Raw genomic sequence first — 57,671 nt, 5'->3', positions numbered from 1 at the left:
CGCTCAAAGGCGCCTGCATCCAGCCCGACATGGGCCAGAAGCTCCCGCGCGCGCTCGCAAGCTTCGTCATAAGGCATGCCATGCGCGACCGGGCCGACTGCGAGAATTTGCCCGACCGTCGATCGCGGATTGAGCGATGCGAAAGGATCCTGAAAGATCATCTGGATCTTCGGCCGTAGCGGCCGAAACTCGGCTTCGGAAAGCCCGGCGATGTCGCGGCCTTCGAACAGAATCGAGCCGCCGTCGCACGCCATGAGCTTGATCAGCAGCCGCCCGAGCGACGACTTGCCCGAACCGCTTTCCCCGACGACGCCGAGCGTGCGTCCCGACGTGAGGTCGAAGCTGACCCCATTGACCGCGGGCACGATGCGCTGCGTACGGAAAAGCGCGCTGCCGCTGCGATAAGTCTTTGCCAGGCATTCGACCTTCAGAATCGACGCTCGTTCCCCGGCTTCCGAGGGAACGCGGTCCTTGCCGGTCAGGTGGGGCACGGCTGCGATCAGGCGGCGCGTATAGAGATGACCGGGCGACTTCAGCACCTGCGCGGCACTGCCCTGCTCCACGCAATGGCCCTTCTCCATCACCACAACGTGGTCGGCAATCTCCGCGACGACGCCGAAATCATGGGTGATGAACATGACGCTCATTCCCTTGCGGCGTTGAATGTCCCGGATCAATTGCAGGATCTGCGCCTGGGTCGTCACGTCGACTGCGGTGGTCGGCTCGTCCGCGATCAGGATCGCGGGTTCGAGCGCCAGAGCCATGGCGATCATCACCCGCTGCCGCTGCCCGCCCGAAAGCCGGAAGGGATATTGGTGATACATGAGCTGCGGATCAGGCAGACCCACTTCAATCAATAAGTCTATCGCCCGGCTGCGACGCGAGGCCGGCGTACCGACGTCGTGCGCGGCCATCACCTCCTCGATCTGCGCGCCCACGGTCATCAGCGGATTGAGCGCCGAGAGAGGATCTTGAAAGATCATCGAGACGACTCGGCCGCGCAGGCTGCGGAGCTTCTCAGGCGCGAGGCCTACGATGTTCGTCCCATTCAGGTGGATCGCCCCCGAGGTGACTCTGATCACCTTCGGCAGAAGCCCCATGATCGCATTGGCGGTGACCGACTTGCCCGATCCAGATTCCCCGATGATACAGAGAATCTGTCCGCGTTTCAGATCAAAAGAGACGTTTTCGACGGCGTGGGCCCGCTCCATTCCTTCAGGCAGACTCACCGTCAGCTCGCGCACCGACAGCGCGACATCGGCGGGGCTTACCACCTGGATGCCAGAAGCCATATGAGCATCCTCCCCTTTCAAGCCAGTGCCGTCATCTTGACGCGGCCGGCGCCTTCGGATCCTTGCGCCTTCGCGCTCCCTGGGCAGGTCGATAATTCGCCGCTCAACTTGCCATTCCTTCATTGGAGGCTGCGACATGATTCAGGCCTCTTCGCGCATGAAGCAAGAGCTATTGCTCAGAGCGTAGCGACCCGATCGGCCTTTTCGATCAAAGCGAACCTCAGCTGGCATCCACGTCATGGCTTGATCGCTTCTGCGAAGGCCTGCTCCTGGACACGGCTCATGCAAGTTGCCTCCGTGGACCTTGGCTGATCGATCGATTGGTGCTGCCAATCTTGATGATTTCGATCACCGCGGAGTCGCCGAAAGGTGGCATCCGGGCAGCATGAACTTCTGAAAACGAAGGCCGGTTTGGCATTTCAGTCTGCGCCGCCATGCCTGCGACGCCCCCTGCTCAGGAGGCAGGCCAATGGAATGCGAGAGGCGCGTGAATCAGCCCCAAAGGCTGCAAGCTGCGGCGAGCAAACTAATTACGCAATAATTGCCTGTATCGAAGGCAGCAAACCGCACGATGTTTGGTCCCGCCGTGAAAGTCCGCCGGGCCTGCCGCAATCCGCCGGGTACGATGCGGCAACCACCGGAGATCATACCCCGATGAGCGCGCCGGTCCTGCACATCGAATCCAGTCCGTCCCTGCCCCGTGAGGCGGACGTCGTCGTCATTGGCGGCGGCGTCGTGGGCGTATTCACAAGCTACTATCTCGCCCGTCGCGGCCTCAAAGTTGCTTTGCTTGAGAAGGGCCGCATCGCAGCCGAGCAGTCCAGCCGCAACTGGGGATGGTGCCGCCAGCAGAACCGCGACGCGCGCGAGCTGCCGCTTGCAACCAAGAGCCTCGATCTCTGGGAGAAGGTTGCCCATGAGACCGGTGAGGATACCGGCTTCCGCCGCTGCGGGCTTTTGTATCTGTCGAACGACGAAAATGAGTTGGCCGGCTGGGCAAAGTGGCGCGACTTCGCCAGGACCGTTGGCGTCACGACACATATGTTGAGCTTGGAAGAGGCGAGCGAGCGAGGCAAGGCGACGGGCCGCAAATGGAAAGGCGGTGTCTTCTCTCCAACCGATGGGACGGCAGATACCTCAAAGGCAGTGCCCATCGCCGCGCGCGGGATCATGGCGGCGGGCGGCACGGTGCACCAGCTTTGCGCGGCCCGCGGCATCGAGCTCAGTGGCGGCCGGGTCAGCGGTGTGGTGACCGAGGCGGGCACGATCCGGGCGAAGACGGTGGTGATGGCGGGAGGCGCCTGGGCTTCGTCGTTCTGCAACCAGCTCGGAATTCGATTCCCGCAGGCATCGGTGCGCCAGTCCATTCTCGCCGTGGGACCCGGCGCAACTGGCCTGCCTGACGCCATGCACAACTCGCTGGTGTCGGTCACGCGACGTGGCAACGGCGGATACACGCTGGCAATCAGTGGTCGCGCACGCGTCGACCCGACGCCGCAGCAGTTCAGGTTCAGCCGCGAATTCCTGCCCATGTTCGTCCGGCGGTGGCGAAGCCTTGCCCCTGGGGCCTTCGAGGGCTTGCGGCAGGGGCATGAATCTATGGGGAAGTGGGCGCTCGATCAGGTCACCCCGATGGAGCTGAATCGGATACTTGATCCCCGTCCGGACATGAGGCAGATTCGGCTGACACATCAACGAGCTTGCGAGTTGTTGCCTGAACTCCGGCGCGTTGCAATCTCCAACGTCTGGGCCGGCTATATCGACAGCACGCCGGACGGCGTGCCGGCCATCGGTGAAGTTGAGGCAATTCCAGGTTTCATCCTCGCGGCGGGGTTCAGCGGTCACGGCTTCGGAATAGGCCCCGGCGCAGGGCACATGATTGCCGACATCATCACTGGTCGTACGCCGATCGTCGATCCACGCCCCTACAGGCCGGAGCGACTGAAAATGAGCGCCTGGGGCAAGGTCAGCGAGTTCTAGATCCGGTCTCCGCCCCGGTTGGGAAAAGATGCTGATTGATGCTATGAGACTACATATGACGCTGAAGCTCGAAGCCTAGACGCCGTTGTCTCACCCCATCTCGTGGCATCTCTATGAAGCTCGACAAGATCGACATCAGAATTTTATGCGAACTGCAGAAAAATGGGCGGATTTCCAACGTCGAGCTCGCAGAGCTGATAAATCTTTCCCCGAGCCCGTGCCTGATGCGCGTCAAAAGGCTCCAGACGGAAGGCTTCATCACCGGCTATTCCGCCCAGATCGATGTTGCCAAGCTCGGACAAACTCTAACTGTCTTCGCTGAAATCACCCTCAAGAATCACCGGCAGATCGATTTCGCGCGCTTTCTCACGACCATTGAAAAGATCGATTCCGTGGTTGAATGCCATCTCGTTTCGGGCGGGTACGACTATCTCGTCAAGTTCATCACGGCGGGCATCAGCGAATACCAGGCCGTCATGGAACGGCTGGTCGAGATGGATATCGGGATCGATAAGTATTTCAGTTTCGTCGTGCTGAAGTCCCCGATCGTGAAATCGCATCTGCCGCTCGAAAGCATATTCAACGGCTAGCGACAGGCTCGGCCCTTATCCTTTCATCGCCGCGCGGACGTCCTTGTCTTCGAGGGTCTGGTCGAGCGTCATCCTGGTCCGCTCGATGATGCCGGCGATGTCCCCATCCGTACAGCACAGCGGCGGCGCATAGCCCAGCACGCCTTGCGCGAAGGCGCGGATGACGAGGCCGTTATCCCATGCACGGTCGAAAATGCGGCGCGCCGCGTCGGCCTCCGCCGGCAAAGGTGTCTTGCGCTCCTTGTCGGTGACAAGCTCGATTGCCGCCAGCATGCCGCGACCCCTGATATCGCCGACAAGCGGATGATCGGCCAGCGCGCGAAGACCTTCCATCAGGCGGTGCCCGGCCTTCCGGCCGTTTTCCAGCAAGCCATTTTCATAGAGATCAAGGCACGCGAGCCCAACGGCTGCGCTGACGGGATGAGCGGAATAGGTGTAGCCGTGGCCGACGGCCGCCTTCCCGGCGCCATCGGCAATCGTGTTGTAGACGCTGTCGGACATGAGAACGGCCCCCATCGGCACGTAACCCGAGGTCAGCCCCTTTGCCGTGGTCATGAGATCCGGCACGACGTCATCCTCTTCACAGGCGAAGAGCGGACCGACACGGCCAAAGCCAGTGATGACCTCGTCGGCAACCAACAGAATATCGTGCTCCTTGCAGACTGCGTGCATGGCCTTCAGCCAGGACGGCGGCGGAACGAGGACGCCTCCTGACCCCTGTATCGGCTCGACATAGAAGGCGGCGACGCGTTCGGCGCCAAGTTCGGCGATCTTGGCCCGAAAGGCCGCGACCGACGCCGCAATGATGGCCTGGGGATGGGAACCAACAGGATTGCGATAGGCGTAGTGCGACGGGATTTTGTGCTGCCAGGTGTGGGGCACCCCAAAGCCTGCATGAAAGGCGGGCAGCGCCGTCAAGCCAGCCCCTGCCGTCGACGATCCATGATAGCCAGACTCGACGGAAATGAACTGGTCCTTCTGCGGCCTCCCTTTGGAATGATAGTAGTACCTGATGAAGCGGATCGTGCTGTCGACGGCATCGGAGCCGCCCAGCGTGAAATAGACATGGTTCAGATCGCCAGGCGCCAGTTCAGCCAGCCTTGCGGCCAACCGGATCGCCGGGTCGGAGCCCAACCCGAAGTAACCCGTCGCATAAGGCAGCTCCTGCAGCTGCCGCGTAGCCGCTTCAACGATGCTGTCCTGTCCGTAGCCGGCATTGACACACCACAGACCCGCAAAGCCATCCAGTAATTGACGTCCCGAGGCATCGGTCAGCGTCGCGCGCTTGCCTGACTTCAGCACGCGGACGCCCGTCGCCTCATGACTTCGATAAGAAGAGACCGGGTGAATCAGATGCGCGCGATCGAGCTCAATCAGCGAGTTGCTCAACATATTGTCCTCCAGATCGGCCGCGATGTTTGTGCGAGCAGCCCGTTGTGTGCAGGCTCAACATAAGTTGCCGAAGACAGCAGTTGCTCCCAGGCAGGACATGGACGAAGGGCGTTTTGACTTTGATTGGGCACCACTGTGGCATCTTATGCCGGCATGGTGCGGCGACGGCATTGAGGCGAAACGAGGAGAGCCGTCGTCGCGCAACTCTCTACCACGGCTGCGATCCGATACGACACAATCTGCTCCCGACCACCGCGACATCGGCGCTTTATCTCGTCGGCTGCTCGCTATGGTGGGTGTCGTACCGGCAAGCGGTGCGAGATCGCAAGGATTGGAGCTATGGCGACGTTCAGACCCAAATATATCACCTTCGACTGCTACGGCACGCTGACCAATTTCGACATGGCCGGCGCGGCGACCCGTGTCTATGGCTCGGAGCTTTCTGCCGCGGCGATGGCAAAGCTCATCAAGGACTTTTCAGCCTATCGCCTGGACGAGGTTCTCGGCGCCTGGAAACCGTACTTCGAGGTGGTGCACAACGCCCTGGAGCGCGCCTGCAAGCGCAATGGTATCGTCTTTCAGCCGGAGCATGCCCAGCGAATCAATGAAGAGATCCACACGTGGGGTCCGCATGCCGACGTCCCGGCTGGTCTGGCCAAGGTTGCCAAAGAGATCCCGCTGGTCATCTTGTCGAACTCAATGGAGAACCTCATCATGTCCAACGTGGAGAAGCTCGGCGCTCCCTTCCACATGGTCATCACGGCCGAGGAGACTGGCGCCTACAAGCCGCACATGAAAGGCTTCGAATACATGCTCGACAAGCTGGGCTGCGGCCCGGAAGATATCACTCACGTCTCCTCCTCGTTCCGCTACGATCTGATGACGGCCTACGATCTGGGTATCAAGAGCAAGGTATGGGTGAACCGCGGTCACGAGCCGGCGAACCCCTTCTATGAATACACCGAGGTCTCCGGCATCGGTGGCTTGGCTGCCGCAGTCGGCCTGGAGCCTCTTCGCAAAAGCGCCTGAGCGCAGTTCTTTCGGGATCTCTCGCGGCACTTCAGTAATAGAGATCTGCGCTGGTCAAGGAAAAGGGGGCGGTTCAAACCGCCCCCTTTCTTATTTCAGATGCGATGGACGCTCAGCCCAAGCCGCCAACATGGAGAGCCTTGCTCTCGAGATATTCTTCGATCCCGAGCTGAGATCCCTCGCGTCCCAGTCCCGACTGTTTGACACCGCCGAAAGGCGCGACCTCCGTCGAGATCAGGCCGGTGTTCAGGCCGATCATGCCGAACTCCAGCGCTTCGGCAACACGCCAGGAACGCTTCAGGTTTTCAGTGTAGAAATACGCCGCAAGACCGAAGGGCGTACCGTTTGCGATCGCTATCGCCTCGTCCTCCGTCTCGAACCGGAAAAGCGGCGCGACCGGCCCGAAGGTCTCCTCCGAAGCCAGTAGCATCTCAGTCGTCGCGCCGCCGAGCACGAGGGGCCGGACATATTGCCGACCTTCCGGCACCGCCTCACTCTCCGAGATGATCTTTGCGCCCTTGTCCAGGGCATCCACGACGTGCCGCCTGATCTTTTCGATCGCCGCGCCATTGATCATCGGCCCAATCGCGACTCCTTCTTCCGTACCGGCGCCGACCTTCATTTTCGCGACCTTGCTGGCGAGCTTCTGTGCAAAGGTATCGTAGATGCCTGATTGCACGAGAATGCGATTGCAGCAGACGCATGTCTGTCCGCCGTTACGGAATTTAGATGCAATTGCGCCCTCCACGGCGCTGTCGATATCGGCATCGTCGAAGGCGATGAACGGCGCATTGCCGCCGAGCTCGAGGCTGAGCCGCTTGATGCTGTCGGCGGCACCTTTCATTAGCAGCGCGCCGACGCGAGTCGATCCCGTGAACGAGATCTTGCGGACGGTCTCATTGGCCATCAGCTCCTTGCCAATGTCCGCCGGCATGCCCGTCACGATGTTGATCACGCCAGGTGGAATTCCTGCCCGCTCCGCCAACACACCGATCGCGAGGGCCGAGAACGGTGTGAATTCAGAGGGCTTGATGACGACGGTGCAGCCCGCGGCCAGCGCGGGTGCCACCTTGCGTGTAATCATCGCGTTGGGGAAATTCCAGGGCGTAATGATCCCGCAGACGCCGACTGGCTCTTTTAAAACCAGAATGCGGCGATCGATCGTGGGTGACGGGATCGTCGATCCGTTGATCCGGCGCGCCTCTTCCGCAAACCATTTGACGAAGGAGGCCCCATAGCGGATTTCGCCGAGCGATTCCGCCAAGGGCTTGCCCTGCTCCAACGTCAGCAACAGCGCGAGGTCCTGCTCGTGGCGCCGCATGAGGTCATACCAGCGCTCCAGCAGAACTGCACGTTCAGCATGAGCCGTGGTCTTCCAATGCTTGAACGCGTCAGCCGCAGCGTTGATGGCGGCCCTGGTCTCCTCGCACCCCATATCGGGGATGGTGCCGAGAACTTGCTGGCTAGCAGGATCGATGACATCAACCGTCGCCTTCGCACTCGCGTCGCGCCAGTGGCCGCCGATCAGTGCCTGCTGGCGAAACAGATCCTCGTCTTTCAATGCAACCATGTATTTGTTCCCTTGCTCTTCGGGGTCAAACCGCCATCACTGCCGGATATGTGATTGGCGAGACAAAGCCGTCTCATACAGCACCGCGCGCCGCATATTTCATCGAGAAGGAAGCGTCTGGCCGCGTTGAATCCGGTCAGATGGGATCTCGAAAGTCGATTGTTCTGGCCGTCGTTTAGTGAGGCCGCAGTCAGGCATCGTGCTCAGTCATAGTGGCAGACATAGATCTTCCGCACGGTCTCGATCGTGCGCCAGACGCCTACAAAGCCCGGCTTCATCACAAAGCTGTCGCCGGCGCGGAACGTCTTCGTCTCACCACCTTTTTCCTCGATTTCGATACGACCCGAGATGATATGGCAGAACTCGAAGGTGGTGCCCTTGATGGAATGGGTCTCGCCGGGGGTTGCCTCCCAGACGCCAGTCAGCACCTTCTCGCCTTTCGAGGCGTCCTGCGCCCAGGTCTTGAAGGACGGATTGCCCGAAATGAGCCGTTCCGGAGCCGGCACGGCCTTCTTCGGTGCGAAGTCCGGATTCGTGTCGATGGCAATCAGAAGTGACATGGCATCTTTCCTGTTAGTAGCCGAGCGTTCGATCGACGAGGCCGATCGGATTTCGTCCGGCGTGATGGCGCCGGATGTTCTGTATGACGGATTGCGCGGCCGTATGCGGTTGCGTCACGGACGCGATATGCGGCGTGATGATCACCCTCGGATGCGACCAGAGCGCGTGGTCTTCCGGCAGCGGCTCGGGATCGGTCACGTCGAGCATCGCTGCGGCCAGACGCCCGCTATCGAGCGCTTCGATGAGTGCGCCCTGGTCAAGCTGCGGACCGCGGCCGACATGCAGCAGCCTTGCTCCGGCCGGCAGGAGAGAGAACAGCTGTGCGTTCAGGATGCCGCTTGTTTGCTCCGTCAGGGGCAGAAGACAGACCAGAACGTCCGTTGCTTTCAGAAACTCGCCAAGCTGACCATCGCCGTGGAAGCAGGAGACACTCTCGATCTTCTTGTTGCTGCGGCTCCACGCGGCAAGCGGAAATCCAAACGGCTTCAGACAATCAATCGCGGCTTGCGCCAACATGCCGAGGCCCAGAAAGCCGACGCGCCGATCGGCCGCCTGCGGCGTTGCAAGAGCCTGCCATAGGCTTCTTCGCTGCTGCTCCCGATAGGCAAGCATCTCGCGATGGAGTGTCAGCACCCCAAGCACGACGTACTCCTGCATCATGCGTATGATGCCATCCTCGACCATGCGCACGAGCTTGACGCGGTCGGGTATGGTCTCCGGCTTGAATTGATCGACCCCCGCACCGATGGAAAAGAGCATCTCCAGATTTCGAAAGCGCGAGAGATCGTCGGGCACGTTCCAGGTTAGTAGGTACCGTACCTCTTCCGGCTCGAAGGATTCGCTGGAATGATAGAATTCGAGATCAGGGAGCTCGCGCGCAAAGACCTGCCGGAAAATAGCCGCCCGAGCAGCATCGGAATTGAAAAGGAACGCCATTGACGTGGTCCTCTCAGGTCCTCGCCCGGGATGCGGCGCGTTGAGAGCGGCCTGGCCCGCCACCGAGGGCTGGAAAGGCGGCGAGCCCTCCAGCGAAGCCTACAACGTTCACGGGGGCTCACCCTGTCTGCTGTTGCTGGCTATCGATAGGCCGCAACCAGTAGCTTTCCCTGCTGAATCGAGTTGCACTGGCGGCGGATCATTCCGAATACCGCGTGCCAAACAGGTGAAACCTGCTGGCCTTCTGCGCTATGCTGCTGCAAAAGAGGGCTTGTGCGGCACGCAGCAGAAGGCCGGCGGGAGATAGGCCGCGGGCTTTGAGCCCCGCGAAGGAATGGATGAGCTGAATGGGACGAACGGTACGCGTGAAGTCCTTTGAACTGGTGGCCAAGGACATCAATGACGTTGATGTGAAGCTGCTCCACGCGCTTTCGATCGGAGTCGGCTGGCCGCATCGCCCCAAGGACTGGGATTTCCTACGCCGCGCCGGCCACGGTATCGTCGCCGTTGATGGCATAGACCGCGTTTTCGGCAGCGCGATGTGGTTCCCTTATAGTCAGGAATTCGCGACGATTGGCCTAGTGATCACATCGCCCCGAACCCAGGCACAAGGTACTGGCCGCTGGCTCATGGAGCAGGTTTTCGAGCGGTGTGGCGACCGGAATTTAGCCCTCAACTCAACCCATGCCGCCTATCATCTATATCTGTCGCTGGGGTTCACGAAGGAAGCCACCGTATATCTGTGGCAAGGAGAAATCGTCTCACCACCTCCGCCGGTGCCGGCTCTGGTCGGTGAAGTGAGCTCGCTGTCCACGGCGAACATCGGCGAGATCGCGGCACTGGATGAACGCGCGTTCGGAACTAGCAGGCAGAGGCTGCTCGCATTGCTTTCTGAAGGTGCGTCAATCTCCGTCTTGCGCCGCGGCGGAGAGGCCGTCGGTTTTTCCATGAAACGCGGATTCGGGCGCGGTCATGTGATCGGCCCGATCGTCGCCAGCAATGATTGTGACGCGATCCATCTCACCGCTGTGCATCTTAAGGATCTCGCGGGACAATTCGTCCGCGTCGATACGCGGGAGCAGACGGGTCTGTTTGCCGACTTCCTCCAACAGAGCCGCCTCGGAATGACCGAGACCGTCACAACGATGTCTAAGGGCCGGCGATTCCTGAACCGCAAGGAAAATGAACCGTGGGTCTACGGGCTAGCCGGTCACGCGTTGAGCTGAGGCTATGAAGCGATGCTCCGTGAGGACCGTGCCATGGGCAGTGGACAGATCAAGGCGGATCACTGTTCCGCAGTGAGCGGCTCGCGAAATACGATCGCCTACTCGAAATCGAGCGCGAGCTTGGCGCTGGGACCGTTTACCAAAGTCCATTTCCGAACGCCTGAAAGCAGGGCGAATGCAGCTATAGTGCTGCCTGCGAGTTGCGATTCGTCCTTTTGGGCGAGATAGCGATGCCTGTGCGGCTGGGCCTGTTTGCTTCGAACTGCTCGCGTGCAAGACCGATCAGACGAGCGAGCGTCTTGAGGGCCTGATCTGCGCGGATTGAAATGACGTAAGTGGCAGTGATCGGAATTTCTTCGTTCTCTTTCCTCATGAATGAAATCCTAAAAATCGCCAAGATAAGCCGTGCTCGGCCGGCACGCGTTATGTTTTCTGGATTCGGATGGCCAAGCTCAGCGCAGCCGGAGCAGTAATGTCTGCAACCGTGACGAAGCGATGAGTGTGGTTGCGGGTTGATTTGAACCTGTGGGCTAAGCCGTTGATGTTATTGGGCTCGATTTCAGACAAAAAATAACCCCAGCAAGTCCTTCAGACTGCTGAGGTTATTTGCCAACTTGGTTGCGGGGAGGCGCAACCACCGATACCGACATTCCGTTCGGGTTGCGATCTAACCGACGGGCCGATCGTCACATTTCGCATCCGACCTCAATCGCTCGAGTTCCGTGCGCCACGTCCGTCCACCGACCCACGCTCGGAAGCTGCAGTTTGCGCGGCGACTAAGGGTAACATCACGGAACTAGCGCGACGGCTGCTGTCGCGCAATTCACTTAATTGCTGTCGCTTCGAACGACCGGATACAATGGAGGCGGTGCGGCGAGAGTGGAGTCAACCTCCGTTGGTAACTAACGCATTGTCGAGATCACCAGACCAAAACATACCCTTTGAGCTACAGCCGAAAATGGGTCTCGTCTCCAACAAAAAGCCTGCTCCGCCAATGACCCGTCATCGATAACAATGCCATCAAACGGCTCGCTGAAACCGAGGCATTCTTGAACGGCCTTGCGATGCGTAGGATGCTTGTGCCGCGTTCAGACAGATGGAGCAAGGAAGTGCTCGAACAGCATGCGCGGGAGGATCAGTCCGAACGTCATGGCCATGATGATCAGAAATGCCGTTGCGCAGCTCGTAGCTATGCTTGTGAGCAGAGCCACTGGCGCGCTCGGCCCGATCGAGACCAATTCGACAACGCCTGCGGCCGCGTTGAACAGGAAAAAGCCGGGTATCATCGAGACAACGGCAGAGAAAGCGAGAGCTGCAAAGGGCAGACGCAGACGATCGACGAGCGGCGTTGCGATGACGCTAACCAGCATACAGGCCACTAGCGCCCCAGTCACGGCGCTTCCTCCCGCGACGGTGATCAGTGCCCAGCGTGCGGCGTGGGCGAGCATGCCTGCGGCGATCGGGAACGCCAACAGACGCCACGGCATTGAGAAAAACGTGCCGAATGAGGCGACGGCGCATCCTGCCGCAATCACGTCCATGACCAGAGGCACCGGCGGAGATGGTTCGCCTATCGGGAGATTTGTGCCGACGGCCGCGAACCCGAACAGGAGGCCGGCGCTAATCAGGATCACGATCACGGCGGCGTAAGTTAATCGCGCGATTCCCAGCGCGATGCGCGTACGAGCGAGGTCGATAGCACCGTTGAGGATATGCGGGCCGGGGACTAGCACCATGCAGGGGCAGAGAGCGACCAGCGTTATTGCGTTTGATGTCTGGAGGCGGCCGGCAACAGCAGCCACGACACCGGCTATAAACGCGGCGCAAAGAGGCTGGATCAGTGGATTGGTACTGAAGCCGGAGAGCCCGCGGCGGGCGAGTGCGCCGATGGTGGCGCTGGCCACGATCAGCAGCAGGCTCGTCACGTCGAGAGCGCCATAAATGATGCCAAGCGAAGCCGCGCCAATGGCTGCGAACAAAGTGAAACGTGGCGTGGAAGCTGGCGGCAGGCGGCCAGCCGACATGAGCGCGGATTGCGCTATCTCCGCGGGCAACGTTCCGTCGCAGACCTGATCCACCACCCTCGTGACGGCCAGCACCCTGCCCATATCGACGCCCAGTGGCTTGGCTGGGACGATTTGAAAGACGGCTGCGCCGTCGATTTCGACGATAAGTTCGCCCCAGTAAGGCAGCACCTTTACCGCCACGCCGAGCGCGCGCCCAAGCCGCTCGGCGACCGTAATCGTCCGTTCTGTGGTCTGCCCGTGAGCGAACAGGAGCGTGGCTGCCAGCGCGGTGGTCTTCAATGCCGCCCGCAAGTCAGCGGCTCGGCGCCCGTTGCTTCGCCCTTTTTATCGGTCAATTGCGTTGAGCGGTCCAATAGCCCGAGCATAGCGAACTCCCCGCGCGGCCGCTCCACCTGCCGTGGCCGGTGGCTCCGGCGAGCTTTCCAGATCCCGAGGCGTGCTTGTCATGTACTGCAACTGACGCGTGAACCGCCCCCGATCTTGCCACATATCCTCTGAATTTCAGAAGATTCGGATGCGAGACGATCCCGTCTGAAACATTGACGGTGAAAGTGTAACTTGGATCGCAAGCGCCTCTTTGTGTCACGAAGACGAGATCCCAAGATCCGTCATAGGATGACCGGGCGTGTGCGACAGATGCCAGGGTCATAAGGCAAAGGCCTACAACCTTCCAAAGCGAAGGCGTCTTCATAATGCTTCTCCGTTAGCAAGAGCCAGCAGCAGGGACTGCGGATCGCATCGCGCCAGGGCGCATGTGCGAGAGCTCGTTCGGCATTCGATATTTGTGAAGAATTGCTCATTTGGGCTTAGCTATCGTGCCGTCCAGCCGCCGTCGACGGAGATCGCTGTTCCCGTGATCTGGTCCGCCGCAGGTGAACACAGAAAGGCCACGGTGCCTCCAAGCTGCTCCGGGGAGACAAAATCGAGAGACGGTTGCTTCTCCGACAGCAGTTCCTCGGCGGCTTGCTTTTGACTGATGCCGCGTTGCGCAGCCATGTCGCTGATCTGCTTTTCGACCAGAGGCGTTCGCACCCAGCCGGGACAGACAGCATTGCAAGTAACGCCGCTTCCCGCCGTCTCCAGGCCAACCACCTTGGTCAAGCCGACCAGCCCGTGCTTGGCCGCGACGTAAGCGGCTTTATGCGTTGAAGCGACGAGGCCATGGGTTGAGGCAATGTTGACGATCCGCCCCCAACCCTGTTTTTTCATATGAGGCACCGCTATTGCGATACCGTGGAACGCCGCCGATAGATTGATTCCCAGGATTGCATCCCACTTGGCGGCCGGGAACTCATCGACCGGCGCGGTGAACTGGACGCCGGCATTGTTGACGAGGATGTCGAGGCGGCCGAATTTCTCGACCGTCGCGGCGATCAATCCGCGCACGGCATCTGCCTTCGACATGTCGGCACCGTCGTAGACGGCGCGCACGCCGTGGTCGTGTTCGATCCCCTTGCGGATTGCCTCGATCTCGCTCGCGTCGCCGAAACCGTTCAACACAAGGTCGGCGCCAAGCCGGGCCAGTTCTCGGGCAATTCCCAGCCCAATGCCGCTGGTCGATCCGGTGACGATTGCCACCTTCTCCTTCAACATGGGAATTCCGTTCAACGCTTGGTCGAAGTTCATACGGGGGTTCATGGTCGTTGCTCCTTAGGTGCGGGTTGAAAATGATGATCAGTGGGCGCCGCCGGCATCGAGCTGGCCGGGCTTCTTCAGCATCATGGAAGCAGCAAGTGCGACGATCAGCGCGGCACCCAGCAGCAAGAACAGGTCGCTGAATGCCAGGATGAACGCCTGCTTCTGCACGATCTTTCCGATCGCGACATAGGCCCGACGGGCGGCATCGATGCGATCGATCACACCGTGGCTCATGAAATATTGCGTCAGCTTCTCGACTCTTGCCTGCGTCGCTTGCTCCAGCATGGAAACTGACTGCATCAGCACATTGGAATGATATTGCTCGCGCTTCGTAAGGAGCGTCTGCAACAACGCGATACCGAAGGCACCACCGAGGTTGCGCATCATGTTGAAAAGGCCCGAGGCCGAGCCGGCATTCTCCGCCTCGATGCCGGCGGTAGCGACAGCTGACAGTGGCGCAAACACCAGCGCCTGGCCGAAGGCGCGGACGACGTTCGGCCAGAACAGCTGATCGGTCGCGTAATCGTTCGTCATGTGGATGTTCATGAAGTTGGAGGCGGCGAACAGCGCGAAGCCGATGCCGATGATGATTCGAGCGTCTAAGCGCTGCATCAGCCGCGGCACCAGTGGGATCAGCAACAGTTGCGGAAAGCCGGTCCATGCCAATACCATGCCGATCTGTTCGGCGTTGTAGCCCTGGATGCGCGACAGATAGACCGGCAGGATGAACACCGAGCCATACAGCGCGATGCCGAGCAGGAAGTTGGCGAGAATGCCGAAGCCGAAATTGCGGCGAACCAGCAGGCGCAGGTTCAACAGCGGCTTCCTGGCGGTCAGTTCGATCCAAAGGAAAGCCGACAGTGCGACTGCGGCGACGATCGACAGCCTGACGATGAAAGGTGAACCGAACCAGTCTTCCTTGTTGCCTTCTTCCAACACGGTCTGCAGCGCGCCGAGACCAATGGCCATAGTGGCGATGCCGAACCAGTCGCCCTCGCGCAGCAAGGCAAGATTAATCGGCTTGGATTCAAGAGAGAACCACAACATGCCGATCATCAGTGCGCCCGGCACCAGATTGACATAGAAGATATATTCCCAGCCCCAGTTCTCAGTGAGATACCCGCCGATGGTCGGTCCGATCGCGGGTGCAAAGGTCGCGGAAATAGCAAACATCGCAAGGCCAATCGGTTGCTTCGTCTTCGGCAGCAGCGTGATGATCAGCGTGAAGGCCATTGGGATCAGCACGCCGCCTGAAAAGCCCTGCACCGCGCGCAGTACGATCATCTGCGACAGGTTTTGCGCGAGCGCACAAGCCACCGAGAACACCATGAACAGGGAGGCGTTGGTCAGCAGGTAGATGCGGATCGAAAACACCTGGGCAAGCCAGCCGCTCAGCGGGATCACGACGATCTCGGCGATCAGATAGGAGGTCGAGATCCAGCCGCCGTCATCAATGCCGGCACCAATCGCGCCCTGAATGTCGGCCAGCGAAGCGTTGACGATCTGTATGTTCAGCACCGCCATGAAGGCTCCGAGGGTGGCACCAACCACCGCAATCCAAGTCGTGGGGGAGACGGGCGCCTCCATGACTTCGGCGGCGGGCCTGTGATCGCTGGCCGGGACATCGTCGATGGTTGTTTGCGGGGCGGTCATGGTGATTCATCGTCGCGTGCGAGGGAGATTGTTTTCGTGGCCGTTTAGCTGCGGGGCTCGCCGCCGCGTGACGCGGGGCGCTTTGCAGCTTCACGCTCGGCGACGACCGTGGCCTTGGTGTTGACGGTCGGCTGGGCCGACATGCCGGGGCGGAGCAGGCCAGCCAAGTTGTTGTCGTCGAGCACGATCTTCACCGGCACGCGCTGCACGATCTTGGTGAAGTTGCCGGTGGCATTGTCGGGCGGCAGCAGCGCGAATTCGAGGCCGCTGGCCGGCGACAGGCTGTCGACATGACCGCGCAGTCTGGTGGCGTGGAAACTGTCGATGGTCAGCTCAACCGGCTGGCCGCTGCGCACATGGGTGAGCTGGGTCTCCTTGAAATTGGCGACTACATAAACTGCATCGAGCGGCACCACGGCCATCAACTGTGTACCCGCCTGCACGAACTGTCCGACCCGGAGCGAGCGCGCACCGACCGTGCCGTCGACCGGCGCGGTGACGGCGGTGTAGGAAAGATTTAAGGCTGCCTGCTGCTCCACCGCACTGGCACGATCGCGCTGCGCGACCGCCTGCGCCCGCTGGGTGGTGAGCACGTCGACCTTGCGCTCGGCGGCCAGCAAGCCGGCGTTCGCGCGCTGCAATTGCGCATTGCTGGCGCGCAGCGCCGCGTCTGTCTGCTGGGCGCGCTGCACCGTGCCGGAACCGGTCTTCATCAGGCCGTCATACCGGGACTGCTCTTCCTCGGCGAACTTCAGATTGGCCTCGGCAGCGGCGACATCAGCCGTGCCTTGCTCGATGATCGGCTGTTGCAGGGCTATCTGGGCGTCGAGATTGCGCACCGCCGCTTCCGCCGCGGCGACGTCAGCCCGGGCCTGGCTGAGCGCCGCGCGAAAATCGCGATCGTCGATCTTCGCCAGCAATTGACCGGCTGTCACCGGCTGGTTGTCGTTTACCAGCACCTGCGCGATGTAGCCGGAGACCTTCGGCGCTATGATTGTCGAGTCGGCTTTGACATAGGCATCGTCGGTCGTTTCCAGGTAGCGGCCGGAGGTGAGGTAGTAATGGCCGAAGCCGGCGGCCGCAGCGACGCCGAGCGCCACGGCAAGAGCCAACGCTGCGCGTTTGATGTGCTGCCCCGACGGGCGAAGGCCCGTTTTGGCTTTCTGCTCGGGAGCATAGGAGAGTGTCGACATGGCTTTTTCCGTCTGTAACACTCAATCGCAGCGGTGGATGTCATGGGTGACGATGCCGAGCTCGGGAGGCGGCGGGTCGAGGCGCCGCCCGTCGGCCAGCGTGCGGCGGATGTCTTCCAGCCCGCTCTGCCAATGGGTGCGCATTGCGCTCAGGCCGAACTCGTAATCCCGCGAATGGCCTTCATGGAGCTTGGCCTGATAGATCAGGTGGATGATGTTGTAGGAGCGATGGCGTGCGAGATCAGCGATGGCGCGGATTTCCGGATCCTGCCTTGCGCTTTCCGGCAGTTTCTCGATCGTTCGCTGCAATGCTTGACGCATCTTCTGCATCCGCAGCACCTGGTCGGTGACGGCTCGTGTGCGGCTCGAATACTGGATGTCCTTCTGACGGCTCGACACTTCCATCATGTCGTAAGGAACCCGGCCCTTGGCCGACCAGAGGTCGACCTGGAATGTCAGCGTGTCGCTTGGTTCCCCGGAGAGCACGCGTGAAAGAGGCGTATTTGAGACTACGCCGCCATCCCAATAGTGCTCGCCTTCGATTTCGACGGCAGGGAATCCTGGCGGCAGCGCGCCTGAAGCCATGAAGTGCTTCGGCCCCAGTCGGCGTTCGGCGGTGTCGAAATAGGTCAGGTTGCCGGTGCGGACGTTGACCGCACCGACGCTGACGCGCACCTCGCCGGAGTTCAACCGATCGAAGTCGACGAGCCGCTCGAGCGTCCGGTGCAATGGCGCCGTGTCGTAGAAGCTGGTCGCGGCATCGCCCGAGAACGGCGACCAGAGCGGCGGCGGGAAGCGCGGCTTGAAGAAGCCGGGCTGGCCCTGGGCCAAGGCCCTCGTCGCGGCCAGCGCGTTGCGGATCGAACTGATGTCGAAGGTAAAGGGCAAGGCATTGGCCAGCCCTTCGCCGGCGGGCCACTCGATCGAAAAGGCACAGATCGTCTCCCAGAACTCGCGCAGCCGATCCACGCGTTCGCCTTCAGGCGAGCCGGCGATGATGGCGGCGTTGAGTGCGCCGATCGAGATGCCGGCCAGCCAGTTCGGCCGGATGCCAGCCTCGTGCATGCCCTCATAGACTCCGGCCTGGTAGGCTCCGAGCGCACCGCCACCCTGCAGCACCAGGGCGACGACATCGTACGGCAACAGCTTGGTTTCCAGCGCCACAGGACTGATTTGCTCGCGCGTCACCTTCAGCATGTTCGAAACTCCTGATCCCGTGACTGATCCGATCAACCAGCGTTCGCTTCGATGAGTGTCTCGGATTTGGATGGGGATCGTTGTGCGGGCACGCCTGGCGACAGGTAGTCGTGGACCACGGTGCCGAGCCCGAGGGTCAAGTCGGCAACGATGTGTTTGGCCGACAGCACTTGAAGGACAGGCAGCTCGGCGACCGGGGCCAGGGCATGCGAATACAGGTCCAGTGCTGCCGGCCCGGTCCATGCACCCTTCACGGTGATGTCTTCGAGGTGGAAGCGCACGAGCTCGCACACGCGCGCCATGCCGTCGACATGCGGGATGATCTTGAGCAGGAAATTGGGCGCGGCGAGCTTCCTGGCTTCCAGTTCAATATCGAGGGCACGGTGCTTGTACCCCATGGTGCCGGTCGCGATGCGGACCGAGCCGTAGTTCAAGGTGCCGACCAGCGTGTCGATCTCGACGGCGAGCTTCGGCTGTGCCAGCTTCTTGGGAAAGCCCCAGAGCTCGCGCCCGCCTGCAATCGGCGGATGATCGTTGAGAAACATCTGATGGGTAAAGCTGCCGGCCTGGCCCTGGTGGGATACCGGGATGACCTGGCCGCTTTCGGTGTAGTCGCCGAAGCCCGTGGAATCCGGCATGCGGATGAATTCGTAGTTCACGACCGGCGCGGTCACCTCGAGCGGTGCTGGCACGACCCGGCGAAGCGCCTCCGGATCTGTCCGGTACTGGATGATGAAGTACTCGCGGTTGATGAAGCGGTACGGGCCGGGTGGAAAGGCCGGGTTTGTCAGTGGCATGGCGAACGCTGTCGCGCGAACGGTCTCTTGCTTCATCATGATAGGCTCCAATTGGTGATGGTGATCGGGCCGTGCTGATCCGTGGCCAGCGCGGCCCGCTTTGCGTAAGGCGCCTACACTTCGCCGACATGCTCCGGATCGGCTGACGCCAGTGCAGCGGCACGCTCGGCGCGTGGCGGATAGATCAATACAGTGTTGATCTGCTGCTTGGTCTTCTTTGCTTCCTCACCGACCAGTTTCAACTTCCGCTCCCAACCAAGCGTGAAAATCGCACCGGCATCTCCTAGGTCGAGAGAGGTGGCGTACGCCTCCTGGTGGTATGGTTTGGTCGGAACTCCCAAGAGCTCGGCGGCAGCGTTGTTGCCGGCAAAGGCGCCCATACGCGTCGCGTGCTGGCAGGACATCAGCGCGTAGTTGCCGAGATCGTCGCATGCTGCGCGAGCGGCATCGCCGGTGGCAAAAACACCAGGCACTGAGGGCACACGCAAATCGCGGTCGACAAGTAGCCGTCCGAAATTATCGCGCTCGGCGGAGATCTGGGCAGTCAGCGGAGCGGCGCGCATGCCCGCCGCCCAGATCACGGTTTCGGCTTCGATGCGTTCGCCGTCGGAAAGCGTGACGCCGGATTTGTCGAGCGACGCGACGCCGGCACCGAGCCGGGCCTCCACACCGAGCTTGCGCAAAGCATCCTCAATGACGGGGCGAGGACCAGGGCCCATATCGGGCGCGATTGCGGCATTCCGTTCGACGATGACGACGCGGGGCTTGATATCCTTGCCAAAAATTGCGCGAAGTCGCGCGGGCATCTCGGTTGCCGTCTCAATGCCGGTGAAACCGCCGCCGGCAACGACAACCGTGTCGCGCCCGTTCTTCGCCGGCCGATCGGCCAGGCTATGCAGGTGGCGGTCGAGGGCGATTGCGTCGTCGAGCTGGTCGACGCTGAAGCCGTGCTCGGCAAGGCCGGGAATATTCGGACGGAACAACCGGCTGCCGGTCGCCACGACCAACCGATCGTAGGAGAGGCTCTTCTTCCCGCCTTTGACGCTTGCGATTTCCACCGTGCGAGACTTGGCATCGATCGTCTCTGCGATGCCTTGCACGTAGACAACGTCGATGGCCTTGAGGACATCTTGCAGAGGTGCCGTCAGCGTCTCTGGCTTCTGTTCGTAGAGCCGTGGGCGAACCACCAGCGTCGGCTCTGGTGCAACCAGCGCGATTTCGAGTTCTTCCGGCGAAGCGCCCTGAATGTCGCGCAGGCGGGCAGCCGAAAGTGCTGCGTACATGCCGGCGAAGCCGGCGCCTATGATAACAAGTCGCATGTGATCTACTCCTGTGGTTGATGTTCGGGCATACGCGCGGTGCTGGCGCCTCGCGAAGACGTGAAACGAAATCGTCAGTTCTTAGGGAGAGGAACAGCTCGCCATCGACGATGCTCGCCGTGACCCGCCGTTGGGAAAGAAAAGCGGCTCATGGGCGTTCGGGCGTCCCCAGTCGGCGTAGGGAAGCGGGGCGCGATCGTTGATCATGATGGACGTTGCCGGATTGGTCCTTTTCAGGAATTGTGTCGGAATTTTCACCTCTTCGCCGGTTGCTGAGGTGAAGCGAATTGCCAATGAAAGTCCGTACATGATTGTGGTTGCGACGAGTCTCCTTCGCGGCGCGATTGCAAGGACAGTGACGAAGGTCTTCGAAGTCATCGTTTGTCTCCGTCTGTTGGAAGCGTGGGCGACCCTGATCATCTACCGGACCGGAATTGCAACTGCGCCAGAGCGATTGCGGCACCTGCAGAGAGATTGCTACTATCGCGTGCGCCTTCGCCAATCGCTCGGGGTTTCGCCGGTCAGTTTCTTGAACGCCGCGGTGAACGCAGTTTGGGAAGCGTAGCCAAGCTGCACCGCCACCGACACGATCGACCTGTCGGTATCGCGCAGCATGTTCATGGCCTGCTCGAGCCGATGCTGGCGCAGCCAAGCATGAGGCGAAAGCCCGGTGCTTTCCTTGAAAGCACGACAGAAGTGGAAGCGGGACAGGCCGGCATCGGAAGCAAGTGCTGCAAGAGAGACGTCAGCATCGCTGTCCGAGCGCAAGCGTTCGATCGCGCGGCGCAGAGCATGGGGAGCCAGCCCGCCCATGGTTGGCTCAAAGGAGGTTGGCACGCCAGTATGCGCAGCCAGGATGCGCGTAGCCAAGAGATCCATGAGTCGCTGCCTGAACAGGGCGTCCAGGACCGCATTGCCCTCCAACACATCCGCGGCGCTCATCAGCAATCCGGACGTGACGCGGTCGGAATGCCCGGTCCGCTCCAGAAGATCGCCGGGGATGGGCGCGTCGGCTTCGCGGGCAACGCGTTCGAGCGTTGTATGCGGAAGATAGAGCTGGATGACATCGACAGGGCCGGGAATATCCCATCTGGCGCTCGAACCTGCCGGAATGATCGTCACAACTCCGGAACGCGCCGTTCCAATCGCAACCGATTTTCCCGCGCGCCGCTCCAGGCGCTGAACACCTGTAGGATAAGTCATGATGACGTGGTCGGTCATGGGCTCGACCACGTCGTGCAGTGCCCCGTGCTTCCAATGCGCAATGCCGCCATTGAAAGGGTCCGAAGCCATCTGGAGCGGTGCGGTCTTGAGGATGCGCGCCATCTCCACATCGGCCGCGCGCCGCTCGGCAACCCGCGAGCCGCTGAGGCGCGCACTCGGTGCGGCAAGCAGAGCCGCCAAAGGATCGTGCAGGATCGGCTTATTCATGGAGTTGTCCTCGCGTTCGCTGGGCACTTCGTCAACTGCGCGATTATTGCCAACTCACGCGCCGCCGCCATTCGCTCGGCGTTTTGCCGCTCAATCGCCCGAACGCGGCGGCGAAGGCCGTTTGCGACGCATAGCCAAGCTCGGCCGCAACCTGGGCGATCGATGCGTCAGTATCGCGAAGCAAGTTCATGGCCTGATCGAGCCGATGTTGGCGTAGCCAGACGTGAGGTGACGGCCCGGTGCTTTCTTTGAAGGGGCGGCAGAAGTGGAAGCGCGACAGGCCGGCATCGGAGGCGAAGGCATCGAGGGAGACGTCGGCGTCGCTGTCCGAGCGCAAGCGTTCGATGGCACCGGCTAGGACCTTCGGCGAAAGCCCACCCATGATCGGCTGGCACGTGGTTGGCGAGCTGCTGTGCGCAGCGAGGCGCATGGCCTTCCAGTGGGCAATCCCGGCACTGGAGGAGTCCAATGCCACACGAAATGGTGCGCTCCCGAGCACCCGTGCCATCTCCACATCTGCAGCACGCCGGTGGGCATTTGGCCCACTGTCCGGCTGCGTCTCGGACGCGGCTGATAGAGTTTCCGACGGATCGCGGAAGGTTAGCTTGCTCATCGATTTGTGCTCACCTTGGCGCGCCATGCGTCAGAACCATGAAGCGCGACATTGTTACCTCTGTGGTGGCAACAATGACGACAAGTGCCGTCCGATGGAATTGTCCAGCAGGTCTGGTCTGTCAGGTTCGGCGGATAGATCGACCTGTACGTTGGGATAGGTGTCGGCGGGAGCGCGCAATTGCGTCCGCAAACGAAGCGGAAGCCTACGAATATTCCTGGCGAACGAATTCGCCCGTGCGGAAATCGAGCCCGACGAGCGTCGGGGCAGCGACAAACGAAAGCAGGCGCCGACGCCTGGCTATTCGAACCCGAAATGCGGCGGTCGTGTGCGGCAATGGTCGACTGGCAAATCGCAAGTCAGATGCCTATTCACGCTTCCTTGGTCCTGAAGAAGCTGTCAAAGACGGATCGAGATTCGCGGATGGAATGCCCGGTCCATTGCCAAAGAAGGAAAAGACGCCCAGCCTCTTCATCGAGCGACGCCTCGATGTCGATCCGGCATTTGCTCCTGTGTGATCGACTGGACGCTGTTGACCAGCAGGTTGATGATCACTTGCTGCAACTGAATCAAGCGGCCCACGCGGGGAAGCGGGGAGCCAAGTGTCGTCAACACAGCGATCCACTTCGAGTAAGATTGCACGAGGTTTGGAGGCTCAACACGCAGTCAGTCCTGGCTGTTCGAGTTGACAGGAATTGTGAACTGAAACGCCGCACCTTTTGGTACGTTTGCGGTCGCCCACAATCGGCCTCCATGATGCTCGACAATCGAACGGCAGATGGATAGTCCCATCCCTAGGCCACTCGACTTCGTCGTATAAAATGCCTCGAAGGCTCGCTCAATAGCGTCTTCTGATAGACCCGGGCCAGAGTCTCGCACCGAAACGAGAACAGAGTCAGCTTCAGCCTCGGTGCTGATTAGCAGTTCCCGGCGGTCGTCGCTCATTTGGCTCATCGCCTCGATTGCATTTACGATCAAGTTCAGCATCACTTGTTGAATCTGGACCCGACTGCCTTGAATGTCAGGTAAACCCTCCGCCAGTTGAGTCCGCACTTGAACGTCGTTTTTCAAGGCCTCCCCGCGCGTCAATCCGATGACTCCCGAAATGGCTTCATTGACCTCCAAGCGGTCCTTTTGCACGGGCTCCTTCCTAACCAACGCATGCGTCCGGTCGACAACTTCACTGACACGCATGCCGTTCATTACAGCTCGGTCTATTGCCTTTTTCGCCCCCTCAACATCTGGCTGCTGGCGACTGAGGAAGCGCTGAGCGATTTGGGTATTCAGAAGCGTGGCCGTTATCGGTTGCTTGACCTCATGCGTAATAGACGCCGTGAGTTGGCCCAATGTTGCCAGCCGATTGGCATGGGCCAATTCCATCTGCATGTTGCGGAATCGCCGCTCGCTCTCACGCGCTTCTGTTTCTGCCCGCTTGCGCTCGGTTAAATCGAGCACAAACGCGACGCCTTGGTCCTCTGTCCCTTCAAGGCTTGCGACGCCGACCAACACTGGAACATGGCTGCCATCCTTCCGGATATACTCCTTTTCAAAGGGCTGCACGGCCTGCTTGTTCTTTAGCTTGGATATCGTCAGCGCATCGCGATCGCGCAATTCAGGAGGTGTCATGTCCGTCCAGTTCACTCGACCGGACAGGAGATCGTTCTGATCATACCCAACTATGCGGAGAAACTCACTATTGGCATCAAGAATCTGACCCTTCACGTCCCAGGTGACGATGCCGATGATGTTAGCATCGACGAGGTGACGGATTTTTGCCTCACGTCGTTCAATCTCTCGCTGCATGCTTGCAATGGACCTCAGGTCCGCCTGCAGCACGTCACGCCATTGCAACAGCAGTCTGAGATAGAGGTCGCTGTATTCGTTGCTTTTCCTATCGAGAACACAAATCGTTCCAAATATCTCGCCATCGGGCCAACTTATCGGCACGCCGAGGTAAGAGATCATGCCTAATTTGACGTCAGGGTTTGATTTCCACGCCTCATCTTGCAGAGCGTCCGGGACAATCAATGGTCGGCCAGTGTTCATTACTGTCTCACAATAGAGGCCCGTATTGAGACATGCGACCTCGTCCGGTTCGTAAGGATTTCCTTTAGACTCGCTAGACACGAAGACTTTGATATTTGGCGGCTCTACCCTCATGATCAAGGCGGAGGGAACATCTAGAATATCGGCCAGCAGATCCAGGATCTCCTGCCATTTTCGCATGATTTCCGCGGGCACTTGCATACTCTTGAGCATGTCAGTCCGCCTCGACACTATGTCCATTGCGCGCAAATCATCCGACGTGATCCTACTACCTGTGATTTCTAGTTGACGAATTATGTTCTCGGATGCCGGATTCGACAGCTCCATTCCCGGCGGAGACGCCAAGGGCGCTTCGCGTCCGTCTGTTACCGCCTTGTGGACGGGGCTGGCCATCGGAAAAGTCTCTCTCACTCGGCGCCGGATGGAAAGCCAGTCAGCCCCAGGGCGGACTGCAAATGCCGAAGCAACGCGTCAGTTTCTATCGGCTTGGTCAGATAGGCATACGCGCCGTATCGCATGGCGCGCGACCGGGTCGCCGGATTGGTGTCGGCCGTGATGACGATCACCGGCACCCCGGAGGCAATGCTCTGCAGGTGCTGCAGCAGGTCGAGTCCGCTGCGGCCCGGCATGTTCAGATCGGTAATCAGGCAATCGAACTTGCCCGGGACGTATTCCGCCATGAAGGCCTCCGCTCGATCGAAAGTGCGACACGATAGTTCCAGCACCAGAAGGAGATCGGAAAGGGCCTCTCGCACAGCTTCATCGTCATCTACGATCGCTAATAAAGGCGCGTTGGACAACGGGGGCTCTCGCTAGCACGGCCGGATGGCCGTCTCCCTCATCTGATCCATTGCCGGCCTGATCGTAACCATCCTTTGGTCTAGGATGATTTTTCCTCTCGTATCCCCGCAGGCAGCAGTTCCCAGATGCGGATGAGCTGGCCGACCGATGTTGCCTGCATCTTCCTGGTTACGCTGCCGCGGTGCAGTTTGACGGTAACCTCGCTGATGCCGAGATCGAATGCGATCTGCTTGTTAAGGCGGCCCTTTGCGACTTCGCGCAGGACTTCGCGCTCGCGCGGCGTCAACTTTGCGTAGCGGTCGATGTGCTCCTTGACGAGCCGGGCCGCCTTCCTCTGCGAGATATCTTTCTCGATCGCCGCCGCAACCGCGTCGAGGAGCGTCTGATCTCTTACAGGCTTCGTTAGGAAGTCGACCGCTCCCGCCTTGATCGCCTGCACCGACATCGCGATGTCACCGTAACCAGTGAGGAAGATGATCGGACGCGCGTTGCCGTTTACGGCAAGATGTTGCTGGAGGTCCAGCCCGCTTGCTCCTGGCATGCGAACATCGAGGATCAGGCAACCGGGGCGATCTTCAAGATCGGCGTGCAAAAGTTCCCGCGTTGAAGCAAAGCAGGATGCGTCGATTCCCACCGACAGCAGGAGTTCTCGAAGCGCAGACCGGACGTCCTCGTCGTCGTCCACGATCAAGGCGAGTGGGCGATCCGTTTCCATGTCGGCCTTTGCTGAACGGGCGCCCGCCGCGGTCGACCACGCGAACGAAGCGGAGAGCGCGTTTGTCTGCATCGGCATAGGCATTGATCCTTGGCGCTGGACGTGCCCGACGTTCTACCGGAGGAGTCCCGCCAATGTCGTTGGCGGGCTTCCTAAATCTCGCTAATCGCCGGACCTGCTTGTCGCATCAGCGCTCCGCGACCCCGATTAGACGTAGGCCACGGTAATGGCGCTCATGCCCGGCGAGGTAAGTGGGATTGTCGGAGAAAATTCGCGCGCGCAGACTATCGATCGTGAGGCGGTAGCCCCCCATCGCCTCGCACCATGAGTCGAGAGACCTACGTCCCTCCTCGATCCGACCCGCAAGGGCAAGCGAGGCAGCGAGAAAAGTCGCACAATAGACCAAGCTGGGAGCAAGGTTGGTGGCTCGCGCGAAATGCGGAATTGCGAGTTCGTCGCGTCCATGCCAGAAGTCATATTGGCCCAAGAAATGATGCCACAGGCCGACGCCGCGGTCGCGCGGACTAAGGGCAATCGCATGCTGGATTGGTGCCCGCATTTCCTCAAGACGGCCCATCAGCAAATGGACATGGCCTGTATAGGCAAGGGCCTCGGCGTCACACGGATCGAGCGACAAGGCACGACCGAAAGCAATTTGCGCCGCGTCGAAACGGCGCTGACACTCCCGCACGTAGCCACGGCAGAACCAGGCTCGAGGCCAGTCCGGTGCTCGCGCGACAGCCCGCGTCGCCAGTTCGTCAGCCTGCCGCAGCTCGTCACGATCCGCAAGATCACGACTTTGCGCAGTGGCCCTTATGTTCTCTGCGACAATCGCGTAGGCCGACCCTGCCAGAGCCGACGCGTTCGATGGATCGGCAAGGAGCGCACGGTCGAACCATCGCCGTGCCTCGGCGAGATCCTGGGGAACCCACAGCTCGCGATTTAAGGCGCTCCAGCCGCGCAAGGCGCAGTGCTGCGCGCCAGCGCTGTGCGACGCCTCTTCGGATGGGCCCAGGGCGGCTTCCCGGTCTACCAGCTCCACGTTCACCGCGCGTGCCAGCCGGCTTGATATCTCTCCCTCCACCGGGCTGAGGCCGATGGGTCGGTGCTGGAACCGATCCGCCCAAATGGTCGCTCCGGTGGCGGCATCATCGATCATGGTAATGACCTGGACCTCGCCCTCAGCTGGCCGGATGGACGCGCGCAGGACATAGCGGGCATCACCGTCGCCGATGACCACCGCATCGGGCAAACGCGAGAGCTGCACCATGAGATGCCGCCTGACCTCGACTCCAAGCGATCGGGACTGCTCGTCGTCGAGCAGGGTTTGGACGGGCGGTATCAGAATGGAAATGCCGCGGGACTCTAGCTGCGTGGCGACGTGAACCGTCGAACCGCTGGGCACGCTGCTCCCTTGGGCCGGCGCGACCGCGACGGGCATAACGAAGCGATAACCCAGACCGTGCTCAGTTCGAATGTAGTTGTCCGCCTCCCCCCCGTCGCGGAGCACGCGGCGAAGCGCCGCCATGTGTACGGTGAGGTTGTTCTCCGCGACGACCCGGTCACCCCAGACTGCCTGCAGCAGATCGTCCTTGGTGACGAGTTCCCCCGCTCGCCTCAGCATGAACAACAGCAGTTCCGTTGCCCGGGAATTGAGCGGCACCAATTCGCCTTGCTTTTCCAGCCGGCGGCTTAGAGCGTGAAACGCGAAAGGGCCAAAGGCGAAATTGGAGGGTGTCTCCATGAATACCGAACTGATTAGCAAATTTTAGGAATCTATAGCAATGCATCGCGCCTGCATCAACGGAAAATCGGCGCCCGGTGCGCTCGAACCCACCCGAGACGGAGAGTGTAAGATGGTCGAAAATGATGTGTGGATCAGGTCCATGGTGCGCCAGGACATGCCCGAGCTGCTGCGGCTGATGGAGGGCGTTGTCAAGTTCGAGCGCGGCACGGACTTCCGACTCACCGAGGCCGAACTGCTGCACCGCGGCTTCGGCGAACGTCCTGAATTCGGCGCCTTCGTCGCCGACCGCGGCGACAGCAGGCTCGCCGGCATGGCAGTGCACTACGAGATTCCTCTCATGCACACGCTGCGGCCGCTGCTCATGATGAAGTGGCTTTTCGTGGACCCGGATGTGCGCGGCCGCGGGATCGGCCGACGACTAATGGGGCGCATGGCGCGCCATGCGATGGATATAGGGCACGAAAAATTCTGCTGGTTCGTGCTGAAGGATAACGCACCGGCCCAGGCTTTCTACAAGAGCGTCGACGCGACCCCCGATCCGGACTGGGATCGTTGGCAATTAGGACCGGAGGCAATCACCCACTTGGCCGCCCATGGCTAGCGGCGTGAACTCGTCAACGCGACGAGTACGCGCGGGCACGCCACGTTGAAGGTCACGAACCTCATATCGAGCAAACGCGGTCCGAACCGCGAAAGCTGGAGTGGTTGCGCCTGACCGACCGTCATCGTCAACCCAACGCTCGCTCATCCCACCTGTATGCGGACGCCCTTGGCGCCGTTGAGCAACCGCCTCAAATGATAGCTGGCGAGCGGATCATCGGCGTGCATGCCAACCAGAGCGGCGAAAGCCGGCATGGCGGCAGAGTCATTCATATTCGAGCTTGGTAAAGGCGGTCGCATACTGCGTCGTGGTCGGCGCATCGAACTCCGCCGCCGACAAAGGCTCGTAAGCGCTCAACGGCTCGCGGCGTCCGCGCAGGGCAAGATCGCCGATTGGCCGCCCCCTGAATCCCGGTGCCCAGCTCGCAACGGCGTGGCTGAGGCAGATCCGCGTACCCAGCGCCTTGTTCGCGGCTTCCAGCCTAGCCGCAGTATTGATCGTGTCCCCGTAGGCAGTGTAATCGAAGAAGCGATCACCGCCGAAATTGCCGACCAGCGCTGGGCCGGCATGTACGCCGATCCGCGTGACACCGAAACCGACCCCTTTTAGCTTCCAGCGCTGGCGAAAGGCCTCCGCCCATTGGTCGATCGCCTGCGCGCAGGCGATCGCACGGGTAGCGTAGTCGCTCTGATCGCCGGGCGCATTGAACATCACTTGGATTGCATCACCGATCACCTTGGCCACTGTTCCTTCATGGGCGAAGACCACATCGGTCAGACCCCCGACATATTCGTTGAGCAGTTCGGCCAGCACATCCCTCGACCGGCGAGGTAAAGCCGGTGATATCGGTGAAGATCACGGCAATGTCTCGCCAGCGCACCTGCATGTCATCGCTGCCATCTCCCGCGGCAATGCGCCTGGCAAGCTCCGGCGAAAAGTAGCGCGACAACGAAGCATGGGCGCGCTCCGCTTCCGCCTGGCGGCGGCGTGCCTCACGCAAGACCTCGATGTGACGGATGGTCTTCTTGATCGTCGCTTCCAGGTCGGCGAAATCAATGGGCTTGGTCAGGAAATCGAACGCTCCGCCATTCATCGCGCAGCGTATGTTGCTCATGTCACCATAGGCCGAGATGATGATGGCCGACTTCTTATCCTCTCTCTCCTGCAGTTTCGCCAGTAACGAGAGACCATCCATGCGTGGCATGTTGATGTCCAGGACACGAGATCGATATGGGGGTGCTGCTCAATCGATCGGAGTGCCTCAAGACCATCACGCGCAAACACGAAGCCCATGCGCCCCTCGCGAATCTGCCTGCGGAATCTCCGTAGCACGAGCGCCTCCAGGTCAGGCTCGTCATCGACCACCAGGATAGTGGCAGTCATGCGACCTGTTCCAGTCTCGCCTCGATCTCCTGGCGGAGCTGACCGAAGTCGATCGGCTTGGTCAATAGTCCCTCCGCGCCGCGCTCGAGAGCCGTCTTGCGCGTTTCGGCATCGCCGTAGGCGGTGATCATGATGACTGGAACATCGGGCCGCCGCGCGCGCACCTCAGGTAGCATCTCCAGCCCGCTCATCCCAGGCATGTTGATGTCGGAGACGATCAGGATCAGCGTTTTTTCGCGCGTATCCGCAATGCGAGTCAAAGCCTGCGCCGCCGAATCTGCGAACTCCATCACAAATCGCTCTGAGCGAATATCGCGGCGGAATTGCTGGCGGAACAAGACCTCCAGGTCTGGTTCGTCATCCACCACAAGAACCAATATAGTCATAACTAGCCTCTGTTATTGCGAGAAGGAGCGGTGTTGCGCGGCAGCAGGATAGTGAACTCGGTAAACTCACCGAGCTCGGTCTCGACATCGATCCTCCCGCCATGCTGCTTCACGATGATGTCGTGCCCCATGGAAAGTCCAAGGCCCGTCCCTTCGCCTGGAGGCTTTGTCGTGAAGAACGGAATGAACATCTTCTCTTTCACCTCGGGTGGAATACCGACGCCATTGTCGCGGATACGGATTTCGACGTATTGGCCGCGGTTGCACGTCGTGGCGCAGAGCTCAGGCTCGTAGCCGAGGCCATCTTCGGCACCACGCTTTGCCACTGCATAGAAGCCGTTGGAAATCAGGTTCAACAGCACGCGGGTTATCTCCTGAGGAAAGGCTTCGATTATGCCAGCATGGAGATCGAACTCGCGTTTGAGGGTCACGTTGAACTGCGGGGTCTCGGCGCGCGCTCCGTGATAGGCGAGGCTGAGGCTCTCCTCGACGAGGGCATTCACATCTACCGGCCGGTGCTCGCCGCCGCTGCCGCGCGAATGCAGAAGCATGTTCTTGACGATGGAATCGGCGCGCTTACCGTGCTGTAAGACCTTTTGGAGATTGTCCTTCAGAAGCCCGCTCAACTCGCCGATTTCGCTGCGTACTCGGTCTGGGAGCGTGATCGGAGTGAGGACCTCATTCAGCTCGTCCGTCAGTTCGGCCGAGAGCGCGGCGAAATTGTTGACGAAATTGAGCGGGTTCTTGATCTCGTGCGCGATGCCTGCGGTGAGCTGACCGAGCGAAATGAGCTTCTCGGTCTGCACCAGGCGGTCTTGTGCGGCGCGCAGATCGTCGAGGGATTTTGCCAGCTCCTTCGTGCGCGCCTGAACTTCTTCGAAGAGCCGCGCGTTCTCGATCACGATCACGGCCTGATCGGCGAACGTCTTAAGAAGATTGACCTGGCTATCCGCGAATGGTCTGGGTTCGGCGCGCGAAACACCGATCGTGCCTATCGCCACGCCTTTCCGGAGCATGGGGACCACAACGATGCTGCGATATCCCCTGGCACGTGCCATGTCCTTGATGGCCTGAGGAACGCCGGGTGCGGTCTCGATGTCGGAGCGGAATGCGATGGTCGACGTTAGTGCAACCCGGCTGTGAATCCCCGACGACGTAAGTGGTGCAGGAAATGAGGCCTGGATCTTCTCGTCACCGACCGCGCTTCCTGCCGTACAAGCCGCCAGATGAAGCATCTCACCGGCGACGCGAGTTACGAGCGCCGATTGGCCAGCGAGCAGCCGCCGCGCGCTTTCTGAGATGACGTCGAACACGGGCTGCACATCGGTAGGCGAGCTGGCGATAACATTAAGGATTTCTGCAGTTACGGATTGCCGCTCCAACGCAATCGCAAGCTCGTTTTGCAGGCGGACGTTCTCGGCTGCGCCGCACTGCAGCTGCTGTTCTAGCTCATTGATCCTGCGCTCCAGATCGGCGTCGATACGCTGATTGTTTGCAATCTGGATCGGTAACGCAATGCGAGCAGGCGCGGTCATTGGAGGCAAGGAATGCTAGGGGAATTCTCTGTGGCGGTTATGTCAGTCCCAAGCCGCCGTCGACCGCGATGACCTGACCTGTCGTCCAATCCGCGGCGGGACCGACAAGGCGCATGATCCATTCTGCGACATCTTCGGGATTGCCGCGACGTCCGAGTGGTATGCGCGCACGCTCCTGTTCCTTGACCGCTGCAGCCTGTTCCGAGGTTAGCCTCATCATGCCGGTCAGAGCGCCGGATTCCGTGGGGCCGGCCGCGACGGCATTGACCCGTATGCCGAGCGGCGCGAGTTCAAGCGCCCAACAGCGGGTCAAGTGCTCCAATGCCGCCTTGCTGGCTGCGTAATGCGACAATCCGGCCGCCGGCTTGTGGCCGAAGGTGCTCGACACGTTGATGATGGTGCCCCGCGTTGCGCTCAAGTGCGGAACGGCGGCAGAGGCAAGCAGGCTCGGACCGAACACATTGACCGAGAAGATATCCATGATCCGATCGGCTGTCGTATCGACCAGCGGAAGGATCGCGCCAGCGGCGGCGTTGTTGATCAAAGCATCTACCCTGCCCCAGAGATCGACTGCCTTGGCGACCGTGCGGCTGGCATCTTCGGCGGAGGCCGCATCCGCAACAAGGCCGACGAGGTTCGGATGCTCGGCAACCGCTTCCTCGAGCGGGCCCGCACGGCGGCCGGTTACGAGCACCTTGTGGCCTTGTCGCGCGAATCGTAACGCCGCCGCACGTCCGATGCCGGAGCTACCGCCGGTCAGGATAATGACTTTATCACTCTGCATTTTTCTTTGCTCCGATGCCACTATTGTGCGGTCGTGTTTCGTCGGTCGGTTCCTGAAGCGTTATTCGGTGGCAACGGGACGCGCCTTGGCACGCGAAGCGCGGCCCGTTCGCATGTGAACTCATCGACGCTATGAGTACGCGCCGTGCTTCGGTGCTAACCCAACACGCGGTCAGTAGTCCCAGAAGATCGGTACGAAGCGAAATGCCTCGCCATCAACCGCGACCCGGCCGACGGATGGGAACGGCATATGGGTGGCCACCAGCATCTCGCCGGTCTCAGCAAGCTGCCGCAAAAGTTGGACCCTAACGCGGGCCGCCTCTTCGGGATCGTGTTCGAAGCCGTTGTGCCAGTCGGGGTGATCGAACCCGACCGTAAACACGGCGTCGCCGGCGAATGTCAGCGCCTCGCCGCCGGACGCCAGGCGGACTACACTGTGTCCGGGGGTGTGACCGCCGGTGCGACGGGCGATGACGCCAGGCGCAATTTCGTGCGCGTCATCGAACAGCCGCAGCTGAGGGCCGTACTCCTTCACGAACCGCTTGGCGGTCGATCGAAGCGCGTCAGGGAACCCTTCCGGCATGGCAGTGCGGGAGAAATCGGGTTCTTCCCAGAACTTGACCTCGGCGGCCGCGACGTGGATCCGCAGGTCCTTGCGCAGCTGCTCCTTCACCCCGTCGACCATCAGCCCGCCAATGTGGTCCATGTGCAAATGGGTCAGCACCAGATCGGTCACGGACGCGAGATCGATCCCGGCAGCCGCCAGTCGCTTGATCAACTGCCCGGCCCGCGGCAAGTGCAAGTTCGGGTCGGATCCCAATCCGGCGTCGATGAGGATGGTCTTGCCGCCACTGCGTACCATGACCGCATTCAGCGCCCAATCGAAAGCGTCCGGCGGCAGGAACATGTCGTGCAGCCAGGCCGCCCGGACGGCCGGGTCAGCGTTGTGCGCCAGCATCTTGGTTGGGAGCGGTAACACGCCATCGCTGACGACGAGCACGTCAATGTCGCCGACTTTCAGCGCGTAGCGCGACGGAACCAATTCGTCGGGCTTCGATCTATCGGCGTGTGAGGTGTTGTGTAGGTTCATGTTCGTCTCCTGTTGTGGATCATCTGATCCGTCTTTGAAAACTTCTGCGCTTGATCTCAGCGTTAGATCCCGATGCTCCGCGCTTCGACGATACGCGGCCCGTATGGTGTTAGAAAAAGCCGCTGACGTCGGTAACCCGCTCAGGATCTGCGGACGCCAGCGCGGCAGCACGCTCGGCCTTCGGCGGATAGATCCATACGGTGTTGATCTCCTGCTTGGTCTTCTTGGCGACGTCGCCAACCATCTTGACTTCGCGTTCCCAGCCGATCGTGAACAACGCACCGGCCTCGCCAAGGTCCAGGCAGGTGGTGTAGCCTTTCTGGTGGTACGGCCTGGTCGGCACGCCCAGCAGCTCGGCGGCGGCATTGTTGCCGGCAAAGGCGCCCATCCGCGTCGCGTGCTGGCACGACATCAGCGTGTAGTTGCCAACGTCGTCGCACGCTGCGCGAGCGGCGTCGCCAGTGGCGAAGACGCCGGGCACCGACAGCACGCGCAGATCGCGGTCGACCAGCAAGCGGCCGAAATTGTCACGCTCGGCGGGGATCTGCGCGGCCAATGGAGCCGCGCGCATGCCGGCAGCCCAGATCACGGTCTCGGTTTCGATGTGTTCGCCGTTGGAAAGCGTGACCCCGGACCATCCAGTTCGGCGACGCCGGCACCAAGCCGGGTCTCCACACCAAGCTTGCGCAGTGCCTCCTCAATGAGAGGGCGAGGGCCTTCGCCCATGTCAGGAGCGATCGCGCTGTTCCGATCGACGATGATGACACGCGGCTTTGCCTCATTGCCGAGGATTCCACGAAGCCGCGCCGGCATCTCCGTCGCCGCCTCGATGCCGGTGAACCCGCCGCCTGCAACAACGACCGTGTCGCGCCCGTTCTTTGCCGGCCGATCGACCAGGCTGTGCAGATGCCGGTCGAGCGCGATCGCGTCAGCGAGTTGGTCAACGCTGAAACCATGCGCGGCGAGACCAGGGATATTTGGACGGAAGAGCCGGCTGCCGGTCGCCACAATCACCCGATCGTAGGAAAGACTCTTCTTGGCGCCCTTGGCCGTGACGATCTCCACGGTCCGGGATTTGGTGTCGATCGTCTCTGCGCGGCCTTGCACGTAGACGACATCGATGGCTTTGAGGACATCCAGCAGTGGCGCGGTCAGGGTCTCTGGCTTCGGCTCGTAGAGTCGCGGGCGAACGACCAGCGTTGGCTCCGGCGCGACCAGCGCGATCTCGAGTTCTTCAGGTGAAGCGCCCCTGATGTCGCGTAGACGGGCGGCGGAAAGTGCTGCGTACATGCCAGCAAAGCCGGCGCCTATAATAACGAGTCGCATGTGATTGCTCCGGTGATTTGGGGTCGAATGCAAGGAGTTGGGTGAAAGGCGACTAGGCCGAGATGAACGTAAGAAGTTCGGCGTTGAGGATGTTGGCGTGTGTCGTGCACAGGCCGTGCGGCAGCTGGTCATAGACCTTCAAGATGCTGTGCTTCAGTAGCTTTGCCGACAGAGGGGCAGAGTCGGCTGCGGGTACGATCTGATCGTCACCGCCATGCAGGACGACCGTGGGCACGGTGATGCTCTTCAGATCCTCGGTGAAGTCGGTCTCAGAGAACGCCTTGATGCAGTCGTAATGTGCCTTGGCGCTTCCCATCATACCTTGGCGCCACCAGTTCCAGATCACGGCCTGCGATGGCTCTGCGCCCGGGCGGTTGTAGCCATAGAAGGGACCGCTCGCGAAATCGAAATAGAACTGTGGGCGGCTCGCCGCGAGTTGAGTGCGCAGGTTATCAAACACTTCGATAGGCAAGCCGCCCGGATTGGCCTCCGTTTTCAGCATCAACGGTGGAACAGCACCGATGAGAACCAGTTTTGCCACACGATCCTTGCCATAACGCGCAACATAGCGTGTGGCCTCGCCGCCGCCGGTGGAATGACCGATATGAACGGCATTGCGAAGATCAAGATGCTCGACAACGGCCGCGACGTGGGCTGCATAGTGATCCATGTCGTGGCCATTGCTGACCTGGGCCGATCGACCGTGACCACGCCGATCGTGGGCGATGACACGATAGCCCTTGCCGAGGAAGAAGAGCATCTGGGTGTCCCAGTCGTCGGAGCTCAGCGGCCACCCGTGGTGAAAAACGATTGGCTGGGCGAACTTCGGTCCCCAGTCTTTGAAGAAGATTTTTACTCCGTCCCTGGTCGTGACGGAGGTCATGAGATCGGTCCCCTGGGCCCCTGATGTCGAAACATCGGTTTCCTTGCCGGCGGCCGAAGAGGAACGAACGGTCAAAGAAGCCGCGTAGGTGAGCCCGCTCGCGAGGACGTTTCGCCGCGGGGCTTTTGCAAATTGACTGACGATCCCGGCCATTTGTTCATCTCCGTGCAGTTGGCGTGATCTTAGCTAGTTGGGGCTGCCTCTGCCCCAGAGCGATTGAGGTGTTTGCAGAGCGATTGCTGTTAATGCGAGCGTCGTCGCCAATGGCTTGTTGCTTCACCGGACAGCCGCTTGAACGCCGTCTGAGAGGAATAGCCGAGCGCCTCTCCAATCGAGACGCACATCGCGCCGCCTTTAGCAGAGCGCCTAAGTGGCGGATCTAAACATTCGTTCTCCGACAAGCTTTCGGCCTCGGCGACCGAGACGGCACTCTTTGTGCCGCGTCCAGCGACAAATTAGATACTGATGCTCGATCACCTCAAATGTGTGGGTCGACTGTCGACACGGCGTGCAAACAAAATGCCTGCTGCTTCGCTGCTCCATTGCAGTACCGCAGGCCGGACAATTCAGCGGGAGTTTGCGGCTTTCGAATGCAACGGCGCCATGTCTCAAGGTTGCGTCGGGATGGGTGACAGGGACAGAAGGCGTCCCAGAGGCTTGCTCGGTTGTCTGGCCGATTCCGCTCGCGCCATCGGTCACGATGTCGACTTTGCCTGTTTTATTGAGCATGACTTCCTCCTGGTGCCGCGAACACATTTGCGGTCTCGGCGACGGTCCAAACGCCGTGGCTGGTGCCGGGGAACACTGCGTTCTTTATTGAGAGAGCGATACTGTACGTCGGAATAGTTTTTATCTGCCAGTCGTTAGGTCCATCACCACTGCAGGGGCAACGCGCGTGAAGAATGAGCCTAAGGGTATGGCAGCCGCCACGCCCCGAGGCAGTACATGGATTTCCATGAGGTGCGGCCGGACGTCGTGGTAGCTAGAATGGAGGCGCGAGTTCGCTGGCCCAAATACCCCAAATATTAAGCAGAAGTTTTTCAGAAAGTTGCCTGCGGTCGGGTCAACAAGCAGGTCGCCTTCGATCTTGGAATTAGCGAAGTGACGGTGAAGCTCCATCGTGCCAACGTCATGCGGAAGATGCAGTCCGCCTCGATCAGCGAACTCATTCGCATTTGGGAATCGCTCCCTTCCGCGAGGCCGGAGCCGGGGCGCGATAACTGCGGCAGTATTGCGGGGAGCTGGGTTTGGATCGGGAGTGGCCTACTGCTTCAGGTCTGGCAGCCAGCATCTATCGACCGGTGGCGTCTTTCGCTCAGCCGATGCAATTCACTAGCCTTCAAACCGCTGCCGTCACAAGTACAGGATCGTCCGTCGCGATCGCAGTCTTGCTTAGACAATCGTAGTGCGGCGTAGCGCGCGGTCCGCGCAAGAGCGCTATTCGTTGCAGCGTTTTCGAAAACGAGGTGCCGCGGCCGAGGGTGCATCCTTCGATCCACGGCGTGTTTGCCGGCTATAATCCTACTACCTCCGCCTCTCGTCACAGCTCCTTTTCGGCGAGTTCGCGGAATTCGTCCGGCACGGAACGGGACAAGCCCAGCGCTGCCGTGCCGTAGCCGATAGCATCCCAACCGAAGCGATCGCGGATCTTGTCGACGGCGCAGTCGATCGCCCAGCGTGCCATGCCGATCCTGGTCCCGGGCCGGCGTGCTTCATCCTCAAGTCCAAGCGGCAGCTCCAGCGCGAGATCCCAGTGCTCCTCGAGATGCGACACGCTGATAGCCAGCAGCGAGATGGCCTTCTCGCGCGGGTAGTCCGCGAAGACTTCGCGCACCAGCTCCTCGGCGAGTTCGGCGAGGACCATGGTTGCACAGATCAGTGCATCGACCGTTACCGAGCGCGTGACTGATCTTAGATCGGCGAAGCGAACGCGGACCGTCACGGTCCGGCCGGGCCTCGACTTTGCCCTGAGGCGCGTTGCGATGCGGTCGGCGAGGTGAAGCAAACTGGGTCGAATGACCCGTACGTCGGCCGGCTTCCTGCCGATCGCCGATTGCGCGCCGGCCGATCGCGCCGGGCGATGCGACCTGATTTGGCGCGGATCGCGATTCTACGCCAGCGCCGCGAGTTTCTCCCCGGCTGCGGGACCGAGCAAGCGCTCGAGCGACCTTCCCGGCAAGTTGGCCAGTTGCCCGATGGTGAGCACGCCGATGTCGGCGAGCCGGGCCCGCGTGATCGGCCCCACGCCCCACATCAGTTCGACCGGCAGATGGTGAAGGAATTCCAACTCGGTGTCGGGAGCGACAACCACGAGTCCGTCGGGCTTGGCCACTTGCGAGGCGATTTTCGCGAGATGCTTGGTGCGCGCGACGCCGACCGAGATCGCAAGGCCAAGCTCGGCCCGCACGCGCTGGCGGATCGCCCGTGCTATTTCGGGAGGCGGACCGAACAGATGCGTGCAGCCCGCAACGTCGGCAACGGCCTCATCGATGGAAATGCGCTCGACGAGCGGCGTGAACTCGCCGATCACCTTGATGGCGGCGTCCCCCAGCCTTTGATATTCCCTGAACTGCCCGCCGACGAAGATGAGTTGCGGACAGAGCTCGCGCGCCTGCCGGCCGGGCATGCCGCCGCGGACCCCAAATGCCTTGGCCTCATAGGACGCTGCCAGCACGACACCACCGCCAACAGCGACGGGTTTGCCGCGCAGCGATGGGGCAAGCAACTGCTCGACCGAGGCGTAGAAGGCATCCAAATCCGCGTGAAGGATGGTTGCCGTTTCTTCCATCCGACGCCGCCCCGAGGAAGCTCTCTCGCCATGAGAACATAATGAGAACGCGCGTCGGGAATGTCAAGCCAGGCAAGCTGACACCCGGCGTCAGCGGCGGCTCCTACGCGATCGAGCGGGCCGAGGTGGACAAGCGAGCACGCGCCGCTCGACGATGGTCAAGCAAGCGATCGGCCTCGACGATACTCCGAGCTGGGTCATCGTCTCCGAATACATGTCGACGAGTGGCCGAACGCGGGCCTCGTGCCGGTCCCCGGCAAGCCGCGAACGTTCAGTTATGGATTCATTCCGCCGGGCCTGTTCGCGCAGATCAAAGCCAAATTCCTCGAGCTCGCGCGACAGAACAGGAGCGGAGCCGTGCGCCGCTGATCACGCGTTGATCCGACAACGCATCAACACCGCCAAAAACGAAACTCCCGCGGGGCCGCGGGAGTTTTGGTCGTCTTGGTTGGCGCAACCACCGATACCGACATTCGATCCAAGTGGCCATCTGACCGCCCCGCGCCCCTGCGTCCCGAACGCAGTGGATATCTTCTAAGTTATTGATCTTTCTTGGTATGGGGCTGGATCGGTCGCATTCTGTTCACGGTCATTTCACCCAATTCGTTGCGAATTCGTTGCGGCGTCCTAGACGAGAACGGGGCTTGCGGGAGATCTGAGATAGTTGGATGCGGGCTAGCTCCTGGCCGCCGGCAACGCGGCCCCTTTCCAAATCCTAGCTTCCAAATGAACAGCCGAGTGGAGCGCTAAGTCCAGGAACTCCGCACCAACGTCTGGCTTGAGCGAACGCCAGAATGGCGGAATCAAAATCAGTTCGATTATCTAATGATTTCAAGTCGCATTTGGAAGAAACGGGCCAATTCGCCTCTAGTAATATCAATTGCTTAGCAGGCATTTCCAAATAAGCACGCGCCTCTCCTAGCGAGGAGCTTAGCCGACTACATGCTGCTGGCGTGAAAGCGTCCACCGTCAGCACATCGACCTTTAGGTCGTGTGGACAGTTACCTTAACCAGAGCAGAGTTGCCGCGATAGCCGATTGGAGCCAAACATTCTAGGCGAGGAGCAAGAACGAACCCGGCAGGCGGCATGAACTCGAGATGGCTGCCGGAGAGTGTGGCAGTGTATTCGGGAGCCCGTTTTGGATGGTGTGCTGAAGCTGACGACGTTCCAAACGCATGCCTGCGGTTCGCCGTAGTGGCCGAGCGATGGGTCGACTTCTTCGAGACCAAGATGTCGAGTACCTCCCAACACCCCGAATGGGTGCAGTCAGTCAGCCGCCGCCCAATTCCTCCAACCCTGATCGCCTGGCTGTTCGTGTGATGGTGCAACTGCCGTGATCATTTCGGGTGGGCTGTACTGCCGATTCAATGCGCTAGTCTCCAATCACCATCTCGATCAACTTGGCAATTTTTTCGCGCGTGAGATCTCCCGAATTGGAGATATACGGTTCCACGTCGGGCGCGTAAACGTAGGGAACGCCCTTGGCAGTCCGGCTATCTCCGATTCGAGTCACGACGATGTTTCCGTAGGCGGTCGTGATGCTGGTCGGCGCGCCGCTGCCGATGGTGAAGGACACCCCGACTGGCCTGTGGTCATTCATCTCGATCTGAGACGCAAAGGAGAACTGAGCATCGCCCAGGTGACGCTTCAACTCCGAAAGAAACGGAATAACTTCCCGCTCCAGAGCGAGTTTGCAATACTCAACATCGGCTTCCCTCTTGTCGGCGTTGTCGGCAGCAATGCCGCTTTGTCGTTGCTTTTCGGCCAGTGCGGCAGCGATCTTGCCTCGAAATTTGTGAGCTAGTTCCTCGGCATTCATTTGCTATTCCAATCTCGGCTAAGCGTTGCCAACCCATTGAGCGCGGTGACTGTGGCTTAGAAGCGTCTCCGCTGCACCGCTTCTTGGAGCACCGATCGAGTGCGTAGATCGAAACGGGTGAATTTACCGGGAGCGAGGCGGATGGGCTTGAGGTCGGGATCCGCAATGCTCTAGACTAGAAGAAAACTTCTAGCGCGTTTTGAACAAGGCGTCGTTTTCGGTGCGCCACTTTTGGTCGGATAACCACTTGTAGTCCTGATCTGGCATGAGGGGCACGGTTTTCATGACCTCTTTGGTGACCGGGAGATAGAAGCTCGCACGGTCTTGCGAAACCATGATAGACCGGATTGGAACGACGATACTGTCCTTTCCGGCCGTGAAAAATCCTCCTGAGGCCACCACCGCGTAATCACGTCCGTCTTTCGTCCCGAACACGATGTTCCTGACTTCGCCGACGATTTTGTCGTCCGAACTGCGGACTTCCGCGCCGATCATCTCATCAGTCCTCAGGCCGGGGGCAAGTTCATCGATCCTTAAGAGTGGTTTCGCGTCTTTTTTGCTGCGATTGCCGAGGACAGCCCCGCGCTTCATCTTCGGCTCGCTGGCGGCGATTTGCTTGTCTGCCTCTTCTTCGTCGTTGTCGCCCAGCGATCCCATCGGAGGGCCTGCGATCAGTTCGCGGATATTGGCGAGGAGTCGCTCACAATCCTCATGACGCCCATAAGACCGAAGCGTCATCGCGGCATCTCGGAGACTGCGAAGATCCCGCACGTACTGGCTGTTGGCAGGACCGCGAAAACGCGGGTTTTGTTGGACCGCTTCTTCTAATTTCGCGTCGGCAATTTCGCATTCTGCCTGAGCTGCCGAGATACCAATTAGTCCGATGGCAGCGGCTATAGCGATGGTCTTAGAGGTGATCATAAGTATCTTCCAAAAAAGAGGCCTAGGAGTCCGCAAAATTTTCGTCCACCTGAAGCTCTACAAACGGCAGGCCGCTTGGAGGTCTGCATCGACGAGATGTCCGCCAAGATGGAGGCCGTGCGCTCAGGCCCGATGGCCACGCGAGTGCGACGGCGGATAGGCCGCCTGCGCGTCTGACTGAAGTTGCTCGATCGCACGGTGCCAGTATTCGTCTGCTCTCCCTTCCTGTCGCCCCTCCAGCTCCCAGAGATGATGTGCTCGCTCCCGTATGCGGTGTTCCAAGTTGTCGGCCTGGTGCCGTTCGTTGATTTTTGGTTCGTCGGACATGCAGCTTAACCTTTGGTTTTGCTGGGCTCGATGACGGCGCAACGAGCCCTACTGGGGCGGCGAGATGCGCCGCGTATTAAGAATGAACAGACCGGTGAAGAAGACGAGATCTCACACGGGGGCGCTAACTGAACTGAGCGGCACATCCAACGCATAGGTAAATCCGGATGGCTCGTAAGCGAGCTGCACTCGGCCATGCAGCTGCTGGCCGAGAGACTCCATCATGCGGGTCCCGAAGCTTCGGCGTGTCGGAGGCTGGACTATCGGCCCACCTCGTTCGGTCCATACAAGTTTTAACCGTCCGTTCTGCGCGTCTACGGTCCACGCCACTTCGACATGCCCCTCCGGCACCGACAGCGCACCAAACTTGATGGTATTCGTGCACAATTCGTTGAAGGTCATTGCCAGCGCGATGACGGCGCCGGCAGCTATTTTGATGTCCGGCCCATTGAAGTGGAATCGTCTGGCACCATGGCCGTCATATGGCTCGGTGGCGCTGCTGAAAGTATGGGTTAGACTGGCACTTGACCAGCTTACCTGCATCAGCAGATCGTGGGCACGCCCCAGCGCGGTCAACCGGCTCTCCATTGCCTTTTGTCCCTGCTCGACGCTGGTCGCCGTCCGAAAGCTCTGGGACGCAATTGCGCTTACGGTTGCCAGTGAATTCTTGATGCGATGATGGAGTTCGCCAATAATCAGCTTCTGCAACTTATCGGCCGCCTCGCGCTCCTTTGCCTCGACCCCGGCTTGCTCCAGCAATGCCTTGGCGTCCACCGCGGCTTGGTCGAGCAACAGACGAAGGCTCTCGTTTTCGGCGGACATCGCCGACGCGGCATCTGGCACCGCGCTTGTCGTTGGAACAATCTTCAATGCGCCAAACCCCACCATTCCCTGAAGTTCCGCGATCAACTGTTCCACGTGGAGAGGCTTGCCAAAAAACCTGCTGTCTTCCGGCGTATCCGTACCCGATGGTTTCACCTCACCCGAGACGAGAATGATCTTGATGGTCGGCCATCGCTCATGCACTGCATGCGCCAGCTTCAAGCCGTCTATGCTTCCGGGCATCTGAATGTCAGTGAGCAGCAAAGATATGTCGGAGCGAGTTTCCAGGATGGAAATAGCCTCATCGGCATTGACAGCCTCAACGGGGTGAAAACCGGCATCCTCGACGATGTCCACCGCGCGCATACGCAAAATCATCTCGTCTTCGACAACCAGAACGTTGGGGACTTGGGTCGGGTCTATGGTCATCGGTTTCTCCAAAATGGAAAGCAGATCCGGCCGCGGTGTCGCCGCCCCGCATCCGCGCCGCGTGAGCTTTGATTGGTCGGGAGTAGCTCGACAAGTTTCAGCGGCCGCTGGATACGAGGCGGACCTGCAGCACTGGCGGACCGGATCCTTGGCTGCGCAAGCAAGGCGAGGTAAAGTTTGGCCAGACCTGAGTTGAGCACATTGTTGCCCGGAGCCTGTCCCCTTTGGCCAACGCGGCAGTTTCACGCGCTTCCACCCTAAGGGCGGACCCCGGCAACGCCAGGACGATGGTGGCCAGTATTGCAGAGAGGACTACAGCCCCCACAAATTTTAGCATTAATGCTCCTGTCGCTCCCTCACTCAAGGGAACATGCAGACAACAACCATCATTAGAATTTGTTCCTCTAATGCAACTTATAAGTTATTAAACGTCATCTGTTATGCAGCACGTTTTCGTTTCACAGCAGCAAGAGTAGCTGAGAGCTTGTTCAACGCGTACGCCAGCGAAATTACGGCTGCGCAAGTCGCCTCTCAGGTTGCAAAGGCTCATTGAGACGCTCTGACCGTCGCATCGAGGCACGCGGAGACGCGTTTCAGGATGCCGCTGCGTAAGCGCAAACTGCAAGGGCCGTCTTCCGGCGACGCGGTCCTCAATCTTCTCCGGGAGCGACACCGGACTAGCCTTCAAGGACGTGCCCCAAAGCTTTGAGCGGACGCACGCGATCGCTAACGATCTTGAGGATGGCCAGCATCGGAACGGCCAGGATCGCTCCGGGCACCCCCCACATCCAGAACCAGAACACCAGCGAGAGGATGACTAGCACCGGGTTCAGGGTGAAGCGCCGGGCAAGCAGCATGGGAGTCAGGGTTTCGCCTTCGGCGAGGTGGATGCCGAAGTAGAGGGCCGGAGGCAGCAGCGCCCACCACAAGCTATCGAAGCTCAACATGCCGGCCAGGAGGAAGATGACGGTCCCGAACAGCGGTCCTAGAATTGGAACGTAGTTGAGCAGGAAGGCCGCGGCTCCCCACAGCAAGGGGTCTCCAAGTCCGCAGAAATACATCGCAACGGCCGTTGCAATTCCCACTGCAGCATTCATGGCGGTGATTGTAAGAAGATAGGCAGATATGTCCGCTTCGATCTGCTGAGAGATGTCCACCGCCTGCCTCTTGTCGCCGAAGTTCGGCAAGACCTCGACGATGCGTCGCAGAAAAATGTCTCCGGCAACCAGCAGAAAATAGAGCACCAGAACGGTCGTAAACAGGCCATCGATAACAGCCCGCGTTCCAGCGAATAGCGCGCCGGTAAGGCCGAGATCGTTACGGACCGCAACGGTGGCGCCCTTCTTCTCGGGAGCGTCAGCGACGTGCTCGGCCTGCTGGATGACTTTCTGCAGCGCTTCGATCGGGCGCTTCAGAACGACCAGGTGAGTTTCGAGGCGAGGCAAGCCCTCTGGCAATTTCTCCGCCCAAGTCGCGGCAGGTAGCGACAAGGCTGCCACAAAACCCACGAGGGCTCCCATGACCATCAAGATCGCCAAGAGCGCTCCGATGGCACGGGGAAGACCGATACGCTCGAGCAGACGGACGGCGGGTTGCAGAATGAGCTGCAACACGAAGGCGAGCACCACGGGCAGTATGATTGAGCTTGCCACATGGACGGCTGTCAGCACGGCTAGTGTTAACAGACTACCGAGAAAGAACGTCTGCGGACTGGACGGCAGCGGCATGTCGGTATCGTCGGCCGCCTGCGGTGGCGAGGCAGCAGGTTGCGGCACGCCGACATTCGGCCCTGGCGACGAGGGGAGTTCCTGCGGCAACTTTGACAGTGAGACCACGACGCTTTCTCCATCGCGATATTGGGCTTGTCACCCCGACCAACTGAGGCAGCTTCAAACGGCCGGGAAGGCGATGCCGCTTCAGGCCTCTAGTCACATAAGCTAATCGGCCCGGCTTCACGGTTCGGTCACAGCGGGCCTGTTCGCCGATTGGAGACAAGAAAGCACACGTTCCCTGTGGGAGCTTTCCTAGGCTCTGGCAAACCTGCGTGGCGCGTTTCCGCCGATGTCTGTCTCTGCAGCAGCCTCGTCGATGGCCGCCATCAACTGCACCGTGGCAGACTGCTGGATCATGTGCCCTGCACCGGCAATACGGTGCAACTTGCTATGAGTGACTTCACCGTGCAGCCTAACCGATTGCTTGTTGATATCGATGAGACGATCCTCATCGCCGGCAATGATGATGGTGGGCATCTTGAGGTGGTCGTAGGTCTTCGCCGACTTGAATGCGGCGGGTATCATCAACGTCGCCTCCGCCGCGCTGGCGCGCATCTGCGAGGGTCGCAACACCAACTCCTTGGGGAAGCCGGCGAACTTGTCTGGGACTGGCGACGGGCCGAACATCTTGCGCAACATGGAAGGCCATAGGAGGCGGCCCGAGATCGGCGAGATGGTGTGACTGACGGCATCGCCGATCCAAGGTGTCGCAGACATCGAAGATGCCGCCGCGTCAACACGGACCGTTGGAAAATAGTAACCCGACGCCAGCACCAAGGCTTCGACAAATGATGGATGTCTTGTCGCCAGCGCAAGAGCAACCGCCGCACCCCATGAGTGTCCAAGCACGATCGCACGCTGGACGCTCAGCCGATCAAGCGCTTTTCTGAACAGATCTGCCTGTGCTTCCGGGGTCCAGATCACGTTTCTTGGCCGCGAGCTGTGTCCAAATCCAGGGCGGTCAAATACGATCACCCGAAACCTGTTGGCCGCGAGCTCGATCAGGCCGCTTGATTCGAAATCCTGGATCATGCTGCCGTTGCCGTGCAGGAGCACAAGCGGACGCCCATTGCCGCGTTCCACGTAGTGCAACCGGACGCCATCGATCTCCAAGAACTGCCCACGGGGCGGGTTATCGCGCTCCGCTTTCTTTGCGACTCGTCGGTTTACGATCGCTAGGGCACCGAGAAGGGAGGCTGCCCCGGCAAGTGCTATGAGTGCGGGATGTCTCCGCAAGACAGTCGTGTAGTCGGACTGGAGGGAAACGGCGCGTGTTCGCGGGAGTGCCATGTGCAGTACCTCATGTGATCTGCACGATGACTCAGGCGAATTGAGAAATGTTGCAGCTCATCGTCAACGGTCGCCGCGGAGCCTTCGTTCCTAACGCGACTTGGAGAGCATCATTGTCACTCCCCGGCCCAAGATTTACTCTTACTGATCAGTCGAGTGCTGGCGTCCAGACATGATGACGAGGAACATGTCGACGTTCGTCTCGAGCTCGCTCGTTTTGGGACATGCAGGGAGAACAGCCGGCTCAGACAGCCTTTGCATTTCGACCGATCTGCCGGCCAAACTGCCGCGCAACGCGAGCCGTTGCTCGGGCATCACGATACAGACAGACAGTTGGCTGCGCCAATCGGAAATGGAGCCATTGGCCGGCGCCCGCTCCGTTGGTCAGCGCAATACGAGCTCAATCTGGCCGCCCTCAATAACCCTCGTCGCTAGAGCGTCGCGCGCCATCTTTTCGATGGCCGGCCAATTCGAGAGAAGGTACCTCTGCGCCTGAGCTTTCGTCGGAAAACCGGTTTGCAAAACGCAAGTCTGACGCACGTTTCCATTCGCGATTTGGAAGGATACCCTTTGAGGTCCGTCCTGAATCTCTCGCTCGGTTGGCTCGGGAAACTTGCGCATCGTATTCCTTCACGGGTTGCTGAAAGATTTCGTTGGCGAGGGTTACGACGACCTCCGCACCTAATGACGCGAGCCCGCTGCTCGATCCGCGATGCCGAGGTCTGGAGCAAGGTTGTCAGTCAGACGCGCTTTAAGCGGCGAGGCCAAGTCGTTCGGCCAAACTCGATGGGTATCACATGGCTATTGCTCGTTCGTTCCGCAAGTGACCGTGGCAAGAGCCTGCATTCCGCTTGCAAACTTAAGGGGTCAACTGACAGTAGCCCCTACACGGGTCAAGCCGACGCGCGGTCCGCTGTTCTGCTGACAGCCTACGGCTCTAAGGGAACAAAGGGTGGAACGGCAGCTTGAACCTGGCGGCAGAACCAAGAGACTGGGAGCCGCGAAGAAAAGCCGTTCGGTGTAACGCCCGGCGGCTTTTGTTTGATGGGCATCTCTCGAGACCTGTGCGGTGTCATCCCGCAAGCCGGGACGTCTACAGCGCGATTGCAAATGCCTCCCCTATCTGGGGCAGTCTGTGCGGACATGAACGTCAAGCAAGGGCCCGAGCTCAGAGTACCTGACTGCGTTCTGCACGACCCACGCGAGCTCGCCGCACCTTCATCTGTGCGCAACCCGGGAGAGCTGATGTGGTCGTCCACTGTCGCAGCAATCCTGCCCTCTTCGCGTCGCCCCCGTGAATTGCATCACGTCTGCTTTACCCCTCCATAGTTGAACTCCGATGCGACAGGACGGAGGAACACTTCACCCCCCAGTCGGTTTGGTTCCGAGTACTTGCGGGACGCGCTGCTTCAACACTCACGCGCATCGGAATTGGCATGGCTTCCGTCAAAACGGGGCTGAACAGATACTTCACATTGATTGAGCGTCGAGTGCCCACGAAAGTGGGGACCTTCATTCGCTGGCTGCGAGAGCCTCCCAATATCTGGATCCGTTTCATTTTCGCCGGGGTACTTATTCTCGGGGGCGTCCTCAGCTTCCTGCCCCTCTTCGGCCTCTGGATGCTCCCCCTTGGACTGCTTCTCATTGCGCAGGACATTCCGATCCTGCAGAAGCCTCTCCTCGCCGCGCTGCGATGGATTGAGATGAGGTGGAAGCGGCTAAGGCGACGTTTCAGAACGGAGGCTTCATAACAGCGACGAGACCAGTCGCGCGAAGCAAGCCAGAATGACGCGACAGTGCCGCTCGCGGCATCGGCGCAAATCCTCGTATTTGGAACGTTGGGTTGAGCCGGGCTTGGTCCGGCAGGAGGTCACTCAGACCACGGCATCATGCGCACCCGCGGAGAAGACCAGCCGGTAGACGGGGAGCGCGCCCAATTGACTCAAAAGCTTGAGCCTGGCCACACGCCATCTGTGATCAAGGAAGAGGCGAACGACCGGGACTAAACCGCAATTTCCTGTCGGCATCGGGGGCGTCCGATCCGGGCGCGCTGCTTTCTGATGCTGCCCGCAGCGATGGCTCGTTTCGAAAGCATCAGAGTGCGGGCATTCTCCCTTAAAAAGTTGCGTGTTGATGCTTTCCAGTAGGTCTCGTCCACCTGCTGAGGATTGGCGATCCCGCCTGCGGTTTAGAAAACTTACGCAGTCTGAAGCGAGTTTCTATGAAAATGGGAAGTGTTCGTGCGGGAGGAACGCCCACTGAGATGGCCGAGCCGCGTAGCGTCCGGATCACTGGTCTCCTCTTCCTGAACACCAGCATCAAAGCCGCTCCCGCTGGAACGAATCCACGTGACTGGGGTCGGAATTGCGGGGGACTGCGGCTTGTCACCTGTGGTCTCTTTGCCACGGCGCGACCATGGCCCGTGCGATTCCATGCCTCGGCGCTGCGGACATAGGGGCTCGGCCGAGGCCTGGTTGAAGCGGGTCGGCCCGGCAGAACGTAATCGGGATCGCAGTCTCGATCTCAGATCTCGGATACGGCCCCAGTTCGGTTTGTCGACAGCCGACCTCTGCCAGCCGCAGCCTCTTCCCTAGGAACTAGTAGCAAGCGACAGGATTGGTACCGTGCTCCGGCTCCAAGTCCCCCCTTGCGCTGCCGGAGGCGTCCCAGCGGTCCCAGCCGCCAAAAGCTGGGGCCGTTTTTTTGTGTCGACCAACCGCCGTCGAGTTGGCCTCCGCCTAGCAACTGCGGGCGGCGGAGATATGGGAAGCTTTCCGCGCCTGGAAAATGCCATGCGAGAATGTTGCGTACATGGTCGATCTATCCGGCGCTGCTCGCGCAGTTTACGGGCTCGATTGTCAGACAGGCCAAGAGGCGCGAGGCCGAGCGACAAATTTCTGAATGCGCACCTTGTTGTGGGGGCGTGGAAGAGGGCCCCGCGGGCTCGCTCGACTGTGGCGAGAGCTCGGACTACGCGGCGAAATGCATGCGAGCTACCGCCTTCTGTGGCTCTCAAGAAGTAGCAACCTTCCTTTACGAGCTCCTGCTGATTGCTGTCACCCGTTTTGATGATAGGAACAATGTCGAACGTCGCCGTTTAAGGTCTACCCGCAGTGACCTCTATCTGATCTCGAGCCGCTGGCTGGATTATCTCGGCAAGGTCTACGATTAAGGCGGCACAAATGGTACGCGTGACATCTGTCTCCTGGACGGCTGAAAAACTTGAGCGCCTACAAGAGCTCGTCAGCGGGGGTGCTTCCGTCGCTCGAGCAGCAGTTGTGCTGAGACGATCCATGTTTTCCGTCCAGCAAAAGGCGCGCGAAATCGGCTCGCCGTTTCCCACGCAGAGAACTTTGCGCGGGCGAGCGTTTGCGAAAGGCACCGGTGCATGACGATCCGTTCCCGACGCGAAGTCGTCACCTTCAACCATCCGTTCCGAATAAGAGGCATCGACCGACAGCTGCCAGCCGGCGTCTACGAGGTCGTCACGGACGAGGAGATGATCGAGAGCCTTTCATTCGCGGCATTCCGTCGCGTTGCTACCGTGATCAAGGTGCCGGCGGAAGGCTCGGCTGGATTGACGATGGAGGCCATCTCGATCAGCCCTGCCGACTTGTCGGACGCGCAGCGTATCGACGCAAGCCCATCCAACAGCTAACAAGCCGCTTGACCTCTTAGCCATCCTGATCTGGACGCCTCATATTTCGAGAGGCATCTGAGAAGGAGGTCGCCTTTAGGTGGCCGGCCTCGGCGAGCACGGCGACAACACTTGGGCCGCATGTTGCAAAATTGATAGATCGATTCAAGGAAGCGAGATGATGGGCAATTTCACGGTGAGGGTCGCTCGTATTGAGATGATCGAAAGCAACGAACGAGGTGAAGACATTCGTTTGACGTTTCACATCGAAGGGCATCAGACCAGTTTCAACTTGCCGATCTTCCTGAACTCTCGCGAGTTCGACGACACTGAAGTCGTCAAGATCGCTCGCAGCAAGTTACATGATGTTTTTGATCAGCTTTGCAGTCAGTGCCAGGATTGGCAACTATCGGAAGACGAGCGTAGCCAGCTGGCAGGCATTAACGTGCGGCCATCGACGCGGGTCTAGATGTCGCAAGATCCTTCGCTCGATGAAGGTGGCTCTTGCCGAGCTTTGGTCGGAGCTGGGTCGAATAAAGAGGCGGCTGACTGAGGCGTCCTCAATGCTTGGTGCTCACATTTCGATATACTATAGAAACGCAGAACAAGGGTTCATTCGTCGAGCGCACTTCGACTGCTAAATCGGGCCGCTCACGACGGGTTTCATTTGGCGATACCGGTCAATGTATGCATCGCCTCTAGTTCGGCGGCCTTCTGATTGGGCAGGCGTAAACCTTGATCGTCTGCAAAGAAGTCTCGGCCACTCTGGATGTCGAAGAAATAGCGTTCCATGACGACTCCCTAGTTGCATGCAGTGAGCTGGCCCCGCAAATCTGATCAGTGCGATAAGTGGAGTTTCTGCCTGACGGCGGGCAAGATTGACCCGCGAGTCAGGAGAGACGATGAGCAGACGAGCACGGCGGAACCACACTCCGGCCTTCAAGGCGAAGGTGGCGCTTGCCGCCGTCAAGGGTGACCGCACGCTGGCGCAACTAGCGGAGCAGTTCGACGTTCACCCCAATCAGATCACATCGTGGAAGGCCCAGCTCGAAGGCAGCGCTGCCGATGTTTTCGGTCCGGGCGGCGGGAGTCGGATCGCCGAACCCACCGTCGACGTCAAGTCGCTGCACGCCAAGATCGGCGAGTTGACGCTGGAGAACGATTTTTTAGAAGGAGCGCTCACCAAGGCGGGATTGCTGAGCGCAAAGCGATGATCGACCGTGAACACGATCTGCCGATCAGCAAGCAGGCGGAAGCTCTGAACATCAGCGGCGGCAGCGTCTACTATCTGCCGCGTCCAGTGCCGCCCAAAGACCTCGCGCTGATGCAACGGCTCGACCGGCTGCATCTGGAATTTCCCTTCGCCGGTTCGCGAATGCTGCGAGGCCTGCTGGCTGCCGAGGGGTGCAAGATCGGCCGCCGGCATGTCAAAACGCTAATGCGGCGGATGGGGATAGAGGCGCTCTACCGCCGTCCGCGCACCACCCAACCCGAGCCCGGCCACAAGATCTATCCGTATCTGCTGCGCGGTATGGAGATCACGCGTCCGAACCAGGTCTGGGCGATGGACATCACCTACATCCCGATGGCGCGAGGCTTCGTCTATCTGGCCGTGGTGCTGGACTGGGCGACCCGCCGGGTTCTGTCGTGGCGGCTGTCGATCACCATGGAGGCGGCATTCTGCGTCGCGACACGGGAGGATGATGGCCCGTCACGGCAAACCGGAGATCTTCAACGCCGACCAAGGCTCGCAGTTCACCGGCGCGGCGTTCACCGGCGTGCTCACCGACAACGGCATCGCCATCAGTATGGACGGCCGGGGCGCCTGGCGGGACAACGTGTTCGTCGAGCGGCTGTGGCGCAGCGTCAAATACGAGGAGGTTTATCTGCGGGCCTACGAGAACGTCAGCGAAGCGCGTGCCTCGATCGGCCGATACCTCGACTTCTACAATGGCCGCCGTCCACATTCGAGCCTTGACGGCAGCACACCGGATCACGCCTACTTCACCTCGCTGCCGCTCCGCACGGCAGCCTAACCCCGGCAGAGGCTCCACTTATCGATGCGGAGATTCTGTTCAGACAACCGGGACCGGCTCACAGGAAGAGTAAACTCGCCCTCTAAGCGCTTCGACGCCACGGGAGAACGCCTCAGTCGGTCGTAGAGGACAATAAACGGGTGGTCAGATCGTTGCTGGAATCACTCCGCGCGGCTGCAGCCCGACGACCTAGTAGCTTTCTTGCCGATTCGCGCCCAAGCGGCTTCTCTTAATTAGCTGAAACAGTGACTTCCACGGTCATTTTGGAGTAAGTCGATCCCAAGTAGCTTCCGGACACCGGCATCACTTGTCGAATGTCCCGCGCAACAGCAACAGGGATCAAATTGTGGCCTCCTACACTACGGTTGGTCGGGTCGAATGTAATCCATCCTGCGCCCGGAACGTAGACCTCGGCCCAGGCGTGGGTCGAACCGGAACCCGCTGAGCCCACCCGGCTCATGTCTGGGTCGTATAGGTACCCGGAAACAATTCTACTCCCGAACCCAAGGATACGAGCGGCTTCCACGGACAGCGTCGCCATATCTCTGCACGTTCCGATGCCAAGCTGGAGTGTCTCATCCGGAGAATGAGTGCCCTCGGCATCCCGGGCTTCGTAGCGTATCCACTGTGTGACCCCTTGGTTCAGGTCTTTGAGCAGGGACAAAGTGTCCGTTGTGCTGCCGAGCACAAATGATCGAGCCCACTTTCGTAACGCATCGCCGCCATTCAGGTACTGAGGCGTGGCGAGTGCTCCCAGGTCCGTCCACTCTTCGTCGCTGTACCGGAATGGATAGGAAATGGCCGAGGCAGCAATGGGAAACACGGGCCAAGCGCTGGAGGTCAGCTCAACCTCTGCAACACTTTCTAAAACGAGCTTGTCTGTCATGGCCATGAAATTGGCCATCGCCACAGCATTTCCGAAGACGTCTTCGGCCCAGGTTATCTCACAAGAGGGCGTTATTTGAAGATCATGAGAAAGAAGCCGCAGGTCGCGACCTTCGCGAGGGCGCAGCAATAATCGATGCGCGTTGAGGCCGACCGTGCTTTCAAAGCGATATTCCGTCCAGTGTTTTATTCTTAGGGCTGTCAACCGCGACTCCTGACCGCCTCAACTTTTACGGTGGCATGTCGAAGCAACGGCCGTGACCAGCCGCCGCGCGTCGACAGGTTTGTGCAGGCAAGGCGCATCCTTGAGGTCCGGCGGGATGATCGCGGAGTCGTAGCCGGTCACCAGGAGGACCGCGACGCCGGCAGCTCGCAGCGCTCTCGCGGGCTCGAAGGTTGGACCCTGGCCGAGGTTGATGTCAACCACTGCGCAATGAGGATGATTGTCTTGTAGCGCCTGCAAAGTCTCCTCGAGGTCCCGACAGGGGCCAAGCACGTGCGCGCCGGCGTCTTCCAATGTTCGCTGCGATTCTTCGGCGATGTAGAAATTGTCTTCGAGCACCAGAACGGAAACGCCGGTGAGCGGATGGGGCGCAATCATGTAGCGACCCCTGAAGGTTGAATGTTGCGATAGGCGACCGGACTGTCGGATTGAAAGATGCTCTCTCCCTGGGCGAGCGGGAATGCGATTGTGCAGCAAATCCCATCTCGTTGGACATCCACGCTCCCCTGTCCCCGCAACTCGTAAGGTACGCGTTTGGTGATCAACTCGGTCCCGAACCCGATTCGACGGGGTCCTCCAGCCGGAATGACGGATACGCCATGCTCTTGCCAGGTCAGGCGGAGCCAATCCTTTTCTCCGTTGCGCTCCCGCGACCAAAACACATTTAAGTGGCCGTCGGGCTGGCCCAGGGCTCCGTACTTCAGCGCGTTCGTGGTCAATTCATGGATTGCGAGGGTGAGAACTTCCGCCGCCTTGGGCGGCAGCGTCACCGCGTCTCCTGAGATCGTGAGACGCTCCTCTGCAACGGCGTGAGTGAGGAGCTCTTGGCGGATCAGCCCGTCAAGATCAACCCCAACACCTGCCCCGCGGGTCAGCAGTGCCTGTGTCCGTGCCATAGCTGTGATCCGGCCCTCCAAGTCACGCCTGAATTCTTCAACAGAGGCGCCATCGCCCTTGGAAACGATCGATCGCACCATGGCCAGTACGTTGCGAACCCTATGCTGCAGTTCGGCGAGGAGAATGCCTTGGCGTTCTTCGTTGCGCCGCCGCTCGGTGGTGTCCTGACCGATCTTCATGAATCCGCGCACCGTGCCCTGCGAGTCACGCAGGGCCACGGTTTGGCCGTCGATGAACACCCGGTTTCCTTCCTTCCGCCGGTGCCACCTGACGTTTGGCGCGGCGCCATGCTTCCGAGCCCCCTCAGTCTCCATCACTGGGACCCCGGCCTCCTGGTCTTCGTCAGTGAACAGCACAGCGCCGGACTGTCCGATGATCTCATCGGCCTTCCAGCCGAAGATCGCCTCGGCGCCGGGGAACCAATCGGTGATGATATCCTGCGGGTCGCTAAGAAAGATGGCGTAGTCGCGGGCGTTCTCGACGATAAGCCGAAAGCGTTCCGTGTTGGTCTCAGTCTCGCGGATTTTCCGCAGCCGGTCGATGACCGGGCCAAGGATCATGGCGTAGGTGCGCAGAAACTGGATGTCGTCGTCTCCGAACTCACGGGTCTCGCGCGCATCGACCTGCAGCAGTCCGAAAGCATTGCCCCCCGGCAGGAAGATGGGCACGTTCACAAGTGCAACGACACCATGAGCCTTCATGAAGTCCGGAAAGTCGAACCGGGTCTCCTTGACGATATCTCGCGTGACGACCGGCTCGCCCTTGTCGAGGGCAAAGCTTTCCGATGAACGTTCATGGAGGGGGATGCGGGCCTTGCCAACAACGTCCGGTGCCCAACCGACGCCCGCGAGGACGACGGCGCTGCCCCGCTCGCGCTCAATCTCCAAAACCTTTGCAAGATCCGTATTCAGGGCATCGGCAATCAGCCGGCATCCCTCCGTCAGAATGGCTGCAAGATCCTCGCAACGAAGGACGAACTCACCGAACTTTGCGAGCGCGCGCTGGCGATCACTAGCCTGATTTCGACTGGTCAACGCCGGCCCTCATTCGGAAATTGTTGGAAGCACCAGAGCCTATGCTCCCGGGAAGAGTATACTCCCAACGGTGGCCAGAGTAGTCGGTTCCTCTCGGCGCTTAGTGGAACTATTCAACCTAGGCCGCGGGGGGCGACCGAGAACCGGCCCGTCGCCCGACGCGCGTCGAACGGCGGACCGTCCCGGGTGGATAGCGCGTCTAGATCGCGCCACAGACCAACTGCGCAACCTCTTCCTTCAGCGTGTAGTTCCTATCATGCATCAGCAGCGTTAGTTCGCAGCAACGCGATGTCGAACAGTCGGTGTCGGCAAGGTCGAGGACAAAATTGTCATGGTCGAAGGCTTGAGGGACAGGCGAGCGTTGCCGTCGCTCAAAGGCAGCCGTTAGGCTCCTCCGGAGGACGTTTGCTCTACCGCCCGCTCCAGACATGCCGCTGCGCTGCCGACCACGAGATGGGCCACGACTAGAAGTCGCGGAGCGGCGCACCTTTGTCACAGCGAAGAATTCTGATGGAGATAGGTCGGATCGAACTGGCCCAACCGTTCCAGCCGCTCCTTTTCAAGCAGATAGAAGGATTTCCGCTCCGTCGTGACGAGACCCTCGTGCCTAAGCTGCTGGAGGGTTCGGTTGAGGTGGACGACAGATAAGCCGAGGCAATCGGCCAATTCGACTTGCGTGATCGGAAGCTCGAATGAGCCGTTTGCGGTCCGGCCGATCATTTCAAGTCGTGCATGAATCTCTGCAAGCAGGTGCGCCATACGAGGCAGCGCTTGCCTGCACCCGACGTTAATGATCCATTCTCGGAAAATCGCTGAATCGATCAGCGTCTCGCGCCAGAGCGCGGCCGATACGTTTGGCCGCCGGCGGATCAACTCGCGCAGCGCATCGTGCTGGATGAAGCCTAGGGTGCAATCCGAGAGGGCAGTTAGGTCATGGTCCATGACCTGCAGATGCAGAGCCTGAAGGTCGGGGATTTCTCCCGGAATATGAATCGAGAGAATTTGGCGTATTCCATCCGGCGTGAGCTTGGACCTAAACGCAAACCCATCCACGATCAGGCAGGATTCCGAAGGCCGATCACCCTCGCGCACGAAGCAATGATGGGCCGCTACCCGCTGGCCGCGGATAGGAAGTTGTTGAATAGCCAGAATATCGTCTTGATCCAGCCGATTGTTCTTTTTGAGTTTCAGGACGAGCGCAGCCGTCAAGGTACTGGGCATCACACGCCACTCCTTGCTTGAGGAAGCTTGAGCCGGCATGGAACTGACCGCTCCGACCGACAAGGCGGGAGCACAACACTCTCGGCCGCTGGCGCCCAAACTTCAGCCAGCGGTGAGGTGATAAGCATAGGTTAAGAGGACGGTTCCAAACCAGCCCATGTTAATTGCGGGCCGTTGCGTGTTCGATTTCAAAGCGCAACGAGACCAGCAGAACGGGGCCGAATTCACCGCGAACTTCGATTGCCAGAGTCCGGACGACCGAACCAGGCAGCACGTCCTTGGCGAAGTCTGCCATTGCTCGGGAAGCGGCCAGCTTCACTTCGTCCAACGTGGCGATCTCCACCCCGGTCTCATCCGGAATGAACCTCTCGTTATCGCGGGTATCGAAGTAATAGCGGGGCATCAAGGGAAAGCCGGGGGATTGATTGTCGTTCCTATCGTCCCCACTCACGCAAGGGGCTTGGTTGGCTCTAGCGTTTCGCGGCTTCGTCCGCGAGCTTTTGCCATTCGCTAGCTAGGCGGAGCCAGGACTCGTTGTCGATCCGACTGGTCGCAGGAGCCGCCAGCATCCGACACTCGTGTGCCTCCTTGCGAAATCTGGCAACATCGGAACCGGTCATCGTGGCTAAATAATGCACAAACTCGAACTAGGCATCAAAAGATAGCCCGCTGGGCCGGAAACAACCTGTCGGGCTCTTTTAGGTCCGAGCCTGTGCTTCAGCCCATTCCGCTCCTGCTTCTCGTTGCCGGCAGGTCTCCTGTTCGCACCTCAGTTCATCTGCGCGGTTGTCGCGACAAATAGGCGATAGTCGACGGTTGCGGTCGGCGCCTGAGACAGCTTCGGATCTTGGTTGTGTGCAAACGGATAGGTCGGCACGCGGCCGTGGTCGACCATCATTGCGGGCGGCCGATGTTGTCGCGTCGGATCGTCCAATGGCGGCCAAAGTGGGTATCACGACGCGGTATTGCGCTTTTGGACGCACTTTCCGGCCTTCAGGAGGCGCGGATGGCTGCAATCAGGCTCGGTTTGCCGACGATGTTCATCACCCGTGTGAGGTTGTAGGCGAGAACATGCAGCGCCATCTCAGCGGCGACATTCCGTAGGCGCTTCATCAGGAAGTGGGTCGCACCCATACGGGCTTTTATCGTGCCGAAGGGATGCTCGACGGTCTCGCGCCGCGTCCGCATGGCGTCCGGATTGGAATCGAGCCGTCTCTGGACCTCCTCGACCACATGCTCATGCTCCCAGCGCGCGATGCGGCGCTCCTTGGACGGCGTACATTGGCTCTTGATCGCGCAGCCTTGGCACGCCGCTGTCGACCAGCAACGGCGCAGCGTCATTCCATGCTCGATGTTGGTGTAGTGATAGGGCAGCAGCTGGCCGGATGGGCAGCGGTAGACGTCCGCATCAGCCAGGTAGGCGAAGTCCTGTTTGCCGAACCGGCCCTCCGCCTTGGCGTTCGACGTCATGGGCTTGGGCAAGGTGACTGCAATGCCGGCCTCTTCGCAGGCTAATATCTCCTCTCCGTCGAAGTAGCCACGGTCGGCGACCGCCTCGAGTTTGTCCATTTCGAGCACTTCTTTGGCTTGCTTCGACATCCGAGCAAGCTGCCCACGGTCGCTGCCGACGTTTATGACCTCGTGCGTAACAATCAGATGGTGTTCGGTGTCCACTGCGACCTGGACATTGTAGCCGACGACACCCGATCCGCGTCCGCTGGTGGCCATCTAACGGGCATCCGGATCGGTGAGCGATATCTGTTGATCCGGCGTGTTGCGCATCTGCGCATCAAGCACTTCCAGGCGGCTCATCTCCTGTTTCAGCCGAG

At 60.2% G+C, this 57,671-nt stretch carries 45 protein-coding genes and 6 pseudogenes (1 of these 51 running past the window's edge); 10 read left to right on the top strand and 41 right to left on the bottom strand.

What is annotated here, in order from left to right; all coding sequences use genetic code 11:
* Window positions 1-1,292, bottom strand: the 5' portion of a protein-coding gene (locus IVA92_RS31290; RefSeq protein ID WP_247278887.1) for an ABC transporter ATP-binding protein. The gene continues 400 nt to the left of window position 1, outside the view; only the first 1,292 of its 1,692 coding nucleotides appear in the window; it begins with the start codon at window positions 1,290-1,292; the stop codon falls past the left edge of the window.
* Window positions 1,293-1,946: 654 nt separating this feature from the next.
* Here IVA92_RS31290 and IVA92_RS31285 point away from each other — a divergent pair.
* Window positions 1,947-3,272 (top strand): FAD-binding oxidoreductase, encoded by a 1,326-nt coding sequence (locus tag IVA92_RS31285; protein WP_247278840.1) that lies wholly within the window; start codon window positions 1,947-1,949, stop codon window positions 3,270-3,272.
* 113 nt (window positions 3,273-3,385) lie between these two features.
* On the top strand, window positions 3,386-3,862 hold the full coding sequence (locus IVA92_RS31280; RefSeq protein ID WP_027544593.1) for an Lrp/AsnC family transcriptional regulator: 477 nt from the start codon (window positions 3,386-3,388) through the stop codon (window positions 3,860-3,862).
* Window positions 3,863-3,877: 15 nt separating this feature from the next.
* Here the strand turns inward: IVA92_RS31280 and IVA92_RS31275 are convergent, their stop codons facing one another.
* A complete protein-coding gene (locus IVA92_RS31275) occupies window positions 3,878-5,254 on the bottom strand; it encodes an aspartate aminotransferase family protein (protein WP_247278841.1) in 1,377 nt (458 codons plus the stop codon).
* Window positions 5,255-5,593: 339 nt separating this feature from the next.
* On the opposite strand from IVA92_RS31275, the gene IVA92_RS31270 reads away from it, so the two are divergent.
* Entirely contained in the window at window positions 5,594-6,283 is a 690-nt protein-coding gene (locus IVA92_RS31270; RefSeq protein WP_247278842.1) for a haloacid dehalogenase type II, read from the top strand.
* A 112-nt stretch (window positions 6,284-6,395) separates the two neighbouring features.
* On the opposite strand, the gene IVA92_RS31265 is transcribed toward IVA92_RS31270, so the two are convergent.
* From IVA92_RS31265 to IVA92_RS31255, 3 genes are all read right to left on the bottom strand, one after another.
* Complete coding sequence (locus IVA92_RS31265) at window positions 6,396-7,853, bottom strand: NAD-dependent succinate-semialdehyde dehydrogenase (RefSeq protein WP_247278843.1); 1,458 nt, start codon at window positions 7,851-7,853, stop codon at window positions 6,396-6,398.
* 203 nt (window positions 7,854-8,056) lie between these two features.
* Complete coding sequence (locus IVA92_RS31260; protein WP_247278844.1) at window positions 8,057-8,413, bottom strand: cupin domain-containing protein; 357 nt, start codon at window positions 8,411-8,413, stop codon at window positions 8,057-8,059.
* A gap of 13 nt (window positions 8,414-8,426) precedes the next feature.
* Window positions 8,427-9,350, bottom strand: coding sequence for a glyoxylate/hydroxypyruvate reductase A (locus IVA92_RS31255; protein WP_247278845.1), 924 nt, complete (start codon window positions 9,348-9,350; stop codon window positions 8,427-8,429).
* Between the two features lie 347 nt (window positions 9,351-9,697).
* Between IVA92_RS31255 and IVA92_RS31250 the strand changes: the two genes are divergently transcribed.
* Window positions 9,698-10,576, top strand: a complete 879-nt coding sequence (locus tag IVA92_RS31250; RefSeq protein ID WP_247278846.1) for a GNAT family N-acetyltransferase — start codon at window positions 9,698-9,700, stop codon at window positions 10,574-10,576.
* 181 nt (window positions 10,577-10,757) lie between these two features.
* Here the strand turns inward: IVA92_RS31250 and IVA92_RS31245 are convergent, their stop codons facing one another.
* The 15 genes from IVA92_RS31245 to IVA92_RS31175 all read right to left on the bottom strand — a co-directional run bounded on the left by IVA92_RS31245 (window position 10,758) and on the right by IVA92_RS31175 (window position 27,750).
* Window positions 10,758-10,949 carry a hypothetical protein gene (locus IVA92_RS31245; RefSeq protein ID WP_247278847.1) on the bottom strand — a complete coding sequence of 64 codons (192 nt, stop codon included), beginning with the start codon at window positions 10,947-10,949 and terminating at the stop codon, window positions 10,758-10,760.
* Between the two features lie 715 nt (window positions 10,950-11,664).
* Entirely contained in the window at window positions 11,665-12,882 is a 1,218-nt protein-coding gene (locus IVA92_RS31240; protein ID WP_247278848.1) for a threonine/serine exporter family protein, read from the bottom strand.
* Window positions 12,883-13,413: 531 nt separating this feature from the next.
* The gene (locus tag IVA92_RS31235) at window positions 13,414-14,196 is read right to left on the bottom strand and encodes a 3-hydroxybutyrate dehydrogenase (RefSeq protein WP_247278888.1); all 783 of its coding nucleotides are present in this window, start codon (window positions 14,194-14,196) and stop codon (window positions 13,414-13,416) included.
* Window positions 14,197-14,277: 81 nt separating this feature from the next.
* Window positions 14,278-15,894: an MDR family MFS transporter gene (locus IVA92_RS31230; protein ID WP_247278849.1), complete on the bottom strand. Its 1,617-nt coding sequence runs from the start codon at window positions 15,892-15,894 to the stop codon at window positions 14,278-14,280.
* 44 nt (window positions 15,895-15,938) lie between these two features.
* Complete coding sequence (locus tag IVA92_RS31225) at window positions 15,939-17,087, bottom strand: HlyD family secretion protein (RefSeq protein ID WP_247278850.1); 1,149 nt, start codon at window positions 17,085-17,087, stop codon at window positions 15,939-15,941.
* A gap of 21 nt (window positions 17,088-17,108) precedes the next feature.
* Entirely contained in the window at window positions 17,109-18,284 is a 1,176-nt protein-coding gene (locus tag IVA92_RS31220) for a patatin-like phospholipase family protein (RefSeq protein ID WP_247278851.1), read from the bottom strand.
* Window positions 18,285-18,316: 32 nt separating this feature from the next.
* Window positions 18,317-19,117 carry an acetoacetate decarboxylase gene (locus IVA92_RS31215; protein WP_247278889.1) on the bottom strand — a complete coding sequence of 267 codons (801 nt, stop codon included), beginning with the start codon at window positions 19,115-19,117 and terminating at the stop codon, window positions 18,317-18,319.
* A gap of 77 nt (window positions 19,118-19,194) precedes the next feature.
* Window positions 19,195-20,400 (bottom strand): NAD(P)/FAD-dependent oxidoreductase, encoded by a 1,206-nt coding sequence (locus tag IVA92_RS31210; RefSeq protein WP_247278852.1) that lies wholly within the window; start codon window positions 20,398-20,400, stop codon window positions 19,195-19,197.
* A gap of 81 nt (window positions 20,401-20,481) precedes the next feature.
* Complete coding sequence (locus IVA92_RS31205) at window positions 20,482-20,778, bottom strand: hypothetical protein (RefSeq protein WP_247278853.1); 297 nt, start codon at window positions 20,776-20,778, stop codon at window positions 20,482-20,484.
* Between the two features lie 102 nt (window positions 20,779-20,880).
* Window positions 20,881-21,831, bottom strand: coding sequence for an AraC family transcriptional regulator (locus IVA92_RS31200; RefSeq protein WP_247278854.1), 951 nt, complete (start codon window positions 21,829-21,831; stop codon window positions 20,881-20,883).
* A 43-nt stretch (window positions 21,832-21,874) separates the two neighbouring features.
* Window positions 21,875-22,444, bottom strand: coding sequence for an AraC family transcriptional regulator (locus tag IVA92_RS31195; protein WP_247278855.1), 570 nt, complete (start codon window positions 22,442-22,444; stop codon window positions 21,875-21,877).
* A 666-nt stretch (window positions 22,445-23,110) separates the two neighbouring features.
* Complete coding sequence (locus IVA92_RS31190; RefSeq protein WP_247278856.1) at window positions 23,111-24,703, bottom strand: ATP-binding protein; 1,593 nt, start codon at window positions 24,701-24,703, stop codon at window positions 23,111-23,113.
* A gap of 194 nt (window positions 24,704-24,897) precedes the next feature.
* Complete coding sequence (locus IVA92_RS31185; protein WP_249797168.1) at window positions 24,898-25,290, bottom strand: response regulator; 393 nt, start codon at window positions 25,288-25,290, stop codon at window positions 24,898-24,900.
* An 80-nt stretch (window positions 25,291-25,370) separates the two neighbouring features.
* The gene (locus IVA92_RS31180; RefSeq protein ID WP_247278891.1) at window positions 25,371-26,006 is read right to left on the bottom strand and encodes a response regulator transcription factor; all 636 of its coding nucleotides are present in this window, start codon (window positions 26,004-26,006) and stop codon (window positions 25,371-25,373) included.
* Window positions 26,007-26,193: 187 nt separating this feature from the next.
* Window positions 26,194-27,750 carry a winged helix-turn-helix domain-containing protein gene (locus IVA92_RS31175; protein ID WP_247278857.1) on the bottom strand — a complete coding sequence of 519 codons (1,557 nt, stop codon included), beginning with the start codon at window positions 27,748-27,750 and terminating at the stop codon, window positions 26,194-26,196.
* Between the two features lie 112 nt (window positions 27,751-27,862).
* On the opposite strand from IVA92_RS31175, the gene IVA92_RS31170 reads away from it, so the two are divergent.
* Entirely contained in the window at window positions 27,863-28,354 is a 492-nt protein-coding gene (locus IVA92_RS31170; RefSeq protein WP_247278858.1) for a GNAT family N-acetyltransferase, read from the top strand.
* Between the two features lie 143 nt (window positions 28,355-28,497).
* On the opposite strand, the pseudogene IVA92_RS31165 reads toward IVA92_RS31170, so the two are convergent.
* The 7 genes and pseudogenes from IVA92_RS31165 to IVA92_RS31135 form a co-directional block, all read right to left on the bottom strand.
* Window positions 28,498-29,737: pseudogene (locus tag IVA92_RS31165) on the bottom strand (response regulator).
* The gene (locus tag IVA92_RS31160) at window positions 29,734-30,123 is read right to left on the bottom strand and encodes a response regulator (RefSeq protein WP_247278859.1); all 390 of its coding nucleotides are present in this window, start codon (window positions 30,121-30,123) and stop codon (window positions 29,734-29,736) included. The pseudogene IVA92_RS31165 and the gene IVA92_RS31160 overlap by 4 nt, the downstream one beginning before the upstream one ends.
* Window positions 30,124-30,125: 2 nt before the next feature.
* The gene (locus tag IVA92_RS31155) at window positions 30,126-31,658 is read right to left on the bottom strand and encodes a sensor histidine kinase (protein ID WP_247278860.1); all 1,533 of its coding nucleotides are present in this window, start codon (window positions 31,656-31,658) and stop codon (window positions 30,126-30,128) included.
* A 37-nt stretch (window positions 31,659-31,695) separates the two neighbouring features.
* The gene (locus tag IVA92_RS31150; RefSeq protein ID WP_247278861.1) at window positions 31,696-32,442 is read right to left on the bottom strand and encodes an SDR family oxidoreductase; all 747 of its coding nucleotides are present in this window, start codon (window positions 32,440-32,442) and stop codon (window positions 31,696-31,698) included.
* Window positions 32,443-32,613: 171 nt separating this feature from the next.
* The gene (locus tag IVA92_RS31145; RefSeq protein ID WP_247278862.1) at window positions 32,614-33,531 is read right to left on the bottom strand and encodes an MBL fold metallo-hydrolase; all 918 of its coding nucleotides are present in this window, start codon (window positions 33,529-33,531) and stop codon (window positions 32,614-32,616) included.
* A gap of 109 nt (window positions 33,532-33,640) precedes the next feature.
* Window positions 33,641-34,857: pseudogene (locus tag IVA92_RS31140) on the bottom strand (NAD(P)/FAD-dependent oxidoreductase).
* Window positions 34,858-34,909: 52 nt separating this feature from the next.
* Window positions 34,910-35,740, bottom strand: a complete 831-nt coding sequence (locus tag IVA92_RS31135) for an alpha/beta hydrolase (protein WP_247278892.1) — start codon at window positions 35,738-35,740, stop codon at window positions 34,910-34,912.
* A gap of 1,032 nt (window positions 35,741-36,772) precedes the next feature.
* Here IVA92_RS31135 and IVA92_RS31130 point away from each other — a divergent pair.
* Window positions 36,773-36,931: pseudogene (locus IVA92_RS31130) on the top strand (LuxR C-terminal-related transcriptional regulator); the annotation flags it as partial.
* 349 nt (window positions 36,932-37,280) lie between these two features.
* On the opposite strand, the pseudogene dinB reads toward IVA92_RS31130, so the two are convergent.
* From dinB to IVA92_RS31090, 7 genes and pseudogenes are all read right to left on the bottom strand, one after another.
* Window positions 37,281-38,528 (bottom strand): annotated as a pseudogene (gene dinB / locus IVA92_RS36180) (DNA polymerase IV).
* 1,373 nt (window positions 38,529-39,901) lie between these two features.
* Window positions 39,902-40,348, bottom strand: a complete 447-nt coding sequence (locus IVA92_RS31115) for a hypothetical protein (protein ID WP_247278865.1) — start codon at window positions 40,346-40,348, stop codon at window positions 39,902-39,904.
* Window positions 40,349-40,537: 189 nt separating this feature from the next.
* Entirely contained in the window at window positions 40,538-41,269 is a 732-nt protein-coding gene (locus tag IVA92_RS31110; protein ID WP_247278866.1) for a PRC-barrel domain-containing protein, read from the bottom strand.
* A gap of 123 nt (window positions 41,270-41,392) precedes the next feature.
* On the bottom strand, window positions 41,393-41,596 hold the full coding sequence (locus IVA92_RS31105; protein WP_247278867.1) for a DUF2934 domain-containing protein: 204 nt from the start codon (window positions 41,594-41,596) through the stop codon (window positions 41,393-41,395).
* A 111-nt stretch (window positions 41,597-41,707) separates the two neighbouring features.
* The gene (locus IVA92_RS31100) at window positions 41,708-42,847 is read right to left on the bottom strand and encodes an HWE histidine kinase domain-containing protein (protein ID WP_247278868.1); all 1,140 of its coding nucleotides are present in this window, start codon (window positions 42,845-42,847) and stop codon (window positions 41,708-41,710) included.
* Between the two features lie 677 nt (window positions 42,848-43,524).
* On the bottom strand, window positions 43,525-44,682 hold the full coding sequence (locus IVA92_RS31095; protein ID WP_247278869.1) for an AI-2E family transporter: 1,158 nt from the start codon (window positions 44,680-44,682) through the stop codon (window positions 43,525-43,527).
* Window positions 44,683-44,871: 189 nt separating this feature from the next.
* Window positions 44,872-45,909, bottom strand: coding sequence for an alpha/beta hydrolase (locus tag IVA92_RS31090; RefSeq protein ID WP_247278870.1), 1,038 nt, complete (start codon window positions 45,907-45,909; stop codon window positions 44,872-44,874).
* Between the two features lie 2,800 nt (window positions 45,910-48,709).
* Between IVA92_RS31090 and IVA92_RS31085 the strand changes: the two genes are divergently transcribed.
* The 3 genes from IVA92_RS31085 (at window position 48,710) to IVA92_RS31075 (ending at window position 50,015) form a co-directional block, all read left to right on the top strand.
* On the top strand, window positions 48,710-49,081 hold the full coding sequence (locus IVA92_RS31085; protein WP_247278871.1) for a hypothetical protein: 372 nt from the start codon (window positions 48,710-48,712) through the stop codon (window positions 49,079-49,081).
* A gap of 216 nt (window positions 49,082-49,297) precedes the next feature.
* Window positions 49,298-49,567, top strand: a complete 270-nt coding sequence (locus IVA92_RS31080; protein WP_247278872.1) for a hypothetical protein — start codon at window positions 49,298-49,300, stop codon at window positions 49,565-49,567.
* A 79-nt stretch (window positions 49,568-49,646) separates the two neighbouring features.
* Window positions 49,647-50,015: a hypothetical protein gene (locus IVA92_RS31075; RefSeq protein ID WP_247278873.1), complete on the top strand. Its 369-nt coding sequence runs from the start codon at window positions 49,647-49,649 to the stop codon at window positions 50,013-50,015.
* A 194-nt stretch (window positions 50,016-50,209) separates the two neighbouring features.
* On the opposite strand, the gene IVA92_RS35845 is transcribed toward IVA92_RS31075, so the two are convergent.
* Window positions 50,210-50,338 (bottom strand): hypothetical protein, encoded by a 129-nt coding sequence (locus IVA92_RS35845; RefSeq protein WP_256464968.1) that lies wholly within the window; start codon window positions 50,336-50,338, stop codon window positions 50,210-50,212.
* 110 nt (window positions 50,339-50,448) lie between these two features.
* On the opposite strand from IVA92_RS35845, the pseudogene IVA92_RS31070 reads away from it, so the two are divergent.
* Window positions 50,449-51,582, top strand: a pseudogene (locus IVA92_RS31070) (IS3 family transposase).
* 229 nt (window positions 51,583-51,811) lie between these two features.
* Here the strand turns inward: IVA92_RS31070 and IVA92_RS31065 are convergent.
* From IVA92_RS31065 to IVA92_RS31040, 6 genes and pseudogenes are all read right to left on the bottom strand, one after another.
* Window positions 51,812-52,672: a transglutaminase family protein gene (locus IVA92_RS31065; protein ID WP_247278874.1), complete on the bottom strand. Its 861-nt coding sequence runs from the start codon at window positions 52,670-52,672 to the stop codon at window positions 51,812-51,814.
* Window positions 52,673-52,690: 18 nt separating this feature from the next.
* A complete protein-coding gene (locus IVA92_RS31060; protein WP_247278875.1) occupies window positions 52,691-53,068 on the bottom strand; it encodes a response regulator in 378 nt (125 codons plus the stop codon).
* The gene (locus tag IVA92_RS31055; protein ID WP_247278876.1) at window positions 53,065-54,621 is read right to left on the bottom strand and encodes a PAS domain S-box protein; all 1,557 of its coding nucleotides are present in this window, start codon (window positions 54,619-54,621) and stop codon (window positions 53,065-53,067) included. Before IVA92_RS31055 ends, IVA92_RS31060 begins: the two co-directional genes overlap by 4 nt.
* Window positions 54,622-55,113: 492 nt before the next feature.
* Complete coding sequence (locus IVA92_RS31050; protein WP_247278893.1) at window positions 55,114-55,842, bottom strand: Crp/Fnr family transcriptional regulator; 729 nt, start codon at window positions 55,840-55,842, stop codon at window positions 55,114-55,116.
* Window positions 55,843-56,002: 160 nt separating this feature from the next.
* On the bottom strand, window positions 56,003-56,245 hold the full coding sequence (locus IVA92_RS31045) for a hypothetical protein (RefSeq protein ID WP_247278877.1): 243 nt from the start codon (window positions 56,243-56,245) through the stop codon (window positions 56,003-56,005).
* A gap of 590 nt (window positions 56,246-56,835) precedes the next feature.
* Window positions 56,836-57,671, bottom strand: a pseudogene (locus IVA92_RS31040) (transposase); the annotation flags it as partial.

Source organism: Bradyrhizobium sp. 154 (assembly GCF_023073875.1).
Classification (GTDB): Bacteria; Pseudomonadota; Alphaproteobacteria; order Rhizobiales; family Xanthobacteraceae; genus Bradyrhizobium.
The sequence above is the reverse complement of the archived record's forward strand: the minus strand, read 5'-3'. Positions and strand labels throughout refer to the sequence as shown.

Bases quoted from the DNA above. Each gene is read 5' to 3' on its own strand.
- IVA92_RS31285 (WP_247278840.1), top strand. From the start codon at position 1,947: ATGAGCGCGCCGGTCCTGCACATCGAATCCAGTCCGTCCCTGCCCCGT.
- IVA92_RS31280 (WP_027544593.1), top strand. From the start codon at position 3,386: ATGAAGCTCGACAAGATCGACATCAGAATTTTATGCGAACTGCAGAAA.
- IVA92_RS31275 (WP_247278841.1), bottom strand. From the start codon at position 5,254: ATGTTGAGCAACTCGCTGATTGAGCTCGATCGCGCGCATCTGATTCAC.
- IVA92_RS31270 (WP_247278842.1), top strand. From the start codon at position 5,594: ATGGCGACGTTCAGACCCAAATATATCACCTTCGACTGCTACGGCACG.
- IVA92_RS31265 (WP_247278843.1), bottom strand. From the start codon at position 7,853: ATGGTTGCATTGAAAGACGAGGATCTGTTTCGCCAGCAGGCACTGATC.
- IVA92_RS31260 (WP_247278844.1), bottom strand. From the start codon at position 8,413: ATGTCACTTCTGATTGCCATCGACACGAATCCGGACTTCGCACCGAAG.
- IVA92_RS31255 (WP_247278845.1), bottom strand. From the start codon at position 9,350: ATGGCGTTCCTTTTCAATTCCGATGCTGCTCGGGCGGCTATTTTCCGG.
- IVA92_RS31250 (WP_247278846.1), top strand. From the start codon at position 9,698: ATGGGACGAACGGTACGCGTGAAGTCCTTTGAACTGGTGGCCAAGGAC.
- IVA92_RS31245 (WP_247278847.1), bottom strand. From the start codon at position 10,949: ATGAGGAAAGAGAACGAAGAAATTCCGATCACTGCCACTTACGTCATT.
- IVA92_RS31235 (WP_247278888.1), bottom strand. From the start codon at position 14,196: ATGTTGAAGGAGAAGGTGGCAATCGTCACCGGATCGACCAGCGGCATT.
- IVA92_RS31230 (WP_247278849.1), bottom strand. From the start codon at position 15,894: ATGACCGCCCCGCAAACAACCATCGACGATGTCCCGGCCAGCGATCAC.
- IVA92_RS31225 (WP_247278850.1), bottom strand. From the start codon at position 17,087: ATGTCGACACTCTCCTATGCTCCCGAGCAGAAAGCCAAAACGGGCCTT.
- IVA92_RS31220 (WP_247278851.1), bottom strand. From the start codon at position 18,284: ATGCTGAAGGTGACGCGCGAGCAAATCAGTCCTGTGGCGCTGGAAACC.
- IVA92_RS31215 (WP_247278889.1), bottom strand. From the start codon at position 19,117: ATGAAGCAAGAGACCGTTCGCGCGACAGCGTTCGCCATGCCACTGACA.
- IVA92_RS31210 (WP_247278852.1), bottom strand. From the start codon at position 20,400: ATGCGACTTGTTATCATAGGCGCCGGCTTCGCCGGCATGTACGCAGCA.
- IVA92_RS31205 (WP_247278853.1), bottom strand. From the start codon at position 20,778: ATGACTTCGAAGACCTTCGTCACTGTCCTTGCAATCGCGCCGCGAAGG.
- IVA92_RS31200 (WP_247278854.1), bottom strand. From the start codon at position 21,831: ATGAATAAGCCGATCCTGCACGATCCTTTGGCGGCTCTGCTTGCCGCA.
- IVA92_RS31195 (WP_247278855.1), bottom strand. From the start codon at position 22,444: ATGAGCAAGCTAACCTTCCGCGATCCGTCGGAAACTCTATCAGCCGCG.
- IVA92_RS31190 (WP_247278856.1), bottom strand. From the start codon at position 24,703: ATGCTCAAGAGTATGCAAGTGCCCGCGGAAATCATGCGAAAATGGCAG.
- IVA92_RS31180 (WP_247278891.1), bottom strand. From the start codon at position 26,006: ATGGAAACGGATCGCCCACTCGCCTTGATCGTGGACGACGACGAGGAC.
- IVA92_RS31175 (WP_247278857.1), bottom strand. From the start codon at position 27,750: ATGGAGACACCCTCCAATTTCGCCTTTGGCCCTTTCGCGTTTCACGCT.
- IVA92_RS31170 (WP_247278858.1), top strand. From the start codon at position 27,863: ATGGTCGAAAATGATGTGTGGATCAGGTCCATGGTGCGCCAGGACATG.
- IVA92_RS31160 (WP_247278859.1), bottom strand. From the start codon at position 30,123: ATGACTATATTGGTTCTTGTGGTGGATGACGAACCAGACCTGGAGGTC.
- IVA92_RS31155 (WP_247278860.1), bottom strand. From the start codon at position 31,658: ATGACCGCGCCTGCTCGCATTGCGTTACCGATCCAGATTGCAAACAAT.
- IVA92_RS31150 (WP_247278861.1), bottom strand. From the start codon at position 32,442: ATGCAGAGTGATAAAGTCATTATCCTGACCGGCGGTAGCTCCGGCATC.
- IVA92_RS31145 (WP_247278862.1), bottom strand. From the start codon at position 33,531: ATGAACCTACACAACACCTCACACGCCGATAGATCGAAGCCCGACGAA.
- IVA92_RS31135 (WP_247278892.1), bottom strand. From the start codon at position 35,740: ATGACCTCCGTCACGACCAGGGACGGAGTAAAAATCTTCTTCAAAGAC.
- IVA92_RS31115 (WP_247278865.1), bottom strand. From the start codon at position 40,348: ATGAATGCCGAGGAACTAGCTCACAAATTTCGAGGCAAGATCGCTGCC.
- IVA92_RS31110 (WP_247278866.1), bottom strand. From the start codon at position 41,269: ATGATCACCTCTAAGACCATCGCTATAGCCGCTGCCATCGGACTAATT.
- IVA92_RS31105 (WP_247278867.1), bottom strand. From the start codon at position 41,596: ATGTCCGACGAACCAAAAATCAACGAACGGCACCAGGCCGACAACTTG.
- IVA92_RS31100 (WP_247278868.1), bottom strand. From the start codon at position 42,847: ATGACCATAGACCCGACCCAAGTCCCCAACGTTCTGGTTGTCGAAGAC.
- IVA92_RS31090 (WP_247278870.1), bottom strand. From the start codon at position 45,909: ATGGCACTCCCGCGAACACGCGCCGTTTCCCTCCAGTCCGACTACACG.
- IVA92_RS31085 (WP_247278871.1), top strand. From the start codon at position 48,710: ATGTTGCGTACATGGTCGATCTATCCGGCGCTGCTCGCGCAGTTTACG.
- IVA92_RS31080 (WP_247278872.1), top strand. From the start codon at position 49,298: ATGACGATCCGTTCCCGACGCGAAGTCGTCACCTTCAACCATCCGTTC.
- IVA92_RS35845 (WP_256464968.1), bottom strand. From the start codon at position 50,338: ATGGAACGCTATTTCTTCGACATCCAGAGTGGCCGAGACTTCTTTGCA.
- IVA92_RS31060 (WP_247278875.1), bottom strand. From the start codon at position 53,068: ATGATTGCGCCCCATCCGCTCACCGGCGTTTCCGTTCTGGTGCTCGAA.
- IVA92_RS31050 (WP_247278893.1), bottom strand. From the start codon at position 55,842: ATGCCCAGTACCTTGACGGCTGCGCTCGTCCTGAAACTCAAAAAGAAC.
- IVA92_RS31045 (WP_247278877.1), bottom strand. From the start codon at position 56,245: ATGCCCCGCTATTACTTCGATACCCGCGATAACGAGAGGTTCATTCCG.